Raw genomic sequence first — 55822 nt, 5'->3', positions numbered from 1 at the left:
CCCTGGGCCACTTCCAACTGTTCCTCAAAGGCCTGAACGGCGATGCCCTTACCGTAAGCCGGCGTCATGTGGCCGGTGTGCGCAAGATGATGCAGGCCCTCTGAACCGGTGCCCGCATGGCGAGGGCTGGGCCCTTGCTGGCCGGCAGGTCGGCCCCACCGTCAGGGTGCAGGGCAGCCCTGAAGGGGCCCTTAGCTGATCCACATCTGCTAGCGATCCTTGCGATGCTGTTATGATCCACGGCATTTCTCTGGATCGGGGCGTTTCATGTCCACTCGCGAAATCCGCATTGCCACCCGTAAAAGCGCCTTGGCCCTGTGGCAGGCCGAATACGTCAAAGCCCGCCTTGAGCAGGCCCACCCTGAGCTGCGGGTGACCCTGGTGCCCATGGTCAGCCGCGGGGACAAGCTGCTCGACGCGCCGCTGGCAAAAATCGGTGGCAAGGGGTTGTTCGTCAAGGAGCTGGAAACCGCCCTGCTGGACAACGAAGCCGACATCGCCGTGCATTCGATGAAGGATGTGCCCATGGACTTCCCCGAGGGGCTGGGCCTGTACTGCATCTGCGAGCGGGAAGACCCACGTGACGCCTTTGTCTCCAACCATTTTGCCAGCCTTGAAGCGCTGCCTGCCGGCAGCGTGGTCGGCACCTCCAGCCTGCGCCGCCAGGCCCAACTGCTGGCGCGTCGCCCCGACCTGCAGATCCGCTTCCTGCGCGGCAACGTCAACACCCGCCTGGCCAAGCTCGACGCCGGCGAATACGACGCCATCATCCTCGCGGCCGCCGGCCTTATCCGCCTCGGTTTCGAAGACCGTATCACCGCCACCATCAGTGTCGACGACAGCCTGCCTGCCGGTGGCCAGGGGGCGGTAGGCATCGAGTGCCGTAGCGCCGACCACGCGATCCATGCCTTGCTGGCGCCGCTGCACCACCGTGACACGGCTGACCGGGTGGTGGCCGAACGCGCCATGAACAAACGCCTGAACGGCGGTTGTCAGGTGCCGATCGCGTGCTACGCGGTGCTGGAAGGCGACCAACTGTGGTTGCGTGGCCTGGTCGGCCAACCGAGTGGCGGCACCCTGCTGGTGGCCGATGCCCGGGCCCCCCGTGCAACTGCCGAGGCCCTTGGTGTAGAGGTCGCCGAACATCTGCTGAGGCAGGGTGCCGAGGCCATCCTCAAAGAGGTCTATGGCGAGGCCGGCCACCCGTGAGCCAATGGCGCCTGTTGCTGACCCGGCCTGCCGAGGACTGTGCGGCGCTGGCGCAAAGCCTGGCGGCAGCGGGGGTGGCCAGCCACTGCCTGCCGTTGCTGGAGATCGAACCCGTGCAAATCCAGGCTGGGCAGCGCGCGTTGCTGCAGGGCCTTGGTGGCTTCCAGGCGATCATCGTGGTCAGCAAGCCAGCTGCACGGCTGTTGCTTGAACAGTTGGCCAACGCCAGCCTGCAGCCGCCCGTTCAAGGCTGGTTCACCGTAGGCGAGGCCACTGCCGCAGTGTTGCAGCAGGCGGGTCTGAGGGTGAGTTGCCCGCCGCGTGGCGACGACAGCGAAGCACTGCTGATGCTGCCGGCACTGCGCCAGGCGGTTGCCGTGCCAGCAGCGCGGGTATTGATCGTTCGCGGCGTTGGAGGTCGCGAACTGCTGGCAGAGCGTCTTGCAGAGCAAGGTGCTAGTGTCGATTATCTGGAACTGTATCGTCGCTGCCTGCCGGTTTACCCCGCAGGCACGTTGATGCGCCGCATCGAAGCGGAACGCCTCAATGGCCTGGTGGTCAGCAGTGGGCAGGGTTTGGAACATTTGCAGCAACTGGCTGGCGCCGATTGGCCACAGCTGGCCCGGTTGCCGTTGTTCGTGCCGAGCCCGCGGGTAGCCGGGCAGGCCAGGGCCGCTGGGGCCCAACAGGTTGTGGATTGCCGTGGCGCCAGTGCCGCGGCCTTGCTGGCAGCTGTGCAGTCTTGCACTGCACCTGCCTCTTAAGGCGCTAAGCTGAACGCGATGCGCCCCCATGCAAAGGATGGATACGTGAGCGAGACTGTCTTGTCCAATAACGATCAGTCGTCGGCGCAAACGCCGGCGGATCCCGTTACCACCCCGCCTGCCAAGCGCTCCGGCAATGGCCTTGCTGCGCTGGCCTTGCTGCTCGGCGCGGCCGGGGTGGCGGTAGGTGGCTGGGGTGCCTGGCAGGTGCGTCAACTGCAAGGCAGCGAGTTCGACCAGGGCCAGCACATCGAGGCGCTTAACCAGCGCGCCGAGGCCTTGCAACAGCGTGAGCAGCAGATCAGTGCGCAACTGGCCAGCCTGCCAGCCGCCAGCGAACTGGAAGACCGCCGGCGGCTGGTAGCGCAGTTGCAGGGCGACCAGCAGCGCCTCAGCCAGCGCCTGGAAACCGTGCTCGGCGAAAGCCGCAAGGAGTGGCGCCTGGCAGAAGCCGAGCACCTGCTGCGCCTGGCTACTCTGCGCCTGTCGGCCTTGCAGGACATCACCAGCGCCAAGGCCCTGGTCGAAGGTGCCGACGAGATCCTGCGCGAGCAGAGCGACCCAGGTGCCTTTGCCGCTCGCGAGCAACTGAACCGCAGCCTGGCCACGCTCAACAGCACCCAGCAACCAGACCGCACGGGCCTGTTCCTGAAGCTGGCTGCGCAGCGTGACTTGGTCCAGCAACTGAGCGCGCAGTCGCCGGAGTTCGACAGCAATTCCGATGCCCTCGGCGCCTTGACCGCCGATGGCGACGGTGTCAGCCGCCTGTCGCAGTGGTGGGCGGAAATCTCCAAGTATTTCCAGGTTGACTTCAATGCCGACGAAAACGTGCGCCCATTGCTGGCCGGGCAGCAACTCAACCAGTTGCGCCTGGCATTGAGCCTGACCATCGAGCAGGCCCAGTGGGCGGCGCTCAATGGCGACGCGAAGGTCTATACCCAGGCGTTGGATGATGCCCGCAGCGTGCTGCTGGCCAACTTCAATGCCGACAACCCGCAAAGCAAGGCCATGCTCGACAGCCTGAATGCCTTGGCCGAGCAGCCAGTGTCGGTGGTCACCCCTGACCTCAGCGAAAGCCTGGCAGCCGTGCAGGCCTACATTCAGCGCCGCCATCTGCCGGCCGAGGCCGAGGGGGGCAAGCCATGAAGCGAGTCTACCTGCTGGCCGTACTGGCCATCGTGGTCGCTGCTGCGCTGGGTGTCGCCGTCGCCAAGCACAGTGGTTACGTACTGGTTTCCTACGGTGGTTTCCGTTATCAATCGGGGCTGTGGGCGGCGTTGGGTGGGCTGCTGGCGGTCGTTCTGGTGTTGTGGTTGCTGCGCTACCTGGTGGGGCTGTTGCTGACCTCCAGCGGCGTGGTCAACCCTTGGTCGCGGCGCAACCGCCGCCGGCGTATTCGCCTGGCAATCGAACAGGGCCAGCTGGACCTGGCCGAGGGTCGCTGGGCCAGCGCCCAGCGCCATTTGCACCGTGCCGCCGAGGCCGAGCGCCATCCCCTGCTGTACTACCTCGGTGCAGCGCGTGCCGCCAACGAGCAAGGTCGCAGCCAAGACAGCGACAACTTGCTGGAGCGTGCCCTGGAGCGCCAGCCACAGGCAGAACTGGCCATTGCCCTGACCCATGCCCAACTGCAGATGGACCGGGGTGAAAGCGATGGCGCGCTGGAGACCTTGCTGGCCATGCAGGAGCGCCACCCGCACAACAGCCAGGTCCTGCGGCTGTTGCAGCGCCTGTACCTGGAGCGCGGTGATTGGTCCGCCTTGATTCGCCTGTTGCCCGACCTGCGCAAGGGCAAGGTTCTACCGGCCGCCGAGCTTGCTGCCCTCGAGCAGCGCGCCTGGGGCCAGAACCTGAGCCTGGCCACAACCCGTGGCGAGGACGCGCAAAGTGCACGGCAGGCCCTGGAGCGCGCCTGGCAGCAACTGACTGCCGCCCAGCGCCAGGAGCCGCAACTCGTGCTGGCCTACGCTGAACAGCTACGCCAGGTAGGTGCCGAGAGTGATGCCGAACAGGCATTGCGCACGGCTCTCAAGCGGAACTACGAAAGCCATCTGGCTCGCCTGTATGGCCTGGTGCGTGGCGATGACCCGGTGCGCCAGTTGCAAACCGCCGAGGGCTGGCTCAAAGACCACCCACAAGATGCCAGCCTGTTGCTCACCCTTGGCCGCCTCAGCCTGCAGAACCGTCTGTGGGGCAAGGCGCGCGATTACCTGGAAAGCAGCCTGCGCATGGAGCGCAACCCCGAGGCTTGCGCCGAACTGGCGCGCCTGCTCGCCGGCCTGGGTGAGACGGAGCGCAGCAACCAACTGTTCCAGGAGGGCCTTGGCCTGCTCGACGAACGCCTACTGGCGTTGCCGCTGCCAGAAGGCGTACGCGCCTGACCTACCCCAAAGCCCGCGGCAAGGCGCGGGCTTTGGGGGCTGGTGATTTATCTTCCGTTGCATGCTGAATCTGCATTCCCAGTCCTCAGTCGCCTCCTATCGAATAGACGGAAATTTCTTACGCGTTTCGGCGACTTGTCGTTGCTGTAGCGCCTTGAAACAAAGCCCGTCTTTCCTCTACCGTTCCAGGCCACACTCTCATCCCGGGACCTTCACCACCCATGCTGCTGGCCCGTTTGCGCACCTTGTTTCTTCCTGCTTGCCTGGCCGCACTGGCGGTGCTGGCTGCGTCCTTTCAGTTGGATAGCATGCTTGGGCTGGTGCCATGCCCGTTGCGCTTGAGCCAGCGGTTGCTGCTAGCCCTGTATGCCCTGCTGAGCCTGGCCAGCGTGCTGCAGGCACCGCGTGCACGTGGCCTGCGGCGTTACGCATGGGCTACGTTGGCCTGCTCGCTGGGCGGGGCGGCGCTGGCCGCGCGGCAGGTCTGGCTGCAGGGTGCTGAAAGGGTTGTAGATGCATGCCCGCTGCCGATCGGGCGTGTGTTCGAGCAGGGTTGGGTGGAGGCGGCCCGGCAACTGCTATTCGGCGGCCCGGAGTGCAGCGCGCTGAGCTGGAGTTTTCTCGACCTAACCCTTCCCGAGTGGGGCCTGTTGGCTTTCCTGCTGCTGGCGGCGCTGCCCGCGAGTTGCCTGCTGGCGTATCGTTTCCGCACGCTGGCAGGCGCTTGACCTGGCGCAAGGTTGAGTCATCAGAATGACCAATGGCCATGTAACACGGTATTAAACACTTGTATGAAGTTTGTCCACTGCGTACCTTGAAGGGCAACACGTGCGGGAATAATCTCGCAGCACGGATACTCAAAACACAACTGCTCGATGCCGTCCTGCTGATATCACCTTTGTGCGCGCCTTCGCAGCGCGAGGTGCAGCGGCATCTACCCAGAAGGGAAGAGATCGCCATGCTCGATAGTTGTCAGAACGCTCAGGAACGCTGGGGTGGGGTTCACGAACTTATTGATCGTTGGCTGGAGGAGCGCAAGGAATTGGTGCAGTCTTTCCGCGCGCTGCGCGCCAAAGAGCTGGCCTTCGCCGACAAGGATACGAACGGGGATTTCTGTGGCCTGCTTGTGGACTACTGTTCGGCGTGGCACTTCGAGGTCTGCGAGCAGCTGGTCAGGGAAGCCAAGGCTTTCGGTGACGAGAAGGCACTGAAGCTGGCCGAAGAGATCAACCCACGCATCAATGACATCACGCAGATCGCGTTGGCTTTCAACGACCATTGTGCGAAAGCTGAGTGCAAGGATACAGAGCGCTTTGGCGAAAAACTGGGCAAGCTCGGTGGCCTGCTGCATGAGCGCTTCGAACTGGAAGACTGCCTGATCGAAGTGCTGCACAACGCGCACAAGGAAGAGGGCGCGGTACAGGCCTGATGGTTGGCGTCAGTCGCCAACCCCCAGCAGTTCGATCTCGAATACCAATGGGGTATAGGGTGCGATCAAGTCGCCTGCGCCCTCTGCTCCATAGGCTTGTGCAGACGGAATGACAAGGCGCCACTTGGCGCCGACGTGCATCTGCGGCAACGCTACCTGCCACCCCTCGATCACCGAACCCAGGCTGAACCACTGTGGCGTCTGGTTCTGGTCGAATACCGAACCATCCGGCAACCTGCCCACGTAGCGTACCTGCACTTTGCCACCGGCTTTCGGCTGCGCGCCACTTCCTGCCTGCAGCTCGTTGTAAAGCATGCCCTCTGGCAACTCATGCACGCCAAAACGCCCCCGCTCATTGGCCATGAAGCGTTTTTCCGCCGCTTGCTGCTTTTGCGCCTGGTCATCGCTTTCCTGTGCATCATGCTGCTGCAGCACGGCCTGCATGCGTGCCTTGTCGAGCTTCAGCGGCTGCCCTTGGTAGGCCTGGCGCAAGCCATCGACCAAGGCATCCAGTTGCAGGCCAGGCATGTCCTGGCGCAGCCGCTCGCCCAGGCTGGCCCCAAGGCTGTAGGCGAGATCGTGTTCATCACCGTCGGCCAGGGCGAGGGGCGCCAGCAGGCATAAACCTAAAACAAGAAATCGAGGCATGGTCAGTTCCTGCGCCAATGAGCGTGGAAGTATGCCAGTGTTGAATAGGTGTATTGGCTTTTTCGCGGCTTTGCGTGGGCGCGGCTTTGAGTCGCAACAGGGCAGCGGCGCGGTAAGGCTTTGTCCAGCATCTACACTTACCCGCAGCTGCAAGCTTACAACGTTGCCCAGGCATGCAACGCGGCGTAACTATTACGGTCAACATGCCCTAGCGGCGGTAGCAGCAGAAGCATAGTATGAGCCGCACTCTCGTCAGCCAGGAGGTAAACCATGTCGGCCAAAAAGAAGCCAGTAAGTACGCCGTTACACCTGCTCCAGCAACTTTCGGGTAGCCTGCTCGAACATTTGGAAGAAGCCTGCTCGCAAGCGCTGGCTGATGCGGAAAAACTGCTGGCAAAGTTGGAAAAGCAGCGTGGCAAAGCGCAGGAAAAACTGCACAACGCTCGCTTGAAACTGCAAGGTGCAGCCAAGGCCGGTAAAGCCAAGGCACAGACCAAAGCGCAAAAAGCCAGCGCTGAACTTGAAGAACTGCTGGACTCCCTCAAGGAGCGTCAAACCCAGACGCGCGCCTACATTCAGCAACTCAAGCGCGATGCCCAAGACAGCATCAAGTTGGCCCAAGGTGTAGGCAAAGTGCGTGAAGCCGCGACCAAGGCCCTTGACCAGCGTGCAGCCAAAACGGCCAAGCCAGCTGTTGCCAAGCCGGCGACCAAGCCAGCCGGTCGAGCCACTACCGCAGCCCAGCCAGCAGCTAAAGCCACCGCCGCCGCAAAACCTGCGCCCAAGCCAGCCGCCAAGGCCACTGCCGCCGCAAAACCTGCGTCCAAGCCAGCCGCCAAGGCCACTGCTGCCGCAAAACCTACGGCCAAGCCAGCCGCCAAGGCCACTGCCGCCGCTAAACCTGCGTCCAAGCCAGCCGCCAAGGCTACTGCTGCCGCGAAACCTGCGTCCAAGCCAGCCGCTAAGGCCACTGCCGCCGCAAAACCCGCAGCCAAGCCAGCCGCCAAAGTAACAGCCACCGCCAAGCCTGCATCCAAGCCGGCAGCCAAAGCATCTGCAGCCACCAAGCCTGCGCCCAAGCCAGCTGCAGCCAAGGCGCCAGCACGTACCGCAGCGAAACCGGCTGCCAAGCCTGCCGCCAGCAAACCAGCCGATGCGAAACCGGCTACGGCTGCCCCCAGCGCTCCGGCTGCCGCTGCCAACTCGGCCACTTCGGTAGCGCCATCGGCGCCGGCCAGCACGCCTGCTCAGGCACCGTCTTCGGCGTCCTGAAGCGCTGCAGCCGCGGCGCGTAGCTGCAGCAACGCGTCATGTTGTCGGCCCTGGTCCGGCACTAGCCGGGCCAGCCAGTCGCCCGTGGGCTCAGCAGAGTTCGCGGGCCACTGCTGGGCACGTTCTTGCAAGCGTTCCAGCAACGCTCTTTCTGCCTGTAATTCCAACCCTTTCACTTGCTCGCGCACAAGTGCCAGCCGGCTATCCAGCTGTGCTGCCGCGCGCCATTGCTGGCGCAGGTCGCGTAGCGGGGTGACCACTGTCCGTTGCCAGGGGTCGGCAATGGCTTGCAATGCCTGTGCGCGCTGGTCCGTCACGGCAACCCCACGCGCCTGCAACCACGTGGCGCACAGCAGCAGGCAGACATCGCAACCCAGTGTTTGCAGTTCAAGGCAGGCGGCTTCTACGCCAGGCCTGGCGTACAGGGCCAGGGCGTGATTCCACAGGTCGGTGTGCATGGTTCCACTCGCGCTATGGGCCGAGGAAGCTGGTAGACTCCGCGACCATCATGATCAGACTATCCAACCTCACTTTACAGCGTGGTCCGCAGCGCTTGCTAGAAGGCGCCGAGATGACCCTGCACGCCGGTCACAAGGCCGGTCTTATCGGCGCCAACGGTGCCGGCAAATCCAGCCTGTTCGCCTTGCTGCGCGGTGAGCTGTCGCCCGATGCCGGCGACTGCCAGCTGCCCGGCGACTGGCGCATCGCCCACATGCGCCAGGAAGTTGATACCCTCGATCGCCTGGCCGTGGACTATGTGCTCGACGGTGACGTGCGCCTGCGCAAGGTCCAGGCCGAATTGGCGGTTGCCGAGCAAGCGCACGACGGCACCGCTCTGGCGCGCCTGCACAGTGAGCTGGAAAGCGCTGACGGCTACACCGCCGACGCTCGCGCCCGCAAGCTGCTGGCCGGCCTGGGCTTTACCAACGAGCAGATGGACCGCCGAGTCGGTGACTTCTCTGGCGGCTGGCGTATGCGCCTCAACCTGGCCCAGGCGCTGATGTGCCCGTCCGACCTGCTGCTGCTCGACGAGCCCACCAACCACCTGGACCTCGACGCCATTCTGTGGCTGGAAGACTGGCTCAAGGGCTACCCTGGCACGCTGCTGCTGATTTCCCACGATCGTGACTTCCTCGATGCGGTGGTCGACCATGTGCTGCATGTAGAGCAGCGCAAGCTGAACCTCTACAAGGGCGGCTATACCGCCTTCGAGCGCACCCGTGCCGAACGCCTGGCGCAACAGCAACAGGCCTACGAGAAGCAGCAGGCGCAGCGCGCGCACATGGAAAAGTACATCGCCCGCTTCAAGGCCCAGGCCACCAAGGCGCGCCAGGCGCAGAGCCGGATCAAGGCCCTGGAGCGCATGGAGGAGCTGTCGGCGGCGCACGTCGATTCGCCATTTGACTTCGTCTTCCGCGAGTCGCAGAAAATTTCCAGCCCGCTGTTGAGCATGTCCGAAGGCCGCCTGGGGTATGGCGACAAAGCCATCCTCGACAAGGTCAAGCTGCAACTCACCCCGGGCGCGCGTATTGGCCTGCTCGGCCCGAATGGCGCAGGCAAGTCGACGCTGATCAAGAACCTTGCCGGTGAGCTGGAGCCGTTGTCCGGCCGGCTGGTCCGCGGCGAGAACCTGGCCGTGGGTTATTTTGCCCAGCACCAGCTGGACTCGCTGGACGACAAGGCCAGCCCGCTGCTGCACTTGCAGCGCATTGCCCCCGCCGAGCGCGAGCAGACCCTGCGCGACTTCCTGGGAGGCTTCGATTTCCATGGCGCCCGTTGCGACGAGCCGGTGGTGAACTTTTCCGGTGGCGAGAAGGCCCGGCTGGCGCTGGCGCTGATCGCCTGGGAACGGCCGAACCTGCTGCTGCTCGACGAACCCACCAACCACCTCGACCTGGAAATGCGCCTGGCGCTGACCATGGCCTTGCAGGAGTTCGCCGGCGCCGTGGTAGTGGTATCCCACGACCGTCACCTGCTCAAGAGCACCACCGACGACTTCCTGCTGGTCGCTGACGGCAAGGTCGACACCTTCGACGGTGACCTGGACGACTACAGCCGTTGGCTGGTCGAGTATCGCCAGCGCAGCGCGCCGGCCAGTACTGCGCCGGTCAACCCGGACAAGACCGACAAGAAAGCCCAGCGCCAGGCCGCCGCGGCCTTGCGCCAGCAATTGGCCCCGCACAAGAAGGCCGCTGACAAGTTGGAAGCCGAGCTCAATCAGGTGCACGCGCAGTTGGCCGAAATCGAGACGGCGCTGGGCGACGCTGGGCTTTACGACGCGGCGCGCAAGGATCAATTGCGTGACCTGCTGGCGCGCCAGACCAAGCTCAAGCAACGCGAAGGGGAGCTGGAAGAGGGCTGGATGGAAGCACTGGAAACCCTCGAAAGCATGCAAGCCGAGCTTGAGGCGCTGTCCTGATGGAGGAGCTGCGTGGTTTGCTGCCAGGGCAGTGGATGGACACCTTCTGGCTGGGCTTGCAGATCCTCCTTATCCTGGCGGTGGCTTTTGGCCTGCAGCGCATCGTGGCCCGTGGCCTCAGCCGCCTGGGCCAGCGCTACCCCTTGCCACCGGAGTTGCTGGTGCCCGTGCGCGGTGGCCTGCGCTGGTTGATCATGGGCAGCGCGCTGCTGTTCGTGCTGGAGCGCCTGGGGGTTTCGGCAACGGTGCTGTGGACGGCCCTGTCCGGTTTCGTGGCGGTGGCGGCGGTGGCGTTCTTCGCCATGTGGAGCGTACTGTCCAACCTGCTGTGCGCGGTGCTGATCTTCACGGTCGGGCCGTTTCGTATTGGTGATGTGGTCGAGCTGGTCGACACCCTCGACAAGCCGGGCGTAAAGGGCCGGGTAATCGCCATCAACCTGCTGTTCACTACCCTGCTGGAAGTGCCCGAGGCAGGCGGGGCATTGGTGCAGGTGCCGAACAGCCAGTTCTTCCAGAAGTCGGTGCGGCGCTGGCGGGGGGCCGAAGTGCAGGCCATGCACAAGGACGTGTTGCTCGAGGCGGACTGACACAGCCCGCACAAGCACGCTGAATTCTGCAAAATTTGCTGGTCATATTTTCACCAACACCTTAGCTTAATCTTTTGCAACATTAGTGCGAGCGAGGTGCGTGATGTCGATGGAAGTATGGTTGGGCTTTTTTGCCGCCTGCTGGGTGATCAGCCTTTCCCCTGGCGCCGGGGCGATTGCCTCGATGTCCAGTGGCCTGCAATACGGCTTCTGGCGCGGTTACTGGAATGCCCTGGGCCTGCAACTGGGCCTGATTTTGCAAATCGCCATCATCGCCGCCGGCGTGGGCGCCGTGTTGGCCGCCTCGGCCACGGCGTTCCAGTTCATCAAGTGGTTTGGCGTCGCTTACCTCGTTTACCTGGCGTACAAGCAATGGCGTGCGCTGCCAATGGCCATGACCGATGAGTCGGGCGTGCGCCCCATCGGCAGGCCGTTGAGCCTGATGTTCCGCGGTTTCCTGGTCAACGTCAGCAACCCCAAGGCGCTGGTGTTCATGCTTGCGGTGCTGCCGCAGTTCATCAACCCGCATGCACCGCTGCTGCCGCAGTATGTGGCAATCACCCTGACCATGGTCAGTGTCGACCTGTTGGTAATGGCGGGCTACACCGGCTTGGCCGCACGGGTATTGCGCCTGCTGCGTACTCCCAGGCAGCAGAAGCGCTTGAACCGCACGTTTGCCGGGTTGTTCATTGGTGCAGCGGCGTTCCTGGCGACATTGCGCCGCGCACCCGTCTGACAGGCGCGCTGCGATAAATGCAGGTTCGATCGAGTCTTGTCCGTTGGGGTGCTGTCTATCAGGGGGCGGATGATCACGATCATCCGTTTCACATGAGCATGGAGCCGAACCTGCAACTGGTGCTCTCAACCCATGCCGGGCCGGCAGCTTCGATGCGCGCCCCGGCACCGAGGAGGAAACATGGACAAGCCGATTCATCCTTTGTCGGAAATCTTCAAACAGTTGGGGCTGTCTGACGACCCGGTCGAAATCGACCGCTTCATCACGACACACTCACCGCTCGAGGACGATGTGAAACTGGTCGATGCGCCTTTCTGGAGCGATTCGCAGCGCGCGTTCCTGAAAGAAAAGTACATCGCCGATGACGACTGGATCCCGATGATCGACCAACTCAACGAGGCGCTTCACCCCCAGAAAAAATAAAGCGCCGAGCGGCACCTGACGAGTGAATGGCCGTTGCTATGCTCAGGAAAACAACCGGGGATAGCGCGATGAAAGATCCCTACGTATCAGGTTTCTGGTGCTCCGTTTCCATCCTGGGCATTCTGACGGCCAGCTACTTCTACGGCATCAGGCAGGCGCATCAACTGAACCAGGCGGTGCAGTTCCTCTACGCCGCCGCCGCGGTCACCGTGGCTGTCGCCGTGGTGGCGCTGGCCTGGGTCGCCTGGCAGCAGTTGCACCTGAACAAGCGCGAAGTGATCCAGGGGCGCACGTTGCTGACCATCTGGAACACCAAAGTTGCGCTACGCCGCGTCGAAACGGTCTTCGATCGTTATTTCTGGGGGAGCTACTGGCATTCGGGGCGCACTTTCGAAGAGGTCATGGGCGAACTCAAGGGCACCCCGCTGGAGCAAAGCCTTGATGCGCTGAAGCGCCAGTGCCGGGTGCTCGACCGCGAAATCCACGACCACCATCATCATTGGCTGGCCAACGCCCGCGACCTGTCCAGCGTGGCCCAGGCCATGGCCCGCGAGCGCTACCAGCTGGACCTGGGCGAACCCACGCAAAGCGGGCATGGCAATACCGCTGTGCTCAATCGCGACCTCGAAGTGCTGGTCTACACCTGGTCGGCGCGCCTGCGCAGTTTTGACCACCAGCTGGACGAACTGGAGCGCGGCTACCACTGAAAGCGCTTATTCGCCGCGTATGTATTGCTCCAGCTGCTTGATCAGGCTGGCTTGCTCGGCAATGGTTTCCTTCACCAGGTCGCCGATCGACAACAGCCCTAGCAGCTCGCCATTGCTCACGACCGGCAAGTGGCGCAGGTGGCGGTCGGTCATCAGGTTCATGCAGTACTCGAGGTTCTGCCTGGGCTCGACCGTGACCACTGGTGCACTCATGATTTCCCGTACCGGGGTGGCGGCAGAAGAGCGGCCCTTGAGCACCAGCTTGCGTGCATAGTCGCGCTCACTGACGATACCCACCACCTGCTTGCCCTCGACTACCGGCAGTGCACCGATGTTTTTCTCCGCCAGCATTTTCAGGGCGTCGAGCACCGAGTCATCCGGGCCGATGGTGTACACGGTCTGGTGCTGGGACTTGGTCTTGAGGATTTGTTCGACGGTCTTCATACGGGCCTCTGCGGGTGGAAAAGCGCTGTCTCGTTGTAACTAAAGCATCCGGTACGGCGCTCTGCACGGCAATGCAGGAAACGGCATGGAGTCGATTGAAAAACGTCATCGGTGTTCGCCAATGCGGGCCTCTTCGCGGCTAAAGCCGCACCCACTGTTGCGTCACAGGCTTCAAGGCCTGTGGTGCACCCTATGGGAGCGGCTTTACCGGTGCAGCCGATCAAAGCTTCGGCATTTGCCCGATCCGCGCGACCATTTCGCTGACGACCTGCAGGTCCAGCATGAACTGCTCTACCGTCTTGAACTCGTTGTCGTTGTGCCCGGTGTACTTCACGTCTGGCATGGCCAGGCCGAACTGCACGCCGTTGGGCAGGTCGTGTACCGACGTGGCACCCGCCGAGGTGCCGAACTCATGCTTCATGCCCAGGTTCTCGCTGGCCACCGCGAGCAGAGCCTTCACCCACTCGCCCTCGGGGTTGCGATACATCGGTTCGTCCAGGCTGTAGTCGAAGGCTATCGAGGTGCGGCTCTGCCGGGTCCATTTGTCCAGTCTGGTGGCCAGTTCGTCCTTGATGGTGGCAAGCGGCTTGCCCTTGGGAATGCGCAGGTTCACCGCCAGTTCCAACCCTTTGTCGGCCACCCCTACATAGGTCAAAGACGCGGTCAGCGGGCCCATGAACGGGTCTTTGAAGGCCACGCCCAGCTTGTTGCCCAGGTAGTCCAGGCCCCAGTTGTCGGCAGCGTAGCGCGCGGCGTCGGTGAATTGGTTGTGCTTGAGCGGTACCTGCTGGCCCAGGCCAGCAAGGAAGTCGAGCATGCGTGCAACCGGGTTTACCCCGGACTCCGGCTCCGAGGAATGCGCGGAAACCCCGGTTACTGTCAGCACCACCTGCTTGCCGTCGGCCTTGGCGTCGATGCTGAAGTCACCACCGTGCTGCTTTACATACCCGGCGCCGGCTCGCTGCAGTTGGTTGGCGAGTGCTGCCGGGTTGTCGGTGGCCAGGGTTGCGACCGAGGTGGTGGGGATCTGGTTGGTGGCCAGCCCGCCTGTCAGGTTGATGATTTCAGCACCTTCACCCGTGGCCGGGCGTTTGCTGAAGCTGGCCATGATCGTACCGTAGCCCTTTTCGGCAATGACCACCGGGTAGCCGCCATCCAGCGCCAGGTTGTAATCAGGCGTGGGGTTGCGCTCGAAGTAATAGGGGATCGCATCCCCACTGGTTTCTTCCGTCGTGTCGATCAGCAGCTTGAATTGGCGGGCCAGTGGCAGGTTCTCGTCCTTGGCCACTTTCAGTGCGTACATCGCGACAACAATACCGTTTTTGTCGTCTTCGGTGCCGCGGCCATACATGCGGTCGCCAACCAGGGTGACCTTGAACGGGTCCAGGCGGGTGCCGTCGGCCAGCTTCCAGTTGTCCGGATTGACCGGCACCACATCGGCGTGGGCATGGATGCCGATCACTTCCTTGCCGCTGCCGAGCGAAATTTCGTAAACCCGGTTATCGATGTTGCGGAACGCCAGGCCGAAACTGTCGGCCAGTGCTTTGATCTTGTCGGCGATTTTCAGGAACGCCGGGTTTTCGTACTGCGGCGTACCCTCGACGTTGTAGGTTGGAATAGCCACCAGTTCGCGCAGGGTTTCAGTGGCAGCCTTGCCGTACTTGATGCGGGTATACAGGCCAAGCAGGCGGTTGATCTCGTCCTGTTGCCCGGCGGCCAGCGGTTTGCCGTTCAGATAGGCCTGCAGTGTCGCCTCAAGGTTATCAGCCTTGGCCAGGTCACTGCCTTTGAGCTTGCCGAGGAACTGCTTGAAGTCACGCGGGTCGCTGCCGTCGAAGGTTTTGACGATTGCCGCGGCCTGTTGCTGAGTGAGGTTGGCCTGGGCCGGTTGGGTGAACAGGCCGATGGTGGCCAGCAGCAGGGTGGTGGCGGTGAGTTTTTTCAGGTGCATGGTTGCGCGCATTCCTTCGCCATGGATTGTTATGGGGTACCCGTTGGAGCAACGGGAGGACGCCCACGCTAACATCAATGGCCAGTGGCACGGGAGTGCCAGAAACGCGACATGTCGCACAAATGAAAAAGCCCCGGGCACAGGCCCAGGGCTTTTTGATATGGCGCACTCGGCGGGATTCGAACCCACGACCCCTGCCTTCGGAGGGCAGTACTCTATCCAGCTGAGCTACGAGTGCAACGCGCACGCATGATACCCATCTGCGCCGGTCGCGTCCATCGCCTTGATCTGTAGCCTTTTTTCCCGGTTGCCTGTGCCGGCCGGTTCGCGGCTGAAGCCGCTTCCACCCAGTGGGAGCGGGCGTGCCCGCGAAAGGGCCGGTTGCCAGTACGCAAATGATGACTTTTCCGCCAGGCTGTTCAACCATTCGTTCTTTTTTTCGAACAGCCTATTGTCCAACACCCCAGCAGCCGCTTAGCATTCGTTTGAGATTTCAAACGCTCGATGCCCTGCCTTGGGCGCTTTTCAACAATCAACAATTCGGGAAGCCGACATGCAGCTCAAAGACGCTCAGTTGTTCCGCCAGCAAGCCTACATCAACGGTGAGTGGCTGGATGCGGACAATGGCCAGACCATCAAGGTGACCAACCCGGCCACCGGTGAAGTCATCGGTACCGTGCCTAAGATGGGCACCGCGGAAACCCGCCGCGCCATCGAAGCTGCCGACAAGGCCCTGCCGGCCTGGCGTGCCCTGACCGCCAAAGAGCGCTCGACCAAGCTGCGTCGCTGGTTCGAACTGATGATCGAGAACCAGGACGACCTGGCTCGCCTGATGACCACCGAACAAGGCAAGCCGCTGGCCGAAGCCAAGGGCGAAATCGCCTATGCCGCCTCGTTCATCGAGTGGTTCGCCGAAGAAGCCAAGCGTGTCTATGGCGACACCATTCCGGGCCACCAGCCAGACAAGCGCCTGATCGTCATCAAGCAGCCAATCGGCGTAACCGCGGCCATCACCCCGTGGAACTTCCCGGCTGCCATGATCACCCGTAAAGCCGGCCCGGCCCTGGCCGCTGGCTGCACCATGGTGCTCAAGCCTGCTTCGCAAACCCCGTACTCCGCCCTGGCCCTGGTCGAACTGGCCCACCGTGCCGGTATCCCGGCTGGCGTGCTGAGCGTGGTTACCGGCAGCGCTGGTGAAGTTGGCGGCGAACTGACCGGCAACTCCCTGGTACGCAAGCTGTCCTTCACCGGCTCGACCGAAATCGGTCGCCAGCTGATGGAAGAATGCGCCAAGGACATCAAGAAGGTTTCCCTGGAGCTGGGCGGCAACGCCCCGTTCATCGTGTTCGACGACGCCGACCTGGACAAGGCGGTCGAGGGCGCGATCATCTCCAAGTACCGTAACAACGGCCAGACCTGTGTCTGCGCCAACCGTATCTACGTGCAGGACGGCGTCTACGACGCGTTCGCCGAGAAGCTGGCGGCTGCGGTGGCCAAGCTGAAGATCGGTAACGGCCTGGAAGATGGCACCACCACTGGCCCGCTGATCGACGGCAAGGCTGTCGCCAAGGTTCAGGAGCATATCGAAGACGCCGTTTCCAAAGGCGCCAAGGTACTGTCCGGCGGCAAGCTGATCGAAGGCAACTTCTTCGAGCCGACCATCCTGGTTGATGTACCGAAAACTGCTGCTGTCGCCAAGGAAGAGACCTTCGGCCCACTGGCGCCGCTGTTCCGCTTCCAGGACGAAGCCGAAGTCATCGCCATGTCCAACGACACCGAATTCGGCCTGGCTTCGTACTTCTACGCCCGCGACATGAGCCGTGTGTTCCGTGTTGCCGAAGCCCTGGAGTACGGCATGGTGGGTATCAACACCGGCCTGATTTCCAACGAAGTGGCGCCATTCGGTGGCATCAAGGCTTCTGGCCTGGGCCGCGAAGGTTCCAAGTACGGTATCGAGGACTACCTCGAAATCAAATACCTGTGCATCAGCGTTTGATCGCACGGTAACGGCTTTACCTCTGCCAGCGGGGCGCGAGAGCGACGTCTCGCTGGCCTTTTTTACATTGCTGTACCTGGTGGCCAGGGCGCTTGTGGCAGTCGATCAACGAATACTGTTCGCGAGCACTCCCAGCCACCCCCGAATAAAAGCGCCATTACTATCGGCGCAATGAGGGCATTATGAGCAAGACCAACGAATCCTTGATGCAACGTCGTGTAGCTGCCGTCCCGCGCGGCGTTGGCCAGATTCACCCGATCTTCGTCGACAGCGCGAAGAACTCGACCGTGATCGACGTTGAAGGCCGCGAACTGATCGACTTCGCTGGCGGTATCGCAGTGCTGAACACCGGCCACTTGCACCCGAAAGTGGTTGCAGCCGTGCAAGAGCAGCTGACCAAGGTCAGCCACACCTGCTTCCAGGTGTTGGCCTACGAGCCTTACGTCGAGCTGTGCGAAAAGATCAACAAGCTGGTCCCAGGCGACTTCGACAAGAAGACCCTGCTGGTCACCACCGGCTCCGAAGCCGTTGAAAACGCCGTGAAAATCGCCCGTGCCGCCACTGGCCGTGCCGGCGTTATCGCCTTCACCGGCGGCTACCACGGCCGCACCATGATGACCCTGGGCCTGACCGGCAAGGTCGTGCCGTACTCCGCAGGCATGGGCCTGATGCCAGGCGGCATCTTCCGCGCCCTGTTCCCGAGCGAGCTGCACGGTGTCAGCGTTGACGACGCCATCGCCTCGGTCGAGCGCATCTTCAAGAACGACGCAGAGCCACGCGACATCGCTGCAATCATCCTGGAGCCTGTACAAGGCGAAGGCGGCTTCCTGCCAGCGCCTAAAGAGCTGATGAAGCGCCTGCGCGCCCTGTGCGACCAGCACGGCATCCTGCTGATCGCCGACGAAGTTCAGACCGGCGCTGGCCGCACCGGCACCTTCTTCGCCATGGAGCAGATGGGCGTTGCGCCTGACCTGACCACCTTTGCCAAGTCCATCGCCGGCGGCTTCCCGCTGGCCGGTGTATGCGGCAAGGCCGAGTACATGGACGCTATCGCTCCGGGCGGCCTGGGCGGCACCTACGCCGGCTCGCCGATCGCTTGCGCCGCAGCCCTGGCCGTGATCGAAGTGTTCGAAGAAGAGAAACTGCTGGACCGCAGCAAGGCAGTGGGTGAGCGCCTGACCACCGGCCTGCGTGAAATCCAGAAGAAACACCCGATCATCGGCGACGTTCGTGGCCTGGGTTCGATGATTGCCGTCGAAGTCTTCCAGAAAGGCACCCACACCCCTGACGCCGCTGCTGTTGGCCAGGTTGTGGCCAAAGCCCGCGAAAAAGGCCTGATCCTGCTGTCTTGCGGCACCTACGGCAACGTTCTGCGGATTCTGGTTCCGCTGACCGCCGAAGACGCGCTGCTGGACAAAGGCCTGGCCATCATCGAAGAGTGCTTCGCTGAACTTGCCTGATGTGATGCGCTTCAGAAAAAACCCGCCTCGGCGGGTTTTTTTATGCCCGGTGATGCGTCGGAGGCTATGGTTGTTGGATGATGCGCCCAGAACGTTGTAAAAGGCTGAGGCAAGGATTTACAGGAGTAGTTGGCGATGAACGCTGCAGAGCCCACCCCACCGAGCGTACTGATCGTCGAAGGCGACCCATGGGTACGCGACATGCTCAGCGAGATGCTGTTGAGCGTTCGCTGCGATGCCCGCCTTCAGGTCTGCGCCGACGGCTCGCAGGCGCTCAGCGCCCTGGCCGCCAAGCCGGACCTGATCATTGCAGCACGTGAGCTGGCTGGCATCGACGGCCTCGACCTGCTGCGCAAAGTCCGCGCCAAAGGGTCGGGGTTGCCGTTCATCCTCATGAGTAACCGCAGCGACAGTGCAAGTGTGCGCGAAGCCCTGCCGCTGCACCCCACGGCGTACCTGAGCAAGCCCCTGAACCTGGGTAACCTGCGCAAGCGCCTGGAACAGTTGCTGCTGGGCATGGGCGAAGAAATCGCCTGCCCGGTGCCGCCCTTGCAGCCCGGTGCCAGCCTGCGCGCTTACCTCGAACAGCGCCGGGCTACTGCCGATGGCGGGCCGCTGCTGGCCGACTTGCAGGTGGCGATCAAGCGAGCCCTGAACCCTGAAGGCCTGAACCTGAAAGTGCTGGAAGAAGAAGTCTGCCGTGACCCGCAAGTGACCGCGGTGCTGATAGCGGCTGCCAACAGCGCAGCGCTGCACCGTGAAGCACCGGTGCAAACCCTCCTGCAAGCCCTGAACAAGCTGGGCAGCACGCAAAGCATGAACCTGATTCTGGGCATGACCCTCAAGCGCAGCGCCCGCCTCAGCGACCCCTTGCTGGCGCAGCATGCGGCGCAGTACTGGGACTTGTCCCTGCACACCGCCGAATATGGCCGTACGCTGGCGCGCCTGCTGGCGCTGGACGAAGGGCTTTGCTATTGCGCAGGGTTGCTGCATTGCCTGGGCGACCTGGCGGTGCTGCGCTGCCTGCAGGAATGGCGCCTGGCGGGCGGCGAGCTGGACGAAGACAAGGTCCAGTTGTCGCTCAACGAGTTCGGTGCCGCATTCGGCTCGGCGCTGCGCACCCGCTGGCGCTTGCCGTTGGCTTTACGCGAGCTGATCGCGGCGATCTACCAACTTGGTGGCGGGGTGTACTCCCGCGAAATTCTGGCCATGAACCTGGCCGGGCAGTTGGCGCGGCTACCGGCTGAGCAGGGGCTGGCGAAGATTGCCAGTGGCAAGACGGCGCGTTTGCTGAAGATGGGCTTGCCGGAGCTGACCCGGTTGCGCAAGGTGGAGAACCCCGAAACCAGTTCGCAGCCCGCGGCTGAAGGCCCGATACCAGCCGACGATGCTCCTTGAGCCGGGCAGGCGTAAGGGGGTTCAACCGCGCACGATCTGGTTCTTGCCCTGCCGCTTGGCCTGGTACATCGCCGCATCGGCGCGGGCATACAGGCTGTCCAGCGCCACATCTTCAGCGGTCAACCCGGTAAGCCCCTGGCTCACCGTTACCCCGTAAGTGTGCGCCCCGTGGCTGAAGCTCAAACGCTGAATCTGCCGCTGCAGCCGCTCGGCAATCTGCCCGGCCAGCTCGGCACTGCACCCTGGGAAGACTGCCGCGAACTCTTCGCCGCCAATACGCCCGAACAGGTCGCCACGGCGCAACACGGCCTTGCCGCTGTCGGCGATGTGCTGCAGCACCTGGTCGCCTTCCTGGTGGCCATAGCTGTCGTTTATCTGTTTGAAGTCGTCGATGTCCAGTAACAGGAAGGCCAACGGCGTGCCGTTTTCCCGGGCGCTGTCAAACGCCGCTTGGGCGCATTCGAAGAAGTGCCGGCGGTTGCTGCTTTGGGTCAGCACGTCAATGGTGGCCAGGCGCTGCAACTCGCCTTCCAGCTGCTTTTTCTCGGTGATGTCTTCGGCAATGCCGACGATGATCACGCGGTCGCCGTCATGCTGCTGGTTGATGTAGCACTTGTCGCTCAACCAGCGCACTTGCCCGTCGGCATTGATGATACGGTACTCGCGGTCCTCGACCGCGCCTTTGAGCAGCACCTGGGCCAGGCTGCGCTCGGCGTATTCCAGGTCGTCGGGGTAGATGCTGTCGCGCCACTCGTTGAAGTCGGCCAGTACCAGGCTGGCCGGGCGGCCGAAGATGCGCTCGTAGGCGGGGCTTACGTACAGCACTTCGCGTGTTTCCCAATCGAAGGCCCAGAGCACCGCGTTGACACTCTCGAGCAGCGAGCTGAACAGCTGTTCGCGTTCGCTCAGGCGGGCGACCTCACCTTGCGCATGAAGGAGCGCCAGTAAAGTGCGGGCGGCTCCCGGTGGTACCGGGCCTGGCGATGTCATTGGAATATTCTTGGCCATGTGCACGTAGCGAGTCTCGACGTGAAAGCGTGCGGCCAGCATCCTGCCCGCCACGCGGGCGATGTGCGGGGTTTGAGTGGGGGCGAGGTGGGGAAGTTCCAGCTGGCACGCCCCATGCTGGGGCGTGCCGATCAACGGCGATCAGGCGCCGGTCGGGCGCAGGGAATAGGTTTTCAGCTGTGCCGCGAAGTCGCGCAGGGCTTGAATACCACTGGTTTCGGCTTCGTGTACCCAGTCCTTGATGGCGGCCAGCATGTCATGGCCGTTGGCGCTGGTGCGCGCCCAGATCTGCTGCAAGGCCAAGCGCTTTTCGTAGATGGTCTTCAAGGCCTGGCTGTGCGCAAGCATCGATTCGATGCGCACATGGTGGCGGTCTTCAAGCAGGCTGGTTTCACGGGATAGCAGGCGCTTGGCACGGCGGAAGTGGTGGCGCACCGAGGCGTCGACACGCGCCAGTTCCAGCTTTACCAGTGGGGCGATCACCAATTTGCGGTACTGGGCCATGATCTGGAAGCGGTTGTTGAGGATCGCCATGGCGGTGTCCATGTCCAGGCTACCTTTGCCTTCCACCCGATGGGCAATCGGCGCCACACGCTGCACCTTGGCCAGGCGCAGCAGGCAGAACAGGCGGATCCACGCCCAGCCCATGTCGAACTCCCAGCGCTTGACCGACAGCTTGGCCGAATTGGGGTAGGTGTGGTGATTGTTGTGCAGCTCTTCACCGCCGATCACGATGCCCCACGGCACCAGGTTGGTGGCCGCGTCACGGCATTCGAAGTTGCGGTAGCCGAACGCGTGGCCCAGGCCGTTGACGACACCGGCAGCCCAGAACGGGATCCACATCATCTGGACCGCCCAGACGGTGATACCGAGGGTGCCGAACAGCAGCAGGTCGATCACGGCCATCAACGCGATGCCGCCCAGTTTGTAGCGCGAGTAAAGGTTGCGCTCGATCCAGTCATCAGGGCAGTTCTTGCCGTAGATGCGCAGGGTGTCTGGGTTGCGGGCCTCTTCGCGATACAGCTCGGCGCCTTTGCGCAACACCGTACTCAGGCCTTTGTGCACGGGGCTGTGCGGGTCGTCGGGTGTTTCGCACTTGGCGTGGTGCTTACGGTGGACCGCCGTCCACTCGCGGGTGTTCTGCGCCGTGGTCAGCCACAGCCAGAAGCGGAAGAAATGCTTGAGCGCGCCGTTGAGCTCAAGGGCCCGGTGCGCAGAGTAGCGATGCAGGTAGACCGTGACGCTCACAATGGTCACGTGGGTCATCAACAGGGTGATGCCGACCAGTTGCCAGGCCGACAAGTCGAGCAGGCCGTTGTACCACATAGATGTAAATGCCCTCGAAATGCGGGGGGAAGGGTCGATTATCCCTTGGTGGGGAAATAAAACCAGTCAACTGTTCAGACAGGAGGTCACGACATGTTTCAGCCTTTATAATGCCCCTTTCTTTTCAATGGGCTATCCCACCCGACATGTCTGTTTCCGTTCGCGACGCCTTGCGCATGGCCGCGCTCTATGTGGTGCTCTCGATCCTCTGGCTAGTGCTGGCCGAGGTGATGCTGCAGAGCATGACCGACGACCCCCTGGCATTGACCGTAGGGCGGCAGATCAACGTGGTGGTGTGGGTGCTGTGCAGTGCCTTGCTGATTTATCTGTCCCGGGTGCGGCTGCTGCATTTCATCGGCCATGGCGCGCGGTTGCGCTGCGAAGACCGGGAACGCCTGCGCATGGCCGCCGCGGTGTTCGACAGTACCCTGGAAGGGGTGCTGGTAACCGACCGCCAGGGCCTGATCGTGCACGTCAACCGTGCCTTCATGCGCATTACCGGTTACCAGCAGCACGAGGTGATCGGCCAGCGCCCGAGCAAGTTCAAGTCGGGCCGCCATGGCCAGGCCTTCTACCAGCAGGTTTACGCCACCCTGGCTGAAAAGGGCGAGTGGAGCGGCGAAATCTGGAACCGGCGCAAAAGCGGCGAAATCTACCCGCAGTGGCAGACCATCTGCGCTATTCACGATGACGAGGGTGAGCTGAGCCATTACGTGGCCGTGTTCAGTGACATCAGCGCGATCAAGCATTCGGAGCAGGAACTGGCCTACCTGGCCCACCACGACCCGCTGACTGGCCTGCCCAACCGCTTGCTGTTCAACGACCGCGTCGAGCAGGCCCTGGCCGCGGCGCAGGCCAACAAGCGTGGGTGCGCCCTGCTGCTGCTGGACCTGGACCACTTCCAGAGCATCAACGATGGCCTTGGCCACACCATCGGTGACCAGTTGCTGAGGCTGGTGGGGGAGCGCCTGGGCAAGATACTGGGCAATGGTGTGACCTTGGCCCGGCTGGGCGGTGACGAGTTCGGCGTGCTGGTCGAAGGCTGCCAGCAAGTCGGCCAGGCAGGCAAACTGGCGCAGGGCATCATCGAGCGCATGCGCGAGCCGTTCCTGTTCGATGGCCATCGGTTGTTCATCAGTGTCAGTGCCGGTATCAGCCTGTTCCCCAGCGATGCCTTGTGTGCCGAACAGTTGCTGCGCAACGCCGATTCGGCGTTGTACAAGGCCAAGGGCAATGGGCGAGCCTGCTATGCGCTGTACACCGAAGAACTGACGGCCCACGCCCAGCACCGGGTTGAAACAGCGGGCGAGTTGCGCCGCGCACTGGAGCATGACGAACTGCGGGTGTTTTTCCAGCCGGTACACGACCTGGCGACCGGCAGCCTGGTCGGGGTCGAAGCGTTGGTGCGCTGGCAGCATCCGCAGCGCGGCCTGGTGCCGCCGGGCGAGTTCATCCCGATCGCCGAGCGTACCGGCCTGATTGCCGAGATCGATGCCTGGGTGCTGCGCCAGGCCTGCCGGCAAATGGTGCAGTGGCAGGCGCAAGGCCGGCAATTGGCGTTCGTGGCGGTGAACATCTCCAGCCGGCTGTTTGGCCAACATGAGTTGTACCGGCAAGTGGCCGACGTCCTGCACGACACCGGCCTGGCCCCCGCCTTGCTGGAGCTGGAAGTGACCGAAAGCGCTGTGATGGAAGACCCAGAGGTGGCGCTGGAGCAACTTCACCGCTTACGTGAGCTTGGCGTGACCCTGGCCATTGATGACTTCGGCACCGGCTATTCTTCGCTGCTGCGGCTCAAGCGTTTGCCCGTTCAGAAGCTGAAAATCGACCAGGGCTTCGTTGCCGGGTTGCCGCTGGATGAGGATGACATCGCGATCGTGCGGGTGATCATCGCCCTGGCCCGCAGCATGGGCATGCAGGTGCATGCCGAGGGTATCGAGCAGGCAGAGCAGGCCGCCTTCCTGCTGCAGCAGCAGTGCCAGCTGGGGCAGGGGTACTGGTTCGGGCGGCCGGTGCCGGCTGCTGATTTGCACTGGGATTGAGGGCCTCTTCGCGGGTTTGCCCGCGAAGAACTCAACGCTTGTTCAAGCCTTTCGCCAATCGGTCGCCACCCAGCTGGATCAACGCCACCAGCGCCACCAGCATGGCGATCACGGTCAGCATGATCTGGCTGTCGAAGCGCTGGTAGCCATACCGGTAGGCGATGTCGCCCAGCCCTCCGGCACCGATCGCCCCGGCCATGGCCGAGGAGTTGATCAGGGTCACCAAGGTGATGGTGAAACCGCCGACAATGCCCGGCAACGCTTCGGGCAACAACACATGCCAGACAATGTGCCAGCGCCGGCAACCCATGGCCTGCGCGGCTTCCACCAAGCCATGGTCGACTTCGCGCAGGCTGACCTCGGCGATCCTGGCAAAGAACGGCGTGGCGGCGATGGTCAGCGGGACAACCGCCGCCCACACACCATAGGTCGTACCCACCACCAGCCGGGTGAACGGGATCAGCGCGACCATCAGGATCAGGAACGGGATCGAGCGGAACAGGTTGACGAAGGCGCCCAGTACCCGGTTCAGCAAGGCTGCCTCGAATATGCCACCCCTGCCGCTGGTGACCAGCAGCAGTGCCAGGGGTACCCCCAGCAGCAGGGCGATAAGCGAGGACACGCCAACCATCAGCAGGGTATCGAGCAAGCCTTCCAGCAGACGATCAAACCACATGGCCCAGCACCTCCACGTTGTCCGCCCAACGGCGGGCGCGTTGCAGCAATTGTTGGGTATCGTGCGGTGCGTGCTGCACCGACAGGATCAACTGGCCCAGGGCGTGCTCGCCAATGGTCGCCACGCCGCCCTGCAGCAGGCGGACGCGACCGCCCAGGTCGTGGAACAGGGCAGACAGTTCAGGCTCGCCAAGCACAGTCAGTTGCAGTACCACGGCGCAGTCACGGCTTGTGGGGTGGGGCTGCAGGCTGGCTTGCAGCGCCGCAGGCAGCCGCGCCTGCAGCGGCGCAAGCAGGGTTCGGGTGACCTCGTGGCGTGGGGCGCCGAAGACACGCCAGACCTCGCCCTGCTCGACCACCTCGCCGCGGTCCAGCACCACCACCCGGTGGCAGATATCACGGATGACCGCCATCTCGTGGGTAATCAGCACGATGGTCAGGCCCAGGCGCCGGTTGATATCGCGCAGCAGTTCCAGGATCGAGGCCGTGGTCTCCGGGTCCAGCGCGGAGGTGGCTTCGTCGCACAGCAGGATCTCGGGGTCATGCACCAGCGCCCGGGCAATGCCCACGCGCTGTTTCTGCCCGCCTGACAATTGCGCGGGGTACACGTGGTGTTTCTCCTGCAGGCCGACCAGTGCCAGCAGCTCCCGGACCTTGCGTTGTCGCTCGCCCTTGGCCACGCCCGCCACCTTCAAGGGCAGCTCGACGTTCTGCCACACCGTCTTCGCCGACAGCAGATTGAAATGCTGGAAGATCATGCCGATACGCCGGCGCAGCGCCACCAGCTGGTCGTCATCGAACGCCGCGATGTCCACCTGGTCGATCAGTACCCGGCCGTGGCTGGGGCGTTCCAGGCGGTTGATGGTGCGTAGCAACGAAGATTTGCCGGCGCCGCTGCGGCCGATGATGCCGAACACTTCGCCCTGGCGAATGTTCAGGTCAATGCCGTGCAAAGCGGGTTGCGCCTGCCCAGGGTAGGTCTTGCCCAGGCCGATGAAGCGTACATGGGCTTGATTGATTTCCGGGTGCAGGGCGTGCTCCCTGGCCGTTGACGCTCGCGGTTGGGGGGTGGGCGCCTTGAATGCGCTGGCCTGGCTCATGTCAGCCTTCCCAACCGGCCTGGTACAGCTTGCCGTGAGCCTTGTCCAACGCTGCGCGTACGGCAGGCGAATGTTGGTAGATGTCGACGAACTGTGCCAGGCGTGGGTCGTTTTTGCTCTGCGGGCGAATCACGAATTGAATCACGTACTCCTTGTTTTCCAGACCGTCGAACAGCAGCGCTGAACTGGCATCGAAGCTGTTGGCCAGGCGAATGTATGCCGGGTACCCCTGCACCAGGTCGGCGTCGTCATAAGCACGCACCAGCTGCACGGCTTCGACTTGCAGGATCTTCAGCTTTTTCGGGTTGGCGACAATGTCGTCCTCGGTGGCTTTGTAGCCAACCCCTGGCTTGAGCGTGATCAACCCGGCCTTGGCCAGCAGTTGCAGGCCGCGGCCACTGTTGATCGGGTCGTTGGCGATGGCCACGCTCGCCCCTTCAGGCAGGTCGGCGAAGCTTTTGTACTTTTTCGCGTACAGCCCCACGTTGTTGATGATGCCCGGTGCATAGGGCACCAAGTCGAAGCCCGCAGCCGCCTTGGCATTCTCCAGGAACGGGATGTGCTGGAAGTAGTTCACGTCGATGTCGCCGCTGTTGAGGCTGACATTGGGCGCGATCCAGTCGCTGAACTCGATCAGCTTCACCTCCAGGCCTTGCTTGTGGGCTTCTTCCACGGCGGCTTCCAGCGGGATCGCAAAGGCCGAGGTAGTGCCGATCTTCAGGGGTTCGGCGGCCTGGGCAGTGGCGCACAGGCCGAGGGACAGGGCGATGGCCACGACGGGCCGGAACAGTTTTTCAAGCATGGTGCAGGGCTCCAGTCGGTGCAGGGGTAGGGGTGCGGGTAAAGCGGTAAGCCGAACCAGGGTGGTCGGCGGGCAAGTGCGGGTGGTCGGCCTGGAACAGTTTCTGGCGCAGGGTGCCCTCGGCGTACGCGGTCTTGTAGCGGCCGCGTTGTTGCAGTTGAGGAACGACCAAATCGATGAAGTCCTCAAAGCTCTCCGGGGTGACGGTGCGGGTCAGGTTGAAGCCGTCCAGGCCGGTCTTGTCGAGCCAGGCGATCAACTGTTCGGCGACCTGCTCGGGGTCGCCGACCACCTTCACGTAGCGCCCGCCCAGCGCGTGCTGTTGCAACAGGCGCCGGCGGGTCCAGGCGTTGCCCTGCAACTGGCGCGTGGCTGACTGAATGGCGTTGCCCTGGCTGAAGGGGATCGGCTCGTCCAGTGCATAGGCCGCGAAGTCAATGCCGGTCGAGGCCGCAAAATGTGCGACGCCGGCCTCGGCGCTGGCGTGCTGCAGATACTCGGCATGCTTGGCCTGGGCCTGTTGCTCGGTCGCCGCGACGATTACCGTGATGCCCATGAAGACCTTGACCGCCTGCGGGTCGCGCCCGGCAGCCGAGGCAGCCGCGCGTACCTGCTCGACCTGGGCGCGGGCCGCGGTCTTGTCCTGAGCGCTGATGAACACACATTCGGCATGTTGCCCGGCGAAGCCCAGGCCGCGTTGCGAACTGCCTGCCTGGAACAGTACCGGGGTGCGCTGCGGCGAGGGCTCGCACAGGTGGTAGCCCTCGACCTTGTAGAACTCGCCATGGTGCTGCACCTTGCGCACCTTGTCGGGGCGGGCATAGATGCGCTGCTCGCGATCAGCGACCACCGCGTCGTCGGCCCAGCTGCCCTCCAGCAGCTTGTACAGCACCTGCAGGTATTCGTCGGCCTGGTCGTAGCGGCGGTCATGTTCGGGTTGCTGTGCCAGGCCCATGGCGCGGGCGGCACTGTCGAGGTAACCGGTTACGATGTTCCAGCCAACCCGGCCTTGGCTCAGGTGGTCCAGGGTGGATAGGCGTCGGGCGAACAGGTACGGCGCCTCGTAGGTCAGGTTGGCGGTAAGGCCAAAACCCAGGTGGCGAGTGACGGCGGCCATGGCCGAAACCAGCAGCAAGGGGTCATTGACCGGCAACTGGATGGCCTCCTTGAGGGTGACGTCCAGCGATTGCCCATAGATATCGTAGGTACCGACGATATCGGCGATGAACAGCCCATCGAACAGGCCGCGCTCCAGCAGGCGTGCGAGCTGGGTCCAGTACTCCAGGCTGGTGTACTGGGTCGAAGTGTCCCGTGGGTGGGTCCACAGGCCGTGGTTGATGTGCCCGACACAGTTCATGTTGAAGGCATTGAGCAGGATTTGCTTGGCCATCAGAGGGTCCCCCGGCGTGGCGGGTTGACGTCGTTGAGGTAGTAATTGCCGATGGCGTGGTATTTCCAGCGGACCGGGTCGTGCAAGGTGTGCACGCGGGCGTTGCGCCAATGGCGGTCGAGGTTGTGCTCGGCCAGCGTCGCTTGGCTCCCACTCAGTTCGAACAGGGCAGTGCCGGCGGCAAGCGCGATTTCCGTGCTGATGGCACGCGCTTCGGCCACGGCGATGGACGCCGCGGCGACGGTGTCGGCGGTGCTGTCGTTGCGAGCGCGGTCGAGGTATTCGCCAGCGCGTTCCAGCAGGGCTTCGGCCGCGTGCAGGCGGATCGCCAGGTGACCGAAGCTTTTCAGCGTCAGTGGGTCATCGCTTGCCTTGTCCAGGCCTGCGTCGACCCATGGTCGGCTGCGGGTGCGCACGAAGTGCAGGGCATCCTCGTAGGCGGCGCGGGCGATGCCGGTGTCGATGGCGGCGTGAAGAAGCTGCGCCAGCGGGCCGACCGGGGTGGGGCGCTCGAAGGCGCTCTGGAAAGGCACCACGTCCGTTGCGCTGACGTAAACGTTGTCCAGCAGAACCGAGCCACTGCCGGTGGTGCGCTGACCAAAGCCGCTCCAGTCGTCGATCACCTGCACGCCCTGGCTATCGGCCGGCACGAACACCAGGTGCTGCACGCCCTGTTCATCGACCACCGACGTAGGAATACGCTGGGCGTAGATGGCGCCAGTCGCATAGAACTTGCGGCCATTGATGCGAAAGCCGTCACCGTCACGGCTCAGGCGGGTGGTGCGATCGTTGGCGGTCTTGGTACCCAGTTCGGCCAGGGCATTGCCGAAACGGCGGCCGGCCAGCACTTCGCCATACAGCCGCTTCTGTTGTTCGGGGCTGCCGTTTACCCGCAGTACTTCCAGGCTGTAGAAATGATTCTGTGGGATCTGCCCCAGCGAGCCGTCGGCCTGGGCGATGCGGGCGATGACCTTGGCCAGGGTGACGTTGGACACGCCAGCGCCGCCGAAGGCCTTGGGCACACTAATGGCCCACAGGCCGGAGCGGGTGAAAAGGTCCAGTTCGCTGTGCGGCAGCCGGCGTTCGCGGTCGCGCAGGGCGCTGTCGCGGCGCAGTTGTTGGGCGATTTCGTCGGCGACATGCAGGGCTTGGGTGTCGCTGGTGATGATTCTGATGTTCATGGGTTTCTCCGGGCCTTGGGAGCGCTATGCGGCCCATCGCGACACAAGGCCGCTCCTGCAGGGATACGCGGTTCCATGCCGGTCCGCGCCACGGGTAGGAGCGGCCTTGTGTCGCGATGGGCTGCAAAGCAGCCCCCAAGGCCATTGAATTCAGATCCAGGAATGCCGCGCGGGCAAGGTCCCGTTAAGGTGGTAAGCCCCAACCGCGTGGTACTTCCAGCGCACCGGGTCATGCAGCGTGTGCACCCGGGCGTTGCGCCAGTGGCGGTCGAGGTTGAATTCGGCAAGGGTGGCGCGGCTGCCAGCCAGCTCGAACAGCTTTTCGCTGGCCTGCAGGGCAATTTCAGTGGTCAGCACCTTGGCTTCGGCCACCGCAATGGACGCGCGCGCCGCGCTCGCGGCATCGACGGGCGCGGCGCTGACCTCGTCGAGCACCTGCGCGGCCTTGCGCAGCAACGCTTGCGCCGCGTGCAGTTCAAGCTTCAGGCGCCCGACGTCAGCGATCACGTAAGGATCGTCGCTGGCGCGCTCGACATTGGCGTCGACCCAAGGCCTCGACTTCTCGCGAACGAACTTGATCGCATCTTCGATGGCCGCTTCAGCGATACCTGCATCGATTGCTGCCTGGATCAACTGCGAGACCGCGCCCTGGGTATTGGGTATATCGCGCTGGCGCCAGTTGTCGATCACCAGCGCCGCCTCCACCGGCACCTGGTCCAGCAGCACCGTGCCGCTGGCGGTAGTGCGCTGGCCAAACCCGGACCAGTCATCGACGATGCGCAGCCCCGGGCTGCCTCTACGTACGAACGCCAGGCGCTGACGGCCGTCGTCGTCCAGGGCTTTGACCGCCACCCAATGGGCGAACAGGGCGCCGGTGGAATAGAACTTCTCGCCACTGATGCGATAACCGTCGCCGTTGCGGGTGATACGCGCGGTGAGCGTGAGGGTGTCCTTGGTGCCGCGCTCGGGCCCGGCATTGCCGATGCGCCAGCCTTCGAGCACGCTGCGGAAAACCAACGCCTGTTGCGCTTCGCTTGCCGTCAGGCGCAGCAGTTGCAAGATGCCGAACTGGTTCTGCGGGATCTGCCCCAGGGCCGGGTCGGCGGCGCTGATCAGGCGAAACACTTCAGCGATGGTGGCGAACGAAACATCGGGGCCCCCGTGGGCCTTGGGCACGCTGATGCTACCCAGCCCGCTGCGGGTGAACAGCTCGACCTCGGCCCATGGCAGCTTGCGTTGCTGGTCGCGGCGGGCGGCATGCTCGCGGGCGACCTCGGCCAGTTCGCGTGCCGCTTGCAAGGCTTCGGCGTCGTTGCGCAACACCTTGGCTGGCAGCAACGGGGGAGCGCTGTCGAGATCGCTGTGTAATAGGCTGTTGGGTTGGCTGGACATCAGTACCGCTCCTTGGCTGTACTCAATGCCCTGGCGTTACGCACTGGGGAAATTGTGATGCTGACCATTCCTGACCTCGCGAAAAGTAAAGCCGCTACAGCTGGTCGCGGCGAACGTGTGCTGGTCCGGTGGTCCGGTTGATATACCCTAATGCTTTATAAAAATTTAATGAACTAACTCTTTGGAATATATATAGAAGGAGAGATTTCCGCGGCTACGCCGACCTCTTCGCGGATGAACCCGCTCCCACAGCGTTAACCCTGTGGGGAGCGGGCGAGCCCGCGAAGGGCCCAGAGCAGGCCTACTCGGAAGCAGCAGTCCCAAGGAACTTGCGCAAGAACTGCCGGGTACGCTCTTCCTTCGGCGCAGCAAACAGCGCTTTGGCCTCGCCTTGCTCCACGATCACGCCTTTGTCGAAGAAGATCACCCGGTTAGCCACGTCCCGGGCAAAGCTCATTTCGTGGGTGACGATGACCATGGTGCGCCTTTCTTCCGCCAGGCCGCGAATGGTCGCCAGCACTTCACCCACCAGTTCCGGGTCCAGCGCCGAGGTCGGCTCGTCGAACAGAATCACCTCGGGCTCCATGGCCAAGGCGCGGGCGATGGCCACCCGCTGCTGCTGGCCACCGGACAGGCGACGCGGGTAGGCATCTTCCTTGCCCGCCAGGCCTACCTTGGCCAGCAAGCGGCGGCCCAGTTCGACAGCCTGTTCGCGCGGGGTCTTCTTGACGATCACCGGCCCCTCGATCACGTTTTCCAAGGCTGTGCGGTGCGGGAACAGGTTGAAGTTCTGGAACACGAACCCGGCCTGCTGGCGCAACCGGCGGATTGCACTTTGCTGCCCCCCCAGCGGGCGGTTGGCATCGATGCTGATGGCGCCGATCTTTATCTGCCCGGCGTCGGGCGTTTCCAGCAGGTTCAGGCAGCGCAGGAAGGTGGTCTTGCCCGAGCCGCTGGGGCCGATGATGGCCACCACCTCGCCAGGCTGTACGGTCAGGTCAATGCCGTTGAGCACGGTCTGGCCCTTGAACCGCTTGGTCAGGCCTTTGACTTCAATCATGCTCAATGCTCCTGGTCATGCTGGTTGACCCGCGCTTCCATACGGTTCTGGAAGTGCGCGAGGATGCTGCACAGCACCCAGTAGATAACCGCAACCGCTACGTACATGGTGAACACTTCGAAGGTGCGTGCGGTAATCAGCTGGGCCTGGCGGAACAGCTCGGGTACCTGGATGGTGGCTGCCAGGGCGGTGTCCTTGACCAGCGAAATGAAGCTGTTGCCCAGCGGTGGCAGGGCGGTGCGCAGGGCCTGGGGCAGGATCGCCCGGCGCATGGCCTGCACCCGGGTCATGCCGATGCTGGCCGCAGCTTCCCATTGGCCACGGTCAATCGATGAAATCGCCGCGCGCAGGATTTCGCAGATGTAAGCCGCCATGTTCAGCGACAGGCCAATCAGCGAGGCCGGGATAGGGTCGAGTTCGATCCCGATCTGCGGCATGCCGAAATAGATCACGAACAGTTGCACCAGCAGCGGCGTGCCGCGAAAGAACGACACATAGATCCGCGCCAGCCAGTTGAGCGGCAATACCTTCGACAGCCGCATCAGCGCCAGGGCAAAGCCCAGCACCAGGCCGAAGAACATGCCGCCCACGCTGAGCAGTACGGTGTAACCCGCGCCCTTGAGCAGGAAGGGCGCGGAGTCGGCTACGAGTTGCAGGCTTTCAGCGATCATTTAGTGACATCGGCACCGAAATATTTTTCCGACAGCTTGGCCAGCGTGCCGTCAGCCTTGAGCTTGTCGATGGCCTTGTTGATGGCCGCCAACAGTTCAGGCTCGCCCTTGCGCAGAGCCACGCCGCTTTCCAGGCGCGAGAAGGCAGGGCCGGCCAGTTCGGTGTCCTTAGCTTTTTGCGCGTATTCCAGCGCCGCCAGGCGGTCGATCAGGATGGCGTCGATGCGGCCGTTGCGCAGGTCGGCGAATTTGCTCGGGTCGTCTTCATAAGTGCGCACCTCGGCTTTCGGTACGTCTTGTTTCACCCACTGCTCGTAGTTGGTGCCCAGACCCACGCCGACTTTTTTGCCGGCCAGATCCTGTGCACCATTGATATTCAGCTGCTCGGCCTTCTTCTTGAGAATCAGCGCCTGGATGCCGGAGATGGTGTAAGGCTCGGAGAAGTCATACTTCTTCTTGCGTTCTTCCGAAATGGTCACCTGGTTGACCACGATGTCCAGCCGTTTGGACTCCAGCGCGGCGAGAATACCGTCCCACTTGGTTGGCTGGATCTTGGCCTTGACCCCCAGCTCTTTGGCCAGCAGTTCGGAGAGCTCGACTTCAAAACCGGTCAGCTTGCCGTTTTCATCCTGAAAGCTGAACGGCGGGTAGGTGCCTTCGAGGCCGACGTTGATCACGCCTTTTTCCTGAATGGTTTTCAGCTCTTCGCCGGCGAGGGCCTGGCCGAGCAGACCAGCACCCAGCACAAGGGCCAGGCTGGCATTGAGTAGCGGTTTGACGAACTTCGACATGGCAGAGCCCCGCGCGTGTTGTGTAGGGAGAGGGTGGCGACTATAGAGCTGGCTTTTTAGGCCTGGAAATAATAAAAAAATATTTTGTTACTTCCATTTTGTTCGTTATCAGAGCGTGATTGCTTTGAGGGTAGGCGAGGTTGCCTGCGCCGTCACCGCAGGGTGTGCCCGACATGGCGCAGGATGGAATAAAGCGTAGTTTTTTCCAAGAGGCGGATTTGCCGTAGAGTGGATTGCACGCAGGCACGCCCGGCCCTTTCGCGGGCATGGCGAAACAACCCGATGGCCTATACGGCAGGAGAAAACCGTGAGCGAACAACCATTATCCGGGCGCTGGCAGTTGCAGAGCATCGTAACCGGCCTGCGCGGCGCGCGTGAGCAGTGGCGCACCCGCAATGGCCGCAGCAGCGGCGAGCAGGGTGGCCGCGAGCTGCCGTCGCGCGAGGCGATGCGGCAGATCCTTGAGCAACTCTGTGGTGCGCTGTTCCCTATGCGCCTGGGCCCGGTCGACCTGCGCGAAGAAAGTGAAGATTTCTACGTTGGCCACACCCTCGATGCCGCCCTGACCGCCTTGCTGGCCCAGGCCCGACTGGAGCTGCGTTACGCCGCCCGGCAAAGCCAGGCCGAGCTGGCCGGTGTGGATGCTCACGCGCTGAGGCTGGTACAGGATTTCGCGGCAGCCTTGCCAGCGCTGCGGGTGTTGCTCGACACCGATGTGCTGGCTGCCTACCACGGCGACCCGGCGGCCCGTAGCGTCGATGAGGTGCTGCTGTGCTACCCCGGCGTTCTGGCGATCATCCACCACCGCCTGGCGCACCATCTGTACCGGGCAGGCCTGCCACTGCTGGCGCGCATCAGTTCGGAACTGGCGCATTCAGCCACCGGTATCGACATTCACCCTGGGGCGCAGATCGGGCCGAGTTTCTTCATCGACCATGGTACGGGGGTGGTCATTGGCGAAACCGCGATCATCGGCGAGCGCGTGCGTATCTACCAGGCTGTGACCCTTGGCGCCAAGCGTTTCCCAAGCGACGAGTCGGGCACCTTGCACAAAGGCCTGCCACGCCACCCAATCGTCGAAGACGATGTGGTGATCTATGCCGGCGCCACGGTACTGGGGCGCATCACCATCGGTAAAGGCTCGACCATTGGCGGCAACGTGTGGCTGACCCGCAGTGTGCCAGCCGAGAGCAACATCACCCAGGCCAACTTGCAGCTGGATTGCCAAGACAAGCATTGACCTGAAATTTGCCTGGCGTGCACCGGCACTTTTCAAGGTGAAACGGGCTCTTACAAGGACCGCACATCGAGCGACCGATGTGCGCGCCAGGCGCGGGTTTGCCCGCGAAAAGGCCGGGCCAGAAGCGCGCCAGTCGGCGCCCCAATTCGCATTGAACACCGATCCATGTTTAACTTGAACGCTTGTTCAATGAAAAAACGCTGGTCCGCTGCCGGTGTTCAACAGGAGGATTCCTTTGCTGAACCCGTTCATTCCGAACCTCACGTCTTTTGACGAGGTGCCTGCCCCATGAGTGCACCGACCCCATCCCTTTCCACCAGCAAGATCCGCATGAACCCGCCGGTGTTCTACTTTGCGGCAAGCTTCATCCTTATCTTCGGCCTGGTGGTCATCTCCAACCCGCAAACCGCAGGCGACTGGTTGCTGGCGGCGCAGAACTGGGCGGCCAATACGGTCGGCTGGTACTACATGTTGGCAATGACCCTGTACCTGGTCTTCGTGGTGGTCACCGCCTTGTCCGGCTACGGCAAGATCAAGCTCGGTGCCGACCACGACGAGCCCGAGTTCAGTTACCTGTCATGGGCCGGCATGCTGTTTGCGGCTGGCATCAGCATTACGTTGTTCTTCTTCTGTGTGTCCGAACCGCTGACCCATATGCTGCAGCCGCCCCAAGGCGAAGCGGGCACTGCGGAGGCCGGGCGCCAGGCCATGCAGATCCTGTTCCTGCACTGGGGGTTGCATGGCTGGGGCGTGTTCGCCTTCGTCGGCATGGCGCTGGCCTACTTCGCCTACCGCCATAACCTGCCGCTGGCGTTGCGTTCGGCGCTGTACCCGCTGATCGGCAAGCGCATCAACGGGCCGATCGGTTATGCGGTGGACGGCTTCGGCATCATCGCCACCGTGTTCGGCCTGGGCGCCGACATGGGCTTTGGCGTGCTGCACCTGAATGCCGGCCTGGATTACCTGTTCGGCATCAGCCACAGCCAGTGGGTGCAGGTGATCCTCATCACCCTGATGATGGGCGCGGCGGTGGCCGTAGCCGTTGCCGGGGTAGAGAAGGGCGTGCGGGTAATGAGCGACATCAACCTGTTCCTGGCCTGCGCATTGCTGCTGTTCGTGCTGTTCGCCGGGCCTACCCAGCACCTGTTCAACACCCTCATCCAGAACCTTGGCGATTACCTGGGCGCCTTGCCGCGCAAGAGCTTCGACGTGTATGCCTACGGTGAGAACCGCGACTGGCTGGGTGGCTGGACAGTGTTCTACTGGGCCTGGTGGATTGCCTGGGCGCCGTTCGTGGGCTTGTTCATTGCGCGCATTTCCCGCGGCCGTACCATCCGCGAGTTCGTCTTTGGCGTGCTGCTGATCCCGCTGGGCTTCACCCTGGCGTGGATGTCGATCTTCGGCAACAGTGCCCTGGACCAGGTCATCAACCACGGCATGACCGCGCTGGGCCAGTCGGCCTTGGACAACCCGTCCATGAGCCTGTACCTGCTGCTGGAAACCTACCCCTGGAGCAAGGTGGTGATCGCCACCACGGTGTTCATCAGTTTCGTGTTCTTCGTCACCTCGGCCGACTCTGGCACCGTGGTGCTGTCGACCTTGTCGGCCACCGGTGGGGATGCCGATGAGGACGGGCCGAACTGGCTGCGCATTTTCTGGGGCGCGATGACCGCGCTGGTCACCAGTGCGCTGTTGTTCGCGGGCAGCATTGATTCACTGAAGTCGGCGGTGGTACTGACCTCGCTGCCGTTCTCGTTGATCTTGCTGTGCATGATGTGGGGGTTGCACAAGGCCTTCTACCTGGAGTCGCAACGGCAGATCGCGCAAATGCACTCGCTGGCACCGTTCGCCCAGTCACGCCGCGGCCGTGGCGGCTGGCGTCAACGTTTGAGCCAGGCGGTGCACTTCCCGTCGCGTGACGAGGTGTACCGCTTCATGGACGATGTGGTGCGCCCGGCGATTGCCGATGTGCGTGAGGTGTTCGAGCAAAAAGGCCTGGTGCTGATCACCCAGGATGACCCAAGCCACGACAACGTCAGCCTGAAAGTAGGGCATGGCGAAGAACAGCCGTTCATTTACCAGGTGCAGATGCGTGGCTACTTCACGCCATCGTTCGCCCTGGGTGGGCTGGGCACGCAGGAGTTGAAGAACCGCCGCTACTACCGGGCGGAGGTGTACCTGAGCGAAGGCAGCCAGAACTACGACCTGGTTGGCTACAGCAAGGAGCAGATCATCAACGACATCCTCGACCAGTACGAGCGACACATGCAGTTCCTGCATCTGGTCCGCTGACCAGGCTTTCCTGCTCTGGCCTCTTCGCGGGCACGCCCGCTCCCACAGGTACATCACAGGTTTCGAAACCGGTGCCGGACCTGTGGGAGCGGGCGTGCCCGCGAAGAGGCCAGAACAGGCAACAACTAAAAGGGCACATCCCCGAGGATCGTCGCCCGATGCATCACCCGCCGATTGGGCCGGTAGTCATCCACGGCAAAATGCTGGGTCACGCGGTTGTCCCAGAACGCCACGTCATGCTCCTGCCAGCGCCAGCGAATGCTGAACTCCGGCCGTGTGGCATGGGCGAACAGCAGCTTCAGCAACGCCTCGCTCTCCAGCTCGCTCAGCTCATTGATGCGCGTGGTAAACCCCTCATTGACGAACAACGCCTTGCGCCCGCTCACCGGATGCGTACGCACCACCGGGTGCGACAGGGGCGGGTTGTTGCGCCGCGTGGCTTCCCAGCGCGCCAGGTCTTCAGCGGTGGTGCCAAAGCGTTCCAGCGGGAACGACTTGGTGAAGTCGTGAGTGGCGGTCAGCCCGTCGAGCATGCCCCGCAGCGGCGCCGACAAGGCTTCAAAGGCAGCGATGCCGCTGGCCCACAAGGTATCGCCACCGTAGGCCGGCAACTGCTTGGCACTGAGCACCGCACCCAGTGCCGGGGTTGGCAGGAAGGTCACGTCGGTGTGCCACACGGCGTTGTCGCGCACATCAGTGACCGCCGTGTCGAGCACCAGCACCTGCGGGGTGTCCGGCACGTTGGGGTAGATCGGGTGAATGTGAAGGTCGCCGAAGCGGGCGGCAAAGCGCGCCTGTTGTTCCGGGTTGATCGGCTGGTCGCGGAAGAACAGCACCTGGTGCTGCAGCAGCGCCTGTTCAATGGCGTCGCGTTGTGCTGCGGTGATGTCGCGGCTGATGTCCACGCCGCTGATCTGGGCGCCGAGCGCCGGGCTGAGGGGAGTGATGGTCAGGCTCATGTCAGTCTCTTCGAACAGGCGCCAGTGTGCTGGCGTGGACAATGGGGTTCAGTGGCTTTGCCCGTGCCAGGGCACCAGCTTGCGTTGCAGGGCGCGCAGGCTCATTTCCAGTGCGAAGGCGATCAAGGCGATCAGCAGGATGCCCAGCACTACGACGTCGGTAACCAGAAACTGCGCCGCCGACTGCACCATGAAGCCCAGGCCACTGGTGGCGGCAATCAGCTCGGCGGCTACCAGCGTCGACCAGCCAACCCCCAGGCCGATGCGGATCCCGGTGAGGATGTCGGGTAGCGCGCTCGGCAGGATCACGTGCCGGATCAGCTGAGCCTTGCTTGCGCCCAGCGACTGCGCTGCACGCAACTTGGCCGGGTCGACGGTACGTACGCCGGTGGCGGTGGCAATGGCGATCGGCGCAAAGATCGCCAGGAAGATCAGCAACACCTTCGACAGCTCGCCGATGCCGCACCAGATGACAATCAGGGGCAGGTAGGCCAGCGGTGGGATCGGCCGGTAGAACTCGATCAGCGGGTCGAGGATGCCGCGTGCCACGCGGTTGTAGCCGATGGCGATGCCCACTGGGATGGCCGTCAGCGTGGCGGCCAGCAGGGCCACGCCGATGCGCCCCAGGCTGGCGCCCAGGTGCTGCCACAGGCTGGCATCCATGTAACCCTGGGTCAGCAAGGTCCAGCCCTTGGCCAGGATGTCGCCGGGCGAGGGCAGGAACAGCGGCTCGACCCAGCCGGCGGCAGTCACCAGCCACCACGCCAGCAAAAGGCTGGCGAGGGTCAGGGTGCTGATCCAGCGGGTGGAACGTGGCTGGCGCAGCTTGATGGCTGGCCTGTGTTGGGCGTTGTGTTTGCCGGTTACCGGCAGGTCCAGGCTGCTCATGCGCGCTCCTGCAGGCTTTGGCGTTGGGAAAACACCCGCGCCAGTACGTGCTCGCGGGTTTCGATGAAGGCCGGGTCGGACTTGATCGCCCGGGCCGATTCGCCAGCGGCATAACGCTGGCCGAAGTCCAGTTGCAGGCGTTCCACCACGCGCCCCGGGTTGGGCGCCAGCAGTACCAGTTCGCTGGCCAGGAATACCGCTTCTTCGATGTCGTGGGTAATCAGGAACACCGGCTTGGCGGTGCGCTGCCATACCTGCAGCAGCAACGCCTGCATCTGCTCGCGGGTGAAGGCATCGAGGGCGCCGAACGGTTCGTCCATCAATAGCACCCGTGGGTCGGCTGCCAGCGCCCGGGCCAGGCCCACGCGTTGCTTCTGGCCGCCGGACAACTGCCAGATGCGCCGCTCGCCGAAGCCGGCGAGGTCGACCAGGGCCAGCATCTCGCGGGCTTTGGCTTCACGCTCGGCGCGTGGTACGCCGGCCAGCTCCAGGCCGAATGCGACGTTGCCCAGCACGTTCTGCCATGGCAGCAGCGCGTCGTCCTGGAACACCACACCGCGCTCGGCTCCAGGCCCTTGCACCGGTACACCGTCGAGGGTGATGCGGCCGCCACTGGGGGTAACGAAGCCGGCGATCAGGTTGAGCAGCGAGGTTTTGCCGCTGCCGGATGGCCCCAGGGCCACCAGCAGTTGGCGCGGCCCCAGGCTCAGGTTGATGTCGGCCAGCACCGGGGTGGCGGCACCGGGGTACTGTGCGCTGATGCGCTCCAGTTCGAGCAAGGCCATGGCGGGCTCCGGTTCAGTTTGGAAGGAACTTGGCGCTGACGTACGGCGAGTAGTCCGGCAGTACGGCGTCAACCTTGCCTTGCTGCTTGAGGAAGTTGGCCGTGTCGGTCAGTGCCTGGGTGGTCGGTGCGCCCAGTGCGCTGGCCTGGTCGGCGGCCAGTGGGTAGACGTTGCCCTGCAGCAGCACCGGAATGTCGCTGGCCTTGGCGCCGGACAGCTTCACCAGTTTGTCTACGTTGCCCTTGTCAGCCAGCCAGGCTTGCGGGTCTTTGCGGTATTCGGCGTAGGCATCGAGGGTGACCTTGGCAAAAGCCTTGACCACGTCGGGGTGCTTCTCGGCGAAGTCCTTGCGCACGATCCAGGCATCGAAGGTGGGTGCGCCTTTTGCGGCCAGCTCGCCCGAGGTGATCAGCACCTTGCCGTTTTCCTTGGCCACGCCCAGGGCCGGGTCCCAGACGTAGGTGGCGTCGATGTCGCCGCGTTTCCAGGCGGCAATGATCGCAGGGGGCGCGAGGTTGAGTATCTGCACCTTAAAGGGGTCGATGTTCCAGGTCTTCAGGGCTGCCAGCAAGCTGTAGTGGCCAGTTGAAACGAATGGCACGGCGACTTTCTTGCCGACCAGGTCTTGTGGCGTCTTGATGCTGTCGCGGGCGACCAGAGCCTCGCCTGCGCCGATCTGCGTTGCGATCAGAAACGTTTCGACCGGCAGCTTGCGGGTGGCGGCGGCGGCCAGCGGGCTGGAGCCCAGGTAGCCGATCTGCACGTCACCGCTGGCTACTGCGGTGATCACATCGGCGCCGTTATCGAATTTGCGCCAGTCAATGCTGGCCTTGCTGGCTTTTTCGTAGTCGCCATCCACCTGCGCCACCTTGGCGGGGTCGACGGTGGTCTGGTAGGCGACGGTCAGGTCGGCCGCCTGGGCCAGCCAGCTGGCGCTGGCGAGGGTCAGGGCGGCGAACAGGCGCAGCGGGGCATGCGGGATCATGGTGAACCTCTCGTCAGGCAAACTGGGGTATGGCGAGAAGGCTAAATGATCTAAAAAATTTAAAATAAATAACTTTTTTGCATTAGCTTAGGAGGTAAAGCTGTAGGAGCGGCCTTGTGTCGCGATGCGCGAAGAAGCGGCCCTGACGATGGCTGCTGCGAAGCTGAGCGTTTAGGGCCGCTTCGCGCCCCATCGCGACACAAGGCCGCTCCTACAAAGCCTGGGAAGGGTCATAACCTGGGTCAATGGCGAAATCAGATCAGGCTGCTAGGCTTCTCCGTCCCTATAGAACATTAAGGAATTAGGTTATTAGCAAACGTTTGCAAATAGCTGAATGCTATTAGAAACCGCAGAGCTACAACGATTGGTTGCAAAGGTTCGTTACATATTCCCTAAAAATCTTAGAAATTCACAAAACGGTCATTTTGGATTTATAGGATTGTCATTATCCTGTAGCGCAGGTGGCGCCTTAGACCAAAGTCGAGAAACGTTTAGAAACGTTTGACTTACCAGTCACACTTTGGGACTAAATCGCCAATCCACGGTGAGCGGGGCACAAGACCCTACCGCCAGAGATACACAAAAATTAGAACGTAGAGGAGCACAACATGTACAAGTCCAGCCTGGCCGTGGCCGTGGCACTGGGGGTTTTTGCCCAAACAGCAGGCGCTGCCGGTTTCGTGGAAGACAGCAAACTGTCCCTCAGCTCGCGCACCATGTATTACGACAACGATAACCGTGATGCCCATGCAAGCAGCTCCACTAACTTCAAGCGTCCAGATCAGCGTGAAACTGGCCAGGGTTTCAAGCTCGACTATATCTCAGGCTTCACCGAGGGTACCGTTGGCTTTGGTGTTGACGCCCAGGCCCTATGGGGTATCCACCTGGATGGCGGCCGCGGCTATCACAAAAGCGGCTTCATGCCAGACGCCAGCAATGGCTCGTCGGTTAATCAGTGGGCCCGCGTTGGCGCTAACGCCAAGGCGCGTTTTTCTAAGACCGAAGCCCATTTTGGTAGCGCTCTGGCGCCGAACCTGCCGATCTTAGTCGCGAACGATGGCCGTGTGCTGCCGCAAACCTTCGAGGGTGGCACTATCCAGTCGAAGGAAATCGACAACCTGACCATCAACGCCGGTCAGCTGACTCACGCCATGGGCCGTGCGTCGAGCAACCGTACTGGCCTGTCGGTCGCTGGCGCCACTGCCGACAGCAACAAGTTCCGCTACGGCGGCCTGGACTACAAGCTCACTCCAGACCTGACCCTGCAGTACTACTACTCGAACCTGGAAGACTTCTACAAGCAGCACTTCCTGGGTGCCACCCACGTCTTCAAGATCGCCGACGACCAGTCGTTCAAGACCGACCTGCGCTACTTCGACAGCAGCAGCGACGGCAACAACGGTCACGGCGGCGGCTACAACTTCAGCAACAACGGTGGTTACGCCAAGAACACTGGCAAGGTCGACAACAAGACCTGGTCGGCCATGTTCACCTACACCCTGGGTGGCCACGCGCTGATGCTCGGTCGTCAGCAAGTCAGCGATGACGGCGGTTTCGTCTGGCTGAACCAGGGCAACGTGGTTGACGGTAACGGTCGCCCTGAAGGTGCTGGCGGTGCCAGTTTCTACCTGTTCACCGACAGCATGATCAACCAGTTCGCCCGTGCCGGTGAGAACACCAACTTCGGCCAGTACTCGTATGACTTCGCTTCGCTGGGCGTTCCGGGCCTGAAGGCTTCGGTTTCCTACCTGCGTGGTGACGACATTCGCTACAAGAGCGGCCACGGCACCTACAACGAATGGGAACGTGACGCTCGCGTCGACTACACCATTCAGCAAGGTACCCTCAAAGGTCTGGGCTTCAGCTTGCGCCAGGGTGTGTACCGTGGTGGCAGCAGCGAAGCCAGCGCCGACCAAGACCAGACTCGCTTCATCGTGAACTACACTTACAGCTTCCTGTAAGTCGTAGCGACACCCAAGAGCCTCGCCTAGTGCGAGGCTTTTTCATGTCTGCGGATTTGTATGTAAAAAAGTTATAAATAAATCATTATTTATTCTTTTTGTTTTTAATCAATTGCAGGCACAGTCTATTCACACGCTGACCACAACCCAGCCCAGGAGCCGCAGCCTATGAGCCTAAAACTCGGCGATATCGCCCCCGATTTCGAACAGGATTCCAGCGAAGGCAAGATCCGTTTCCATGAGTGGCTGGGTAACAGTTGGGGTGTGCTGTTCTCCCACCCGGCTGACTTCACCCCAGTATGCACCACTGAGCTGGGCCTGACTGCCAAGCTCAAGGACGAATTCGCCAAACGCGGAGTCAAGGCCATTGCCTTGTCGGTCGACCCGGTCGATTCGCACCACAAATGGATCGCCGACATCAACGAAACCCAGAACACCGTGGTCAATTTCCCGATCATCGCCGACGCCGACCGCAAGGTTTCAGACCTTTATGACCTGATCCATCCGAACGCCAGCGACACCCTGACCGTGCGCTCGCTGTTCGTGATCGACCCGAACAAGAAGGTGCGGCTGACCATCACCTACCCGGCCAGTACCGGGCGCAATTTCAATGAAATCCTGCGGGTGATCGACTCGCTGCAGCTGACCGACAACCACAAGGTGGCCACGCCAGGTAACTGGCAAGACGGCGACGACGTGGTGATCGTGCCTTCGCTCAAGGACGAAGAAGAGATCAAGCAGCGCTTCCCCAAAGGGTATCGTGCCGTCAAACCCTATCTGCGCCTGACCCCCCAGCCCAATCGTTAACGCATTCCTCGTTGCATCGCTCTTAGCCTCACAGGGATTTTCGGGCCGTTTCGACGGCCCTTTTTTTTGCACTTTCACCGTTACCCGCCCCCTGTAGGAGCGGCCTTGTGTCGCGATGGGCCGCAAAGCGGCCCCAAGATCGCGATGCCACCAAATAACAATAAGGAATAAACAAATAAATAAATATGATTTCTAGATATATGAACTGACTGCTAATGTCATCCCCAACAGAACACAAGGAACCGCTGCAATGTTGGTCGTCTCAATCGGTGGTAGCCCAAGTCCACGTTCACGCTCCGGCGTGCTGCTGGAGCGTTCGCGCCAGTGGCTGCAGCATCGCGGCGTCGAAGTGGTGACGTTCCAGGTACGTGACTTCCCCGCCGAAGACCTGCTGCATGCCCGTTTCGACAGCCCGCAGGTACAGCACTTCCAGCAACTCGTGGCCCAGGCCGATGGCCTGATCGTCGCCACACCGGTGTACAAGGCATCGTTTGCCGGTGCTCTGAAAACCTTGCTCGACCTGCTGCCCGAGCGCGCTTTGGCACACAAGATCGTGTTGCCGATCGCCACCGGCGGCAGCATCGCCCACATGCTGGCGGTGGATTACGCACTCAAGCCCGTGCTGTCTGCACTCAAGGCGCAAGAGACCCTGCAAGGGATCTTCGCTGACGACAGCCAAGTCGCTTACGCAGAGGGCAGCAAGCCCGCGCAACTGCTACCCGCGCTGGAAGAACGCCTGCAGGACTCGCTGGAAACCTTCCACGTTGCCCTGGCCCGTCGGCCGCGCCCCGTGGCCCCCGGTGTACTGAACGAACGCCTGCTCAGTGCTCGCTGGAGCATCTGACCGGTTTTATCCGCTTTACCACCTTACTCGCCCGCCAACGAGGCAAGCAGGTGCAACCCGAACCCTATCGCACAGGAGAGCGCCATGCGCACAGTCTTCTTGCGTCGCGGTCTGGTCGCCCTGTTCGCGGCGGCTGTGTCCTTCGGCGCCATCACCCAAGCCCAGGCCGAGAGCCTGCGTATCGGTTATCAGAAATACGGCACCCTGGTGCTGCTCAAGGCCAAGGGTACGCTGGAGAAGCGCCTGGCCGAGCAGGGCGTACAGGTGCAGTGGACCGAGTTTCCCGGCGGCCCGCAGCTGCTTGAAGGGCTGAACGTCGGCTCGATCGATTTTGGCGTCACCGGTGAAACACCACCGGTATTCGCCCAGGCCGCCGGCGCCGACCTGCTCTATGTGGCCTACGAACCGCCCGCGCCGCACAGCGAAGCGATTCTCGTGCCCAAGGGTTCGCCGGTACAGTCGGTGAAGGACCTCAAAGGCAAGAAAGTCGCCCTCAACAAAGGCTCCAATGTGCACTACCTGCTGGTGCGTGCACTGCAAGACGCGGGCCTGCAGTACAGCGACATCCAGCCGGTTTACCTGCCGCCGGCCGACGCCCGGGCAGCCTTCGAGCGCGGCAGTGTCGACGCCTGGGTGATCTGGGACCCGTACCAGGCCGCCGCCGAGCAACAGCTGCAGGCGCGCACCCTGCGTGACGGCAAGGGCCTGGTCGACAACCATCAGTTCTATCTCGCTACCCGCAACTACGCGACCGAGCACCCAGCGGTGATCAACACCGTTATCGAGCAAGTGCGCGCCGTGGGCGAGTGGTCGCAGGCCAACCCGCAGGAAGTCACCGACCAGGTGGCGCCGCTGCTCGGCTTGCCTGCCGACATCACACTTACCTCGGTCAAACGCCAAGGCTACGGCGCCGCGCCCCTCACCCCGCAGGTAGTGGCGGCGCAGCAGAAGATCGCCGACACCTTCCAGGCGCTCAAGCTGATACCCAAGCCGTTGAGCATCAAGGATGTGATCTGGACACCCCCGGCCAAGGTCGCTAGCGCGCCTTGAATGATGCGCCCATGCCGGGGTACCGCCCCGGCTCGTGCCCCCCTTGAGGAGACAACTCCAATGAGTCTGAACATTTTCTGGTTCCTGCCCACCCACGGTGACGGCAAGTACCTGGGCACTGCCGATGGCGCCCGCGCGGTCGACCACGGTTACCTGCAACAGATCGCGCAAGCTGCCGACCGGCTTGGTTTTGGTGGGGTATTGATCCCGACCGGGCGCTCCTGCGAGGACTCCTGGCTGGTCGCGGCCTCGCTGATCCCCGTGACCCAGCGCCTGAAGTTTCTGGTGGCCCTGCGCCCCGGCATCATCTCGCCAACCGTGGCTGCTCGGCAGGCAGCCACCCTTGATCGCCTGTCCAACGGCCGGGCGCTGTTCAACCTGGTCACCGGTGGCGACCCGGACGAGCTGGCCGGTGACGGCCTGCACCTGAACCACCAGCAGCGCTACGAGGCGTCGGTCGAGTTCACCCGTATCTGGCGCAAGGTGCTGGAAGGCGAAAACGTCGATTATGACGGCAAGCACATTCAGGTGAAGGGCGCCAAGCTTCTCTATCCGCCGATTCAGCAGCCCCGGCCGCCCCTGTATTTCGGCGGTTCTTCAGAGGCTGCCCAAGACCTGGCGGCTGAACAGGTCGAGTTGTACCTGACGTGGGGTGAGCCACCGGCAGCCGTGGCCGAGAAGATCGCCCAAGTGCGCAAAAAGGCCGCTGCTCAAGGCCGCGAAGTACGTTTCGGTATCCGCCTGCACGTGATCGTGCGCGAAACCAACGAAGAAGCCTGGGCCGCCGCCGACCGCCTGATTTCGCACCTGGACGATGACACCATTGCCCGTGCGCAGGCCTCGCTGGCGCGCTTCGACTCGGTGGGCCAGCAGCGCATGGCCGCCCTGCACGGCGGTAACCGCGACAACCTGGAAGTCAGCCCCAACCTGTGGGCGGGTGTTGGCCTGGTGCGTGGCGGTGCGGGTACCGCGCTGGTCGGTGATGGCCCGACCGTGGCCGCGCGGGTCAAAGAGTACGCCGAGCTGGGCATCGATACCTTCATCTTCTCCGGCTACCCGCACCTGGAAGAGTCGTACCGAGTGGCCGAGCTGCTGTTCCCGCACATTGACGTGAACCGCCCGGAACAACCCAAGGCGGGTGGCTACGTGAGCCCGTTCGGCGAGATGGTAGCCAACGACATCCTGCCCAAGTCCGTCGCGCAGAGCTGAGGGCCAGGCCATGAGTCGTGCAACTTCCAACAACCTTGCCCAGCGGCTGGCGCCATGGGCGCTGCCGGTGCTGCTGCTGGCCGCCTGGCAGCTGGCGGTCAGTGCTGGCTGGCTGTCGACGCGCATCTTGCCGGCGCCTAGCGCGGTGGTCAGTGCTGGCGTCGAGCTGGTGCGTAGCGGTGATATCTGGACCCACCTGGCCATCAGTGGCTGGCGTGCCGGGCTGGGCTTCGTCATCGGCGGCGGCATCGGCCTGGCGCTGGGCTTCATCACGGGCCTTTCGAACTGGGGCGAGCGCCTGCTCGACAGCTCGGTGCAGATGATACGCAACGTGCCGCACCTGGCACTGATCCCGCTGGTGATCCTGTGGTTTGGTATCGATGAGTCGGCGAAGATCTTCCTGGTTGCGCTGGGCACGTTGTTCCCGATCTACCTGAACACCTACCACGGCATTCGCAATGTGGACCCGGCGCTGGTGGAAATGGCCCGCAGTTATGGGTTGTCCGGCTTCAGCCTGTTCCGCCAGGTGATCCTGCCGGGGGCGCTGCCGTCGATCCTGGTGGGCGTGCGCTTTGCCCTGGGCTTCATGTGGCTGACCCTGATCGTTGCCGAAACCATCTCGGCCAACGCGGGCATCGGCTACCTGGCCATGAACGCCCGTGAATTCCTGCAGACCGACGTGGTGGTGCTGGCCATCGTTTTGTACGCCGTGCTCGGCAAGCTCGCCGACCTCGCTGCCCGTGGCCTGGAGCGTGTGTGGTTGCGCTGGCACCCAGCCTACCAAGTGGCGAAGAAGGAGGGCGCATGACCGTGCTCAAGGAACAGCCGCCACGCCTGCTGCGTGGCATACCGCTGGCCGCCAACGGCTTGCGCAAGGCCTTTGGCCAGCGCGAAGTATTGAAGGGTATCGACCTGCACATTCCGGCGGGCCAGTTCGTGGCCATTGTCGGCCGCAGCGGCTGCGGCAAGAGCACCTTGCTGCGTTTGCTGGCCGGGCTCGACCAGCCCACTGCCGGGCAGTTGCTGGCCGGTGCCGCGCCGCTGGACGAAGCGCGCGAAGAAACCCGCCTGATGTTCCAGGACGCACGCCTGCTGCCTTGGAAGAAGGTGATCGACAACGTGGGCCTGGGCCTGTCTGGCGACTGGCGCTCGCGAGCGCTGGATGCCCTGGAGGCGGTTGGCCTGGCCGACCGCGCCAATGAGTGGCCGGCGGCGCTTTCGGGTGGCCAGAAGCAGCGCGTGGCGCTGGCCCGGGCACTGATCCATCAGCCGCGCCTGCTGTTGCTGGACGAGCCGTTGGGCGCGCTGGATGCCCTGACCCGTATCGAGATGCAGCAACTGATCGAACGCCTGTGGCGTCAGCACGGGTTCACCGTGCTGCTGGTTACCCACGATGTCAGCGAGGCGGTTGCCGTGGCTGACCGGGTGATCCTGATCGAAGACGGCGAGGTCGGGCTCGACCTCACTGTCGACCTGGCACGGCCTCGGGCGCGTGGTTCGCACCGCCTGGCTGCGCTGGAAAGCGAAGTGCTCAACCGTGTGCTGTCGGCCCCGGGCGCTGCGCCCGAGCCGGATCCTGTAGCCCCTCTGCCCACGCAACTGCGTTGGGCGCACTGAACCCCCAGAAGCCAAAAGGAAGCCAATCATGACTATCAAAGCCATCAACGTTCGCAACCAATTCAAAGGCACTGTGAAAGAAATCCTCGAAGGGCCGGTACTGTCGGAAATCGACGTGCAGACGGCTTCGGGCATCGTCACTTCGGTGATCACTACCCGCTCCGTGCGTGAGCTGGAGCTGCAGGTGGGCAGTGAAGTGATTGCCTTTGTGAAGTCGACGGAAGTGTCTATCGCCAAGCTGTGATGAAAGTGGCCCGCGGGCCGCTTTGCGACCCTTCGCGGGCACGCCCGCTCCCACAGGGGATCGCGCATTTCTTGAGTGTGGGAGCGGGCGAGCCCGATCGCGACACAAGGCCGCTCCTACAGGTACTGCACAGGTTTTCGGCCTTGTGCCTTTCCCTGTGGGCGCCGGCTTGCCGGCGGTGAGGCCACCAAATTCAACGCTTGATTAGAAACGGCGGCAGATACAACCCCAGATACGCCTCGAACACCCGCTTGCCTTCCTCGGCCATACGCGGGGTGATCGCCTCATGCAGCTGCACCGAGCGCGCATACACCCGGTCGCTGAGCTCCATGGCCAGGGCAAACACATCCACATCCAGCGGCATCACCGGCAGGTGGAAATGCTGGTCGAACAACTTGTACATCAGGTCGCCCAGTTCCATGTCGTGCTGCCGATCGGCTTGCACCACTTCACTCAGCCCGTGCTGGGCAAGAATCAGCTGCCGCGCTGCTGCATCCTGGTTGTAGATATCCAGCATGCGCTGCTCGATCAGCCGTGACAGCTCATGCCAGGTACTGAACGCCTGGCTGTCGATCGGTGCCCTCAGAGCCTCACGGAAAGCTCGGTGCACGTCGGCGGTCAACGCCTCGAGCAACGCCGGCACGCTGGCGAAGAAGTGATAGACCGACGACGGCGGAATCTGCGCACGCTCGGCCACGCTGTAGATCGACATTGCCGCCACCCCCACCTCGGCCAGTAGTTCGCGGGCAGCCGCCAGGATCGCTTCGATCCTGGCCTGGCTGCTGGCGCGCGGTTTGCGCGGGGTAGCGGTACGCGTCATCAGTTGCTGATCGCCAGGATGCTGGCTTGATAGGCACCCACGAACAGGTCGAAATCACCGACTTCTTCCTGCTCCAGCTCGGCCTGCCTGGCCAGCGACTCGCGGGCCAGCGTCTCGTAGGTTTGTTGCTGCTCCTGGCTCAGCGGCTGTTCACGGAAGGTCTCGGCGTGAATACGGCTCTGGCGCAGCGAAAACTGCACGAAGCTTTCGTCATGCTCGGTCATGCGCGCCAGCACCTGGGCCGAAGGCGTCAGCGAGGCGTCATCGACCTTGGCCTGTTGCGCATCCAGCGCCTTGCTGTGGGCATCGGTATCTTCGGCCTGGTCCAGTAGCTCGGCCAACTGTCGAATACGCTCGATCAGCTCGCCGGCCCACACCTTCAGGCTGACCGGCTGGCCGTTGCGCTGCAATTCCAGGCCCGGGCGGCGACCTTCCTTGACCACGGCCAGGAAGTTGCTGGTGCACTGGCCACACTCGGCATTGCCCAGTTGCGGGCTTTCTTCCAGGGCACAGAACAGCAGGAATGCATCGAGGAAGCGCGCCTCGGTCAGGTCGATGCCCACTGGCAGGAACGGGTTGATGTCCAGGCAGCGCACTTCAACATACTGCACGCCGCGCGAAGTCAGGGCCTGGATCGGCCGCTCGCCGGTATAGGTGACGCGCTTGGGGCGTATGTTCGAGTAGTACTCGTTTTCGATCTGCAGGATGTTGGTATTCAGTTGTACCCACTCACCGTCGACGTGCGTGCCGACCTCGACATAGGGCGGGTAGGGCGTGCCCACCGCCTTGCGCAGGCTGTCGGTGTAGCTGGCCAGGTTGTTGTAGCAAGGCGTGAGGCCCGCCTGGGCGTTGCTCTGGTAGCCCAGGTCGCTCATGCGCAGGCTGGTGGCGTAGGGCAGGTACAGGGTTTCGGCGTCCAGCTCTTCGAGCTGGTGCGGGCGGCCACGCATGAAGCCTTTGTCCAGGGCCGGCGAGGCGCCAAACAGGTACATCAACAACCAGCTGTAGCGGCGGAAGTTGCGGATCAGCGCAATGTAGGCCGACGACTGATAGTCGCGGTCGGGCTCGCTGCTGCCTTCGGCAGCACGCAGCAAAGGCCACAGAGCCTCTGGCAGCGAGAAATTGTAATGGATGCCGGCGATGCACTGCATGGTGCGGCCATAGCGCAAGGCCAGGCCTTTGCGGTAGACGTGCTTGAGCTTGCCGATGTTCGAGCTGCCGTACTCGGCGATCGGGATGTCCTCTTCGGCCGGCAACGTGCATGGCATCGATGGGCTCCACAGGTACTCGTCGCCCAGCTTGCTGTAGACGAAACGGTGGGTCTGTTCGAGGCTTTCGAGCACTTTCGCCGGGTCGGCCAACGCGGGGGTGATGAATTCCAGCAGCGACTCGGAATAGTCAGTGGTGATCTGCTCGTTGGTCAGCGCCGATCCCAGTGCATCCGGGTGCGGGGTCTGGGCCAGGCGACCTTCGTCGGTCACGCGCAGGCATTCGCGCTCAATACCGTGCAGGCACTGCTTGAGCAGGGGAAGATTGGCGCCGAGCAGGCTCAGGCGGCGGTTGAGGAGTTCGCTCAAGATGTATTCCTTCACGCGTCAGTCGCCCCAATATGGGGGTAGAGATAACGGTCTACAAGGGTAGGGAGAAAGGAACTGGCGTTGTCGCCTGGTTTACGCGGATCCAGCAGTGCCAGCGCACTGCTGAAAATACCGCAGATACTGCTTGGTGAGCTAGAGAACCGCAAAGGTTCCTTGCGCCTTGGCCACCAGTTTGTCGCCCTGGACTACGTCGGCGTCGACCACCAGGGTACGCCGCCCGGCATGCAGCACGCGGGCGGTGCACAGGACCTCGCCGTCACTGACGGCGCGCATGTAGTTGATCTTGCATTCGATGGTGACGCTTTGCTGGTCAAAGCCATGGTTGGCCGAACAGGCCAGGCCCATGGCGATATCCACCAGGCTGAAAATAGCCCCGCCGTGCAGCTTCTGGCCACGGTTGCGCAACTGCGGCTGCAGCGCCAGGGAGACCTCGGCAACGCCGGGCTCCAGGCGTTGCAGGCGGCAGCCAAGGAGCTGGCTGAAGGCGCTTTCGACATATTCGCGTGGTATGTCCATCACTTCTTCTTCAGCTGCTTGGCGTTGGCGAACAGCGCGGCCATGGCGTTGTTGGCCGGGGCCGCGGTAGCGGTTTCACGTTGGCGTGGCGCCTGTTGCTGGCGGTTGCCTGCCGGGCCACGGTTACCGCCGCGGTTGCCTTCGACCTTTTCGCCCGGGGTGTCGCTCATGCGCATCGACAAGCCCACACGCTTGCGCGGGATGTCCACCTCCATGACCTTGACCTTGACCACGTCGCCGGCCTTGACCGCCTCACGCGGGTCCTTGACGAACTTCTCCGACAGCGCCGAGATATGCACCAGGCCGTCCTGGTGTACGCCGATATCGACGAAGGCACCGAAGTTGGTGACGTTGGTCACCACGCCTTCGAGGATCATGCCTGGCTCCAGGTCCTTGAGGTCTTCGACGCCATCCTGGAAGGTGGCGGTCTTGAATTCCGGGCGTGGGTCGCGGCCGGGCTTGTCCAGTTCCTGCAGGATGTCGGTCACGGTCGGCAGGCCGAAGGTTTCGTCGGTGAAACGCTTGGGGTCCAGGCGCTTGAGGAAGCTGCTGTCGCCGATCAGCGAGCGAATATCGCGGTCGGTATCGGCGGCGATGCGCTGGACCAGGGGGTAGGCTTCGGGGTGAACCGCCGAGGCGTCCAGCGGGTTGTCGCCGTTCATCACCCGCAGGAAGCCGGCAGCCTGCTCGAAGGTTTTCTCGCCCAGGCGGCTGACCTTTTTCAGCGCCGCGCGGGTGGCGAACGGGCCGTTGGCGTCGCGGTGCGCGACGATGTTCTGTGCCAGCGTGGCGTTAAGCCCGGAGATGCGCGTCAGCAGCGCCACCGAGGCGGTATTCACATCCACGCCCACGGCGTTCACGCAGTCCTCGACCACGGCGTCCAGGCCACGGGCCAGTTTCAACTGCGAGACGTCGTGCTGGTACTGGCCAACGCCGATGGATTTCGGGTCGATCTTCACCAGTTCGGCCAACGGGTCCTGCAGGCGGCGGGCAATCGATACGGCGCCACGGATCGATACGTCCAGGTCCGGGAATTCGCGGGCGGCCAGTTCCGAGGCCGAGTACACCGACGCGCCGGCTTCGGAGACCATGACCTTGGTGATTTTCAGGGCTGGATATTTCTTGACCAGTTCGGCGACCAGCTTGTCGCTTTCGCGGCTGGCGGTACCGTTGCCGATGGCAATCAGCTCCACCGAGTGCTTGGCGCACAGCGCGGCCATGATGGCGATGGTCCGGTCCCAGTCGTTTTTCGGGGCGTGCGGGTAGACCGTGGTGTGGTCCAGCAGCTTGCCGGTGGCGTCGACCACGGCGATCTTGCAGCCAGTGCGCAGGCCAGGGTCGAAGCCCAGGGTGGCGCGCGGGCCGGCCGGGGCCGCCAGCAGCAGGTCGTGCAGGTTGTGGGCGAACACGTTGATCGCCTCGCCTTCGGCGTTGTCGCGCAGTTCACCGAACAGGTCGGTTTCCAGGTGGGTGTAGAGCTTGACCTTCCAGGTCCAGCGCACCACTTCTGCCAGCCATTTGTCGGCCGGGCGGCTGCGGTTCTCGATGCCGACGTGGTTGCTGATCATCAGCTCGCACGGGTGCAGGGTACCGGGCAGTTCTTCGCCCACTTTCAGCGAAGCGCTCAGCACGCCCTCGTTGCGCCCGCGGAAAATTGCCAGGGCGCGGTGCGAAGGGGCGGTGCGCAACAGCTCGTCATGGGCGAAGTAGTCGCGGAACTTGGCGCCTTCCTCTTCCTTGCCGGCCACCACGCGGGCACTGAGCACGGCTTCCTGCTTGAGGAAGCTGCGCAGTTTGTCGAGCAACGCGGCGTCTTCGGCAAAGCGCTCCATGAGGATGTATTTGGCGCCTTCCAGGGCGGCCTTCACGTCGGCCACGCCCTTGTCGGCATCGACGAAGCGTGCCGCTTCGCTTTCCGGGGTCAGTGACGGGTCGTTGAACAGGCCGTCGGCCAGCTCGCCGAGGCCGGCTTCGAGGGCGATCTGGCCCTTGGTACGGCGCTTCTGCTTGTACGGCAGGTACAGGTCTTCGAGGCGGGTCTTGGTGTCGGCCAGCTTGATTTCGCGGGCCAGTTCCGGGGTCAGCTTGCCCTGTTCCTCGATGCTGGAGAGGATGCTGGCGCGGCGTTCGTCGAGTTCGCGCAGGTAGCGCAGGCGCTCTTCCAGATGGCGCAGCTGGGTGTCGTCCAGGCTACCGGTCACTTCCTTGCGGTAACGGGCGATGAAAGGCACGGTCGAGCCTTCGTCCAACAGGCCCACGGCCGCCTCGACCTGCTGGGGGCGTACGCCCAGTTCCTCGGCGATACGGCTGTTGATGCTGTCCATGTAAACCACCTGACATTTGTGAATACGGGGGTCGCCAATGGGCTTTCGCCCGGCGGCGCAGGATGAAAGCGGCGCATTATACCCATCGCAAACCGCTTGCGGTGATGGCGCCCGGCCAGTCGGAACTGGCGCCCGGGGAAAAATCTGCTAACAATGCTCACGGCACGCGTTGCAATGGCTACGCCATAATGCGCGGCGATCTCAGAGGAGTTATTCATGACCGGCACGCCGAACACCGCAGAAGGTGAAAAGATTCTCATCGTCGACGACGATCCAGGGCTGAGTAGCCTGCTGGAACGTTTCTTCACCAGCAAAGGCTACCGAGCCCGCGCGGTGCCCAACACCGAACAGATGGACCGCCTGCTGTCCCGCGAGGTGTTCAACCTAGTGGTGCTGGACCTGATGCTGCCGGGCGAAGACGGCCTGTCGGCGTGCAAGCGCCTGCGCCAGCACAACAACCAGATCCCGATCATCATGCTCACTGCCAAGGGTGACGAGCTCAGCCGCATCAAGGGCCTGGAGCTGGGTGCCGATGACTACCTGGGCAAGCCGTTCAACCCGGACGAGCTGATGGCCAGGGTCAAGGCCGTGCTGCGCCGTCAGGCACCCACCGTGCCAGGGGCACCGGGTAGCGAAGACGAGTCGGTCACCTTCGGCGACTACGAGTTGTCGCTGGCCACCCGCGAACTCAAGCGTGGCGACGAAGTGCACATGCTCACCACCGGTGAGTTCGCCGTGCTCAAGGCGCTGGTCATGCATGCCCGCGAGCCGCTGACCCGCGACAAGCTGATGAACCTGGCCCGTGGCCGTGAATGGGATGCCCTGGAGCGCTCCATCGACGTTCAGATTTCGCGCCTGCGGCGCATGATCGAGCCCGACCCGTCCAAGCCCCGCTACATCCAGACCGTGTGGGGCGTGGGCTACGTGTTCGTGCCGGACGGAAACGCCGGAAAGTGATGCCTGACCGTCGATGAAAACACCGCTCTGGTTTCCGCAAAGCTTCTTCGCCCGCACCCTGTGGCTGGTGTTGATCGTTGTCCTGTTCTCCAAGGCCCTGACCCTGGTCTACCTGCTGATGAACGAGGACGTACTGGTCGACCGGCAGTACAGCCACGGTGTGGCGCTGACTTTGCGCGCGTATTGGGCTGCCGACGAAGAAAACCGCGACAAGATCGCCGAGGCGGCAGGCCTCATTCGTGTGACCGGCTCGGGCGTGCCCGAAGGCGAGCAGCATTGGCCCTACAGCGAAATCTACCAACGCCAGATGCAGGCCGAGCTGGGCGAGGACACCGAAGTACGCCTGCGCATTCATGCGCCGCCGGCGCTGTGGGTAAATGCGCCGAGCCTGGGCCCGGGCTGGTTGAAGGTGCCGTTGTACCCGCACCCGCTACGCGGGCAGAAAATCTGGAACGTGCTGGGCTGGTTCCTGGCCATTGGCCTGTTGTCCACCGCTTCGGCGTGGATCTTCGTGCGGCAGTTGAACCAGCCGCTCAAGCGTCTGGTGTTCGCCGCCCGCCAGCTGGGCCAGGGGCGCAGCGTGCGGTTGCCGATCAGCGACACCCCCAGCGAGATGACCGAGGTGTACAGGGCCTTCAACCAGATGGCCGAAGACGTCGAGCAGGCTGGGCGTGAACGCGAGCTGATGCTGGCCGGGGTTTCGCATGACTTGCGTACACCGCTCACGCGCCTGCGTTTGTCGTTGTCGTTGCTCAACAGCGACAACGACCTGAGCGACGATATGGTCCGTGATATCGAAGACATGGACGCGATTCTCGACCAGTTCCTGGCGTTTATCCGTGATGGCCGGGACGAGCCGGTCGAAGAGGTCGACCTGGCGGACCTAGTGCGTGAGGTGGTCGCCCCCTACAACCAGCCGGAAGAACGTGTGCGCCTGTGCCTGGAGCCGATCCCGCCGTTCCCGCTGCGCCGCGTGTCGCTCAAGCGCATGTTGGGCAACCTGATCGGCAATGCCTTGCACCACGCAGGCAAAGGGGTCGAGGTGGCAGCCTATGTCTCGGGTGACGAAAGTGCGCCGTACGTGGTGCTGAGCGTGCTGGACCGCGGTACCGGCATTGACGAGTCGGAGCTGGAAACCATCTTCAACCCGTTCATCCGGGGTGACCGGGCGCGGGGTGGCAAGGGGACCGGGTTGGGGTTGGCCATCGTCAAGCGTATTGCGGCGCAGCATGGCGGCAATGTCGAGCTACGCAACCGGTCCGGGGGCGGTATCGAGGCGCGGGTGCGGTTGCCGTTGGGGCTGTTGTTGCCGCGTAACGCCGTTTGAGTTTGGTTGGCTGTGCCGGCCCTGTCGCCGGCAAGCCCACGGGGATCGCATCAGGGCTGGCAGGTGTTTGCCACAAGGTATGCAGCGCCTGTTAGAGCGAGCGCCGCCCGCGCGGCGCATCGCGAGCTGCGCTGGCT

Annotated in this window: 52 protein-coding genes and 1 tRNA gene (1 of these 53 cut by a window edge); 29 read left to right on the top strand and 24 right to left on the bottom strand. The window is 63.1% G+C overall.

The features are described from left to right. From EGJ22_RS15285 to EGJ22_RS15260, 7 genes are all read left to right on the top strand, one after another. Positions 1–104: the final stretch of a LytTR family DNA-binding domain-containing protein gene (locus tag EGJ22_RS15285; protein WP_029887271.1), read on the top strand. 640 nt of this gene lie to the left of the window's left edge; the window shows 104 of its 744 coding nt (coding positions 641–744); its start codon lies off the left edge, out of view; the stop codon is at positions 102–104. 163 nt (positions 105–267) lie between these two features. Then, a complete protein-coding gene (hemC, locus tag EGJ22_RS15280; RefSeq protein WP_029887270.1) occupies positions 268–1209 on the top strand; it encodes a hydroxymethylbilane synthase in 942 nt (313 codons plus the stop codon). Next, positions 1206–1973 (top strand): uroporphyrinogen-III synthase, encoded by a 768-nt coding sequence (locus EGJ22_RS26560; protein WP_029887269.1) that lies wholly within the window; start codon positions 1206–1208, stop codon positions 1971–1973. The genes hemC and EGJ22_RS26560 overlap by 4 nt, the downstream gene beginning before the upstream one ends. Positions 1974–2018: 45 nt before the next feature. After that, the gene (locus EGJ22_RS26555; protein WP_029887268.1) at positions 2019–3119 is read left to right on the top strand and encodes a uroporphyrinogen-III C-methyltransferase; all 1101 of its coding nucleotides are present in this window, start codon (positions 2019–2021) and stop codon (positions 3117–3119) included. Next, positions 3116–4354 carry a heme biosynthesis HemY N-terminal domain-containing protein gene (locus EGJ22_RS15270; protein WP_029887267.1) on the top strand — a complete coding sequence of 413 codons (1239 nt, stop codon included), beginning with the start codon at positions 3116–3118 and terminating at the stop codon, positions 4352–4354. Before EGJ22_RS26555 ends, EGJ22_RS15270 begins: the two co-directional genes overlap by 4 nt. Positions 4355–4575: 221 nt before the next feature. Further along, the gene (locus EGJ22_RS15265) at positions 4576–5082 is read left to right on the top strand and encodes a disulfide bond formation protein B (RefSeq protein WP_029887266.1); all 507 of its coding nucleotides are present in this window, start codon (positions 4576–4578) and stop codon (positions 5080–5082) included. Between the two features lie 230 nt (positions 5083–5312). Beyond that, positions 5313–5783, top strand: coding sequence for an Rsd/AlgQ family anti-sigma factor (locus tag EGJ22_RS15260; RefSeq protein ID WP_009682203.1), 471 nt, complete (start codon positions 5313–5315; stop codon positions 5781–5783). A gap of 9 nt (positions 5784–5792) precedes the next feature. Here the strand turns inward: EGJ22_RS15260 and EGJ22_RS15255 are convergent, their stop codons facing one another. Continuing rightward, the gene (locus EGJ22_RS15255; protein ID WP_029887265.1) at positions 5793–6431 is read right to left on the bottom strand and encodes an FKBP-type peptidyl-prolyl cis-trans isomerase; all 639 of its coding nucleotides are present in this window, start codon (positions 6429–6431) and stop codon (positions 5793–5795) included. 270 nt (positions 6432–6701) lie between these two features. Between EGJ22_RS15255 and EGJ22_RS15250 the strand changes: the two genes are divergently transcribed. After that, positions 6702–7703 carry an AlgP family protein gene (locus tag EGJ22_RS15250; RefSeq protein WP_064314329.1) on the top strand — a complete coding sequence of 334 codons (1002 nt, stop codon included), beginning with the start codon at positions 6702–6704 and terminating at the stop codon, positions 7701–7703. Here EGJ22_RS15250 and EGJ22_RS15245 read toward each other — a convergent pair. Beyond that, a complete protein-coding gene (locus EGJ22_RS15245) occupies positions 7679–8161 on the bottom strand; it encodes a TIGR02444 family protein (RefSeq protein ID WP_029884789.1) in 483 nt (160 codons plus the stop codon). The two genes, EGJ22_RS15250 and EGJ22_RS15245, sit on opposite strands and share 25 nt — an antisense overlap. A 50-nt stretch (positions 8162–8211) precedes the next feature. Here EGJ22_RS15245 and EGJ22_RS15240 point away from each other — a divergent pair, with 50 nt between their 5' ends. The 5 genes from EGJ22_RS15240 (at position 8212) to EGJ22_RS15220 (ending at position 12575) form a co-directional block, all read left to right on the top strand. After that, positions 8212–10122, top strand: coding sequence for an ATP-binding cassette domain-containing protein (locus tag EGJ22_RS15240; RefSeq protein WP_029884788.1), 1911 nt, complete (start codon positions 8212–8214; stop codon positions 10120–10122). Then, positions 10122–10709, top strand: a complete 588-nt coding sequence (locus tag EGJ22_RS15235) for a mechanosensitive ion channel family protein (RefSeq protein ID WP_029884787.1) — start codon at positions 10122–10124, stop codon at positions 10707–10709. The genes EGJ22_RS15240 and EGJ22_RS15235 overlap by 1 nt, the downstream gene beginning before the upstream one ends. A 103-nt stretch (positions 10710–10812) precedes the next feature. Then, positions 10813–11445 carry a LysE family transporter gene (locus EGJ22_RS15230; protein ID WP_009682210.1) on the top strand — a complete coding sequence of 211 codons (633 nt, stop codon included), beginning with the start codon at positions 10813–10815 and terminating at the stop codon, positions 11443–11445. Between the two features lie 180 nt (positions 11446–11625). After that, complete coding sequence (locus EGJ22_RS15225; protein ID WP_029884786.1) at positions 11626–11868, top strand: DUF2789 domain-containing protein; 243 nt, start codon at positions 11626–11628, stop codon at positions 11866–11868. Between the two features lie 68 nt (positions 11869–11936). Then, positions 11937–12575 carry a hypothetical protein gene (locus EGJ22_RS15220; protein ID WP_009682212.1) on the top strand — a complete coding sequence of 213 codons (639 nt, stop codon included), beginning with the start codon at positions 11937–11939 and terminating at the stop codon, positions 12573–12575. A 6-nt stretch (positions 12576–12581) separates the two neighbouring features. Here the strand turns inward: EGJ22_RS15220 and EGJ22_RS15215 are convergent, their stop codons facing one another. The 3 genes from EGJ22_RS15215 to EGJ22_RS15205 all read right to left on the bottom strand — a co-directional run bounded on the left by EGJ22_RS15215 (position 12582) and on the right by EGJ22_RS15205 (position 15208). Beyond that, a complete protein-coding gene (locus tag EGJ22_RS15215; RefSeq protein ID WP_009682213.1) occupies positions 12582–13019 on the bottom strand; it encodes a CBS domain-containing protein in 438 nt (145 codons plus the stop codon). A gap of 220 nt (positions 13020–13239) precedes the next feature. After that, positions 13240–14970 carry a dipeptidase gene (locus EGJ22_RS15210; protein WP_029884785.1) on the bottom strand — a complete coding sequence of 577 codons (1731 nt, stop codon included), beginning with the start codon at positions 14968–14970 and terminating at the stop codon, positions 13240–13242. Positions 14971–15131: 161 nt separating this feature from the next. Continuing rightward, a tRNA-Arg gene (locus EGJ22_RS15205) sits at positions 15132–15208 on the bottom strand. Positions 15209–15523: 315 nt separating this feature from the next. On the opposite strand from EGJ22_RS15205, the gene gabD reads away from it, so the two are divergent. From gabD to EGJ22_RS15190, 3 genes are all read left to right on the top strand, one after another. Continuing rightward, positions 15524–16966 carry an NADP-dependent succinate-semialdehyde dehydrogenase gene (gabD, locus tag EGJ22_RS15200; protein WP_009682215.1) on the top strand — a complete coding sequence of 481 codons (1443 nt, stop codon included), beginning with the start codon at positions 15524–15526 and terminating at the stop codon, positions 16964–16966. A 182-nt stretch (positions 16967–17148) separates the two neighbouring features. After that, positions 17149–18426, top strand: coding sequence for a 4-aminobutyrate--2-oxoglutarate transaminase (gene gabT / locus EGJ22_RS15195; protein ID WP_029884784.1), 1278 nt, complete (start codon positions 17149–17151; stop codon positions 18424–18426). Positions 18427–18561: 135 nt separating this feature from the next. Beyond that, entirely contained in the window at positions 18562–19824 is a 1263-nt protein-coding gene (locus EGJ22_RS15190; RefSeq protein WP_029884783.1) for a response regulator, read from the top strand. A gap of 21 nt (positions 19825–19845) precedes the next feature. Here the strand turns inward: EGJ22_RS15190 and EGJ22_RS15185 are convergent, their stop codons facing one another. Beyond that, complete coding sequence (locus EGJ22_RS15185) at positions 19846–20874, bottom strand: sensor domain-containing diguanylate cyclase (protein ID WP_029884782.1); 1029 nt, start codon at positions 20872–20874, stop codon at positions 19846–19848. Positions 20875–20973: 99 nt separating this feature from the next. After that, entirely contained in the window at positions 20974–22158 is a 1185-nt protein-coding gene (desA, locus tag EGJ22_RS15180; RefSeq protein WP_029884781.1) for a delta-9 fatty acid desaturase DesA, read from the bottom strand. Between the two features lie 146 nt (positions 22159–22304). On the opposite strand from desA, the gene dibA reads away from it, so the two are divergent. Then, a complete protein-coding gene (gene dibA / locus EGJ22_RS15175) occupies positions 22305–24200 on the top strand; it encodes a phosphodiesterase DibA (protein ID WP_029884780.1) in 1896 nt (631 codons plus the stop codon). A 31-nt stretch (positions 24201–24231) separates the two neighbouring features. Here dibA and EGJ22_RS15170 read toward each other — a convergent pair whose 3' ends face one another. From EGJ22_RS15170 to tcyJ, 9 genes are all read right to left on the bottom strand, one after another. Then, complete coding sequence (locus EGJ22_RS15170; RefSeq protein ID WP_009682222.1) at positions 24232–24876, bottom strand: methionine ABC transporter permease; 645 nt, start codon at positions 24874–24876, stop codon at positions 24232–24234. Then, positions 24866–25975, bottom strand: a complete 1110-nt coding sequence (locus tag EGJ22_RS15165) for a methionine ABC transporter ATP-binding protein (protein ID WP_029884779.1) — start codon at positions 25973–25975, stop codon at positions 24866–24868. The genes EGJ22_RS15170 and EGJ22_RS15165 overlap by 11 nt, the downstream gene beginning before the upstream one ends. Before the next feature lies 1 nt (position 25976). Further along, positions 25977–26777 carry a MetQ/NlpA family ABC transporter substrate-binding protein gene (locus tag EGJ22_RS15160; protein WP_029884778.1) on the bottom strand — a complete coding sequence of 267 codons (801 nt, stop codon included), beginning with the start codon at positions 26775–26777 and terminating at the stop codon, positions 25977–25979. Further along, complete coding sequence (locus EGJ22_RS15155; protein ID WP_029884777.1) at positions 26770–28167, bottom strand: LLM class flavin-dependent oxidoreductase; 1398 nt, start codon at positions 28165–28167, stop codon at positions 26770–26772. Before EGJ22_RS15155 ends, EGJ22_RS15160 begins: the two co-directional genes overlap by 8 nt. Continuing rightward, complete coding sequence (locus tag EGJ22_RS15150; RefSeq protein WP_029884776.1) at positions 28167–29348, bottom strand: SfnB family sulfur acquisition oxidoreductase; 1182 nt, start codon at positions 29346–29348, stop codon at positions 28167–28169. Before EGJ22_RS15150 ends, EGJ22_RS15155 begins: the two co-directional genes overlap by 1 nt. A gap of 150 nt (positions 29349–29498) precedes the next feature. Then, positions 29499–30740 (bottom strand): SfnB family sulfur acquisition oxidoreductase, encoded by a 1242-nt coding sequence (locus EGJ22_RS15145; RefSeq protein ID WP_029884775.1) that lies wholly within the window; start codon positions 30738–30740, stop codon positions 29499–29501. Positions 30741–31041: 301 nt separating this feature from the next. Then, positions 31042–31800: an L-cystine ABC transporter ATP-binding protein TcyN gene (gene tcyN / locus EGJ22_RS15140; RefSeq protein ID WP_029884774.1), complete on the bottom strand. Its 759-nt coding sequence runs from the start codon at positions 31798–31800 to the stop codon at positions 31042–31044. Positions 31801–31802: 2 nt separating this feature from the next. Continuing rightward, positions 31803–32471, bottom strand: coding sequence for a cystine ABC transporter permease (gene tcyL, locus EGJ22_RS15135; RefSeq protein WP_009682229.1), 669 nt, complete (start codon positions 32469–32471; stop codon positions 31803–31805). Then, entirely contained in the window at positions 32468–33262 is a 795-nt protein-coding gene (gene tcyJ / locus EGJ22_RS15130; RefSeq protein ID WP_029884773.1) for a cystine ABC transporter substrate-binding protein, read from the bottom strand. Before tcyJ ends, tcyL begins: the two co-directional genes overlap by 4 nt. Positions 33263–33569: 307 nt before the next feature. Between tcyJ and epsC the strand changes: the two genes are divergently transcribed. Together epsC and betT are read left to right on the top strand one after the other, a co-directional pair. Next, positions 33570–34502: a serine O-acetyltransferase EpsC gene (gene epsC, locus EGJ22_RS15125; protein ID WP_029884772.1), complete on the top strand. Its 933-nt coding sequence runs from the start codon at positions 33570–33572 to the stop codon at positions 34500–34502. A 288-nt stretch (positions 34503–34790) separates the two neighbouring features. Further along, a complete protein-coding gene (betT, locus tag EGJ22_RS15115) occupies positions 34791–36794 on the top strand; it encodes a choline transporter BetT (protein ID WP_009682232.1) in 2004 nt (667 codons plus the stop codon). Between the two features lie 125 nt (positions 36795–36919). Here betT and tauD read toward each other — a convergent pair whose 3' ends face one another. Genes tauD through tauA form a run of 4 tightly spaced genes read right to left on the bottom strand, consistent with a single transcriptional unit; the run spans position 36920 to position 40411 of the window. Then, entirely contained in the window at positions 36920–37753 is an 834-nt protein-coding gene (gene tauD / locus EGJ22_RS15105; RefSeq protein WP_009682233.1) for a taurine dioxygenase, read from the bottom strand. 48 nt (positions 37754–37801) lie between these two features. Further along, a complete protein-coding gene (gene tauC / locus EGJ22_RS15100; RefSeq protein WP_029884771.1) occupies positions 37802–38641 on the bottom strand; it encodes a taurine ABC transporter permease TauC in 840 nt (279 codons plus the stop codon). Beyond that, entirely contained in the window at positions 38638–39426 is a 789-nt protein-coding gene (tauB, locus tag EGJ22_RS15095; protein WP_029884770.1) for a taurine ABC transporter ATP-binding subunit, read from the bottom strand. The genes tauC and tauB overlap by 4 nt, the downstream gene beginning before the upstream one ends. A gap of 13 nt (positions 39427–39439) precedes the next feature. After that, positions 39440–40411 carry a taurine ABC transporter substrate-binding protein gene (gene tauA / locus EGJ22_RS15090; protein ID WP_029884769.1) on the bottom strand — a complete coding sequence of 324 codons (972 nt, stop codon included), beginning with the start codon at positions 40409–40411 and terminating at the stop codon, positions 39440–39442. 608 nt (positions 40412–41019) lie between these two features. Between tauA and EGJ22_RS15085 the strand changes: the two genes are divergently transcribed. The 8 genes from EGJ22_RS15085 (at position 41020) to EGJ22_RS15050 (ending at position 48143) form a co-directional block, all read left to right on the top strand. Beyond that, positions 41020–42372 (top strand): OprD family porin, encoded by a 1353-nt coding sequence (locus EGJ22_RS15085; protein WP_029884768.1) that lies wholly within the window; start codon positions 41020–41022, stop codon positions 42370–42372. Between the two features lie 168 nt (positions 42373–42540). After that, positions 42541–43179, top strand: coding sequence for a peroxiredoxin (locus EGJ22_RS15080; RefSeq protein WP_009682239.1), 639 nt, complete (start codon positions 42541–42543; stop codon positions 43177–43179). A 250-nt stretch (positions 43180–43429) separates the two neighbouring features. Next, on the top strand, positions 43430–44023 hold the full coding sequence (ssuE, locus tag EGJ22_RS15075) for an NADPH-dependent FMN reductase (protein ID WP_029884767.1): 594 nt from the start codon (positions 43430–43432) through the stop codon (positions 44021–44023). An 84-nt stretch (positions 44024–44107) separates the two neighbouring features. Next, a complete protein-coding gene (locus EGJ22_RS15070; RefSeq protein WP_029884766.1) occupies positions 44108–45073 on the top strand; it encodes a sulfonate ABC transporter substrate-binding protein in 966 nt (321 codons plus the stop codon). A gap of 60 nt (positions 45074–45133) precedes the next feature. After that, positions 45134–46282, top strand: a complete 1149-nt coding sequence (gene ssuD / locus EGJ22_RS15065) for an FMNH2-dependent alkanesulfonate monooxygenase (protein WP_029884765.1) — start codon at positions 45134–45136, stop codon at positions 46280–46282. A 10-nt stretch (positions 46283–46292) separates the two neighbouring features. Next, a complete protein-coding gene (ssuC, locus tag EGJ22_RS15060) occupies positions 46293–47090 on the top strand; it encodes an aliphatic sulfonate ABC transporter permease SsuC (protein WP_029884764.1) in 798 nt (265 codons plus the stop codon). Further along, complete coding sequence (ssuB, locus tag EGJ22_RS15055; RefSeq protein ID WP_029884763.1) at positions 47087–47899, top strand: aliphatic sulfonates ABC transporter ATP-binding protein; 813 nt, start codon at positions 47087–47089, stop codon at positions 47897–47899. The genes ssuC and ssuB overlap by 4 nt, the downstream gene beginning before the upstream one ends. 28 nt (positions 47900–47927) lie before the next feature. Beyond that, complete coding sequence (locus EGJ22_RS15050; RefSeq protein WP_003255829.1) at positions 47928–48143, top strand: molybdopterin-binding protein; 216 nt, start codon at positions 47928–47930, stop codon at positions 48141–48143. A gap of 193 nt (positions 48144–48336) precedes the next feature. Here the strand turns inward: EGJ22_RS15050 and EGJ22_RS15045 are convergent, their stop codons facing one another. From EGJ22_RS15045 to EGJ22_RS15030, 4 genes are all read right to left on the bottom strand, one after another. Then, the gene (locus EGJ22_RS15045) at positions 48337–48963 is read right to left on the bottom strand and encodes a TetR/AcrR family transcriptional regulator (RefSeq protein WP_009682245.1); all 627 of its coding nucleotides are present in this window, start codon (positions 48961–48963) and stop codon (positions 48337–48339) included. After that, entirely contained in the window at positions 48963–50540 is a 1578-nt protein-coding gene (gene gshA / locus EGJ22_RS15040) for a glutamate--cysteine ligase (RefSeq protein WP_009682246.1), read from the bottom strand. The genes EGJ22_RS15045 and gshA overlap by 1 nt, the downstream gene beginning before the upstream one ends. A 153-nt stretch (positions 50541–50693) precedes the next feature. Beyond that, on the bottom strand, positions 50694–51077 hold the full coding sequence (locus EGJ22_RS15035) for a PaaI family thioesterase (RefSeq protein WP_050492247.1): 384 nt from the start codon (positions 51075–51077) through the stop codon (positions 50694–50696). Further along, entirely contained in the window at positions 51077–53401 is a 2325-nt protein-coding gene (locus tag EGJ22_RS15030; protein WP_009682248.1) for a Tex family protein, read from the bottom strand. Before EGJ22_RS15030 ends, EGJ22_RS15035 begins: the two co-directional genes overlap by 1 nt. A 216-nt stretch (positions 53402–53617) precedes the next feature. Here EGJ22_RS15030 and ompR point away from each other — a divergent pair, with 216 nt between their 5' ends. Then, positions 53618–54358: a two-component system response regulator OmpR gene (gene ompR, locus EGJ22_RS15025; RefSeq protein WP_009682249.1), complete on the top strand. Its 741-nt coding sequence runs from the start codon at positions 53618–53620 to the stop codon at positions 54356–54358. A gap of 13 nt (positions 54359–54371) precedes the next feature. After that, positions 54372–55685, top strand: a complete 1314-nt coding sequence (locus tag EGJ22_RS15020) for an ATP-binding protein (RefSeq protein WP_029887604.1) — start codon at positions 54372–54374, stop codon at positions 55683–55685. Positions 55686–55822 lie beyond the last annotated feature (137 nt).

This window comes from Pseudomonas sp. p99-361, from assembly GCF_003935475.1.
Taxonomy (GTDB): Bacteria; Pseudomonadota; Gammaproteobacteria; order Pseudomonadales; family Pseudomonadaceae; genus Aquipseudomonas; species Aquipseudomonas juntendi.
The sequence above is the reverse complement of the archived record's forward strand: the minus strand, read 5'-3'. Positions and strand labels throughout refer to the sequence as shown.

What these genes read in the sequence shown, in the direction of transcription:
- hemC (WP_029887270.1), top strand. Translation starts at nt 268, where the DNA reads ATGTCCACTCGCGAAATCCGCATTGCCACCCGTAAAAGCGCCTTGGCC.
- EGJ22_RS15270 (WP_029887267.1), top strand. Translation starts at nt 3,116, where the DNA reads ATGAAGCGAGTCTACCTGCTGGCCGTACTGGCCATCGTGGTCGCTGCT.
- EGJ22_RS15265 (WP_029887266.1), top strand. Translation starts at nt 4,576, where the DNA reads ATGCTGCTGGCCCGTTTGCGCACCTTGTTTCTTCCTGCTTGCCTGGCC.
- EGJ22_RS15260 (WP_009682203.1), top strand. Translation starts at nt 5,313, where the DNA reads ATGCTCGATAGTTGTCAGAACGCTCAGGAACGCTGGGGTGGGGTTCAC.
- EGJ22_RS15255 (WP_029887265.1), bottom strand. Translation starts at nt 6,431, where the DNA reads ATGCCTCGATTTCTTGTTTTAGGTTTATGCCTGCTGGCGCCCCTCGCC.
- EGJ22_RS15250 (WP_064314329.1), top strand. Translation starts at nt 6,702, where the DNA reads ATGTCGGCCAAAAAGAAGCCAGTAAGTACGCCGTTACACCTGCTCCAG.
- EGJ22_RS15245 (WP_029884789.1), bottom strand. Translation starts at nt 8,161, where the DNA reads ATGCACACCGACCTGTGGAATCACGCCCTGGCCCTGTACGCCAGGCCT.
- EGJ22_RS15240 (WP_029884788.1), top strand. Translation starts at nt 8,212, where the DNA reads ATGATCAGACTATCCAACCTCACTTTACAGCGTGGTCCGCAGCGCTTG.
- EGJ22_RS15235 (WP_029884787.1), top strand. Translation starts at nt 10,122, where the DNA reads ATGGAGGAGCTGCGTGGTTTGCTGCCAGGGCAGTGGATGGACACCTTC.
- EGJ22_RS15230 (WP_009682210.1), top strand. Translation starts at nt 10,813, where the DNA reads ATGTCGATGGAAGTATGGTTGGGCTTTTTTGCCGCCTGCTGGGTGATC.
- EGJ22_RS15225 (WP_029884786.1), top strand. Translation starts at nt 11,626, where the DNA reads ATGGACAAGCCGATTCATCCTTTGTCGGAAATCTTCAAACAGTTGGGG.
- EGJ22_RS15220 (WP_009682212.1), top strand. Translation starts at nt 11,937, where the DNA reads ATGAAAGATCCCTACGTATCAGGTTTCTGGTGCTCCGTTTCCATCCTG.
- EGJ22_RS15215 (WP_009682213.1), bottom strand. Translation starts at nt 13,019, where the DNA reads ATGAAGACCGTCGAACAAATCCTCAAGACCAAGTCCCAGCACCAGACC.
- EGJ22_RS15210 (WP_029884785.1), bottom strand. Translation starts at nt 14,970, where the DNA reads ATGCACCTGAAAAAACTCACCGCCACCACCCTGCTGCTGGCCACCATC.
- gabD (WP_009682215.1), top strand. Translation starts at nt 15,524, where the DNA reads ATGCAGCTCAAAGACGCTCAGTTGTTCCGCCAGCAAGCCTACATCAAC.
- gabT (WP_029884784.1), top strand. Translation starts at nt 17,149, where the DNA reads ATGAGCAAGACCAACGAATCCTTGATGCAACGTCGTGTAGCTGCCGTC.
- EGJ22_RS15190 (WP_029884783.1), top strand. Translation starts at nt 18,562, where the DNA reads ATGAACGCTGCAGAGCCCACCCCACCGAGCGTACTGATCGTCGAAGGC.
- EGJ22_RS15185 (WP_029884782.1), bottom strand. Translation starts at nt 20,874, where the DNA reads ATGCTGGCCGCACGCTTTCACGTCGAGACTCGCTACGTGCACATGGCC.
- desA (WP_029884781.1), bottom strand. Translation starts at nt 22,158, where the DNA reads ATGTGGTACAACGGCCTGCTCGACTTGTCGGCCTGGCAACTGGTCGGC.
- dibA (WP_029884780.1), top strand. Translation starts at nt 22,305, where the DNA reads ATGTCTGTTTCCGTTCGCGACGCCTTGCGCATGGCCGCGCTCTATGTG.
- EGJ22_RS15170 (WP_009682222.1), bottom strand. Translation starts at nt 24,876, where the DNA reads ATGTGGTTTGATCGTCTGCTGGAAGGCTTGCTCGATACCCTGCTGATG.
- EGJ22_RS15165 (WP_029884779.1), bottom strand. Translation starts at nt 25,975, where the DNA reads ATGAGCCAGGCCAGCGCATTCAAGGCGCCCACCCCCCAACCGCGAGCG.
- EGJ22_RS15160 (WP_029884778.1), bottom strand. Translation starts at nt 26,777, where the DNA reads ATGCTTGAAAAACTGTTCCGGCCCGTCGTGGCCATCGCCCTGTCCCTC.
- EGJ22_RS15155 (WP_029884777.1), bottom strand. Translation starts at nt 28,167, where the DNA reads ATGGCCAAGCAAATCCTGCTCAATGCCTTCAACATGAACTGTGTCGGG.
- EGJ22_RS15150 (WP_029884776.1), bottom strand. Translation starts at nt 29,348, where the DNA reads ATGAACATCAGAATCATCACCAGCGACACCCAAGCCCTGCATGTCGCC.
- EGJ22_RS15145 (WP_029884775.1), bottom strand. Translation starts at nt 30,740, where the DNA reads ATGTCCAGCCAACCCAACAGCCTATTACACAGCGATCTCGACAGCGCT.
- tcyN (WP_029884774.1), bottom strand. Translation starts at nt 31,800, where the DNA reads ATGATTGAAGTCAAAGGCCTGACCAAGCGGTTCAAGGGCCAGACCGTG.
- tcyL (WP_009682229.1), bottom strand. Translation starts at nt 32,471, where the DNA reads ATGATCGCTGAAAGCCTGCAACTCGTAGCCGACTCCGCGCCCTTCCTG.
- tcyJ (WP_029884773.1), bottom strand. Translation starts at nt 33,262, where the DNA reads ATGTCGAAGTTCGTCAAACCGCTACTCAATGCCAGCCTGGCCCTTGTG.
- betT (WP_009682232.1), top strand. Translation starts at nt 34,791, where the DNA reads ATGAGTGCACCGACCCCATCCCTTTCCACCAGCAAGATCCGCATGAAC.
- tauD (WP_009682233.1), bottom strand. Translation starts at nt 37,753, where the DNA reads ATGAGCCTGACCATCACTCCCCTCAGCCCGGCGCTCGGCGCCCAGATC.
- tauC (WP_029884771.1), bottom strand. Translation starts at nt 38,641, where the DNA reads ATGAGCAGCCTGGACCTGCCGGTAACCGGCAAACACAACGCCCAACAC.
- tauB (WP_029884770.1), bottom strand. Translation starts at nt 39,426, where the DNA reads ATGGCCTTGCTCGAACTGGAGCGCATCAGCGCACAGTACCCCGGTGCC.
- tauA (WP_029884769.1), bottom strand. Translation starts at nt 40,411, where the DNA reads ATGATCCCGCATGCCCCGCTGCGCCTGTTCGCCGCCCTGACCCTCGCC.
- EGJ22_RS15085 (WP_029884768.1), top strand. Translation starts at nt 41,020, where the DNA reads ATGTACAAGTCCAGCCTGGCCGTGGCCGTGGCACTGGGGGTTTTTGCC.
- EGJ22_RS15080 (WP_009682239.1), top strand. Translation starts at nt 42,541, where the DNA reads ATGAGCCTAAAACTCGGCGATATCGCCCCCGATTTCGAACAGGATTCC.
- ssuE (WP_029884767.1), top strand. Translation starts at nt 43,430, where the DNA reads ATGTTGGTCGTCTCAATCGGTGGTAGCCCAAGTCCACGTTCACGCTCC.
- EGJ22_RS15070 (WP_029884766.1), top strand. Translation starts at nt 44,108, where the DNA reads ATGCGCACAGTCTTCTTGCGTCGCGGTCTGGTCGCCCTGTTCGCGGCG.
- ssuD (WP_029884765.1), top strand. Translation starts at nt 45,134, where the DNA reads ATGAGTCTGAACATTTTCTGGTTCCTGCCCACCCACGGTGACGGCAAG.
- ssuC (WP_029884764.1), top strand. Translation starts at nt 46,293, where the DNA reads ATGAGTCGTGCAACTTCCAACAACCTTGCCCAGCGGCTGGCGCCATGG.
- ssuB (WP_029884763.1), top strand. Translation starts at nt 47,087, where the DNA reads ATGACCGTGCTCAAGGAACAGCCGCCACGCCTGCTGCGTGGCATACCG.
- EGJ22_RS15050 (WP_003255829.1), top strand. Translation starts at nt 47,928, where the DNA reads ATGACTATCAAAGCCATCAACGTTCGCAACCAATTCAAAGGCACTGTG.
- EGJ22_RS15045 (WP_009682245.1), bottom strand. Translation starts at nt 48,963, where the DNA reads ATGACGCGTACCGCTACCCCGCGCAAACCGCGCGCCAGCAGCCAGGCC.
- EGJ22_RS15035 (WP_050492247.1), bottom strand. Translation starts at nt 51,077, where the DNA reads ATGGACATACCACGCGAATATGTCGAAAGCGCCTTCAGCCAGCTCCTT.
- EGJ22_RS15030 (WP_009682248.1), bottom strand. Translation starts at nt 53,401, where the DNA reads ATGGACAGCATCAACAGCCGTATCGCCGAGGAACTGGGCGTACGCCCC.
- ompR (WP_009682249.1), top strand. Translation starts at nt 53,618, where the DNA reads ATGACCGGCACGCCGAACACCGCAGAAGGTGAAAAGATTCTCATCGTC.
- EGJ22_RS15020 (WP_029887604.1), top strand. Translation starts at nt 54,372, where the DNA reads ATGAAAACACCGCTCTGGTTTCCGCAAAGCTTCTTCGCCCGCACCCTG.